Origin of the sequence: Roseateles albus, assembly GCF_028595345.1 — a bacterium.
GTDB lineage: Bacteria > Pseudomonadota > Gammaproteobacteria > Burkholderiales > Burkholderiaceae_C > Paucibacter_A > Paucibacter_A albus.
Genome location: NZ_JAQQXT010000001.1, coordinates 574,910 through 632,580, shown reverse-complemented (window position 1 = coordinate 632,580; position 57,671 = coordinate 574,910). Strand labels below are relative to the sequence as shown.

Annotated in this window: 47 protein-coding genes (2 of these 47 running past the window's edge); 27 read left to right on the top strand and 20 right to left on the bottom strand. The window is 63.5% G+C overall.

From position 1 onward, the window contains the following. The 4 genes from gyrB to PRZ03_RS02590 form a co-directional block, all read left to right on the top strand. Positions 1–1,119, top strand: partial view of a DNA topoisomerase (ATP-hydrolyzing) subunit B gene (gene gyrB / locus PRZ03_RS02605; protein ID WP_273598887.1) — the end only. Its footprint begins 1,452 nt before the window's first position; 1,119 of the gene's 2,571 nt are visible here — the last part of the coding sequence; its start codon lies off the left edge, out of view; its stop codon occupies positions 1,117–1,119. Between the two features lie 248 nt (positions 1,120–1,367). After that, on the top strand, positions 1,368–2,501 hold the full coding sequence (locus PRZ03_RS02600; protein ID WP_273598886.1) for a sensor histidine kinase: 1,134 nt from the start codon (positions 1,368–1,370) through the stop codon (positions 2,499–2,501). Next, positions 2,489–3,205 (top strand): LytR/AlgR family response regulator transcription factor, encoded by a 717-nt coding sequence (locus tag PRZ03_RS02595; protein ID WP_273598885.1) that lies wholly within the window; start codon positions 2,489–2,491, stop codon positions 3,203–3,205. The genes PRZ03_RS02600 and PRZ03_RS02595 overlap by 13 nt, the downstream gene beginning before the upstream one ends. Continuing rightward, on the top strand, positions 3,202–4,323 hold the full coding sequence (locus PRZ03_RS02590) for an acyltransferase family protein (RefSeq protein ID WP_273598884.1): 1,122 nt from the start codon (positions 3,202–3,204) through the stop codon (positions 4,321–4,323). Before PRZ03_RS02595 ends, PRZ03_RS02590 begins: the two co-directional genes overlap by 4 nt. Positions 4,324–4,353: 30 nt before the next feature. Here PRZ03_RS02590 and PRZ03_RS02585 read toward each other — a convergent pair whose 3' ends face one another. Then, on the bottom strand, positions 4,354–4,626 hold the full coding sequence (locus tag PRZ03_RS02585) for a hypothetical protein (protein ID WP_273598883.1): 273 nt from the start codon (positions 4,624–4,626) through the stop codon (positions 4,354–4,356). 20 nt (positions 4,627–4,646) lie between these two features. Further along, positions 4,647–6,554, bottom strand: a complete 1,908-nt coding sequence (locus PRZ03_RS02580; RefSeq protein ID WP_273598882.1) for a potassium transporter Kup — start codon at positions 6,552–6,554, stop codon at positions 4,647–4,649. Positions 6,555–6,824: 270 nt separating this feature from the next. Here PRZ03_RS02580 and PRZ03_RS02575 point away from each other — a divergent pair, with 270 nt between their 5' ends. Together PRZ03_RS02575 and PRZ03_RS02570 are read left to right on the top strand one after the other, a co-directional pair. Next, complete coding sequence (locus PRZ03_RS02575; RefSeq protein WP_273598881.1) at positions 6,825–7,499, top strand: PEP-CTERM sorting domain-containing protein; 675 nt, start codon at positions 6,825–6,827, stop codon at positions 7,497–7,499. Positions 7,500–7,543: 44 nt separating this feature from the next. Further along, entirely contained in the window at positions 7,544–9,730 is a 2,187-nt protein-coding gene (locus tag PRZ03_RS02570) for a phosphocholine-specific phospholipase C (protein WP_273598880.1), read from the top strand. A gap of 250 nt (positions 9,731–9,980) precedes the next feature. On the opposite strand, the gene PRZ03_RS02565 is transcribed toward PRZ03_RS02570, so the two are convergent. The 5 genes from PRZ03_RS02565 to PRZ03_RS02545 form a co-directional block, all read right to left on the bottom strand. Continuing rightward, positions 9,981–10,337, bottom strand: a complete 357-nt coding sequence (locus PRZ03_RS02565) for a hypothetical protein (protein WP_273598879.1) — start codon at positions 10,335–10,337, stop codon at positions 9,981–9,983. A 180-nt stretch (positions 10,338–10,517) separates the two neighbouring features. Beyond that, entirely contained in the window at positions 10,518–11,213 is a 696-nt protein-coding gene (locus PRZ03_RS02560) for a response regulator (RefSeq protein ID WP_273598878.1), read from the bottom strand. Further along, positions 11,210–12,859: a sensor histidine kinase gene (locus PRZ03_RS02555; RefSeq protein ID WP_273598877.1), complete on the bottom strand. Its 1,650-nt coding sequence runs from the start codon at positions 12,857–12,859 to the stop codon at positions 11,210–11,212. Before PRZ03_RS02555 ends, PRZ03_RS02560 begins: the two co-directional genes overlap by 4 nt. A gap of 59 nt (positions 12,860–12,918) precedes the next feature. Then, positions 12,919–13,329 (bottom strand): tautomerase family protein, encoded by a 411-nt coding sequence (locus tag PRZ03_RS02550; RefSeq protein WP_273598876.1) that lies wholly within the window; start codon positions 13,327–13,329, stop codon positions 12,919–12,921. A gap of 37 nt (positions 13,330–13,366) precedes the next feature. Then, positions 13,367–13,546, bottom strand: a complete 180-nt coding sequence (locus tag PRZ03_RS02545; RefSeq protein ID WP_273598875.1) for a hypothetical protein — start codon at positions 13,544–13,546, stop codon at positions 13,367–13,369. A 122-nt stretch (positions 13,547–13,668) separates the two neighbouring features. On the opposite strand from PRZ03_RS02545, the gene PRZ03_RS02540 reads away from it, so the two are divergent. Then, positions 13,669–14,577 (top strand): LysR family transcriptional regulator, encoded by a 909-nt coding sequence (locus tag PRZ03_RS02540; protein ID WP_273598874.1) that lies wholly within the window; start codon positions 13,669–13,671, stop codon positions 14,575–14,577. A 47-nt stretch (positions 14,578–14,624) separates the two neighbouring features. After that, positions 14,625–15,041 (top strand): thioredoxin TrxC, encoded by a 417-nt coding sequence (gene trxC, locus PRZ03_RS02535; RefSeq protein WP_273598873.1) that lies wholly within the window; start codon positions 14,625–14,627, stop codon positions 15,039–15,041. A 19-nt stretch (positions 15,042–15,060) separates the two neighbouring features. Here the strand turns inward: trxC and PRZ03_RS02530 are convergent, their stop codons facing one another. From PRZ03_RS02530 to PRZ03_RS02520, 3 genes are read right to left on the bottom strand one after another with little or no spacing between them, the layout of a single operon-like run. Next, positions 15,061–16,527: a hypothetical protein gene (locus tag PRZ03_RS02530; protein WP_273598872.1), complete on the bottom strand. Its 1,467-nt coding sequence runs from the start codon at positions 16,525–16,527 to the stop codon at positions 15,061–15,063. After that, on the bottom strand, positions 16,524–17,411 hold the full coding sequence (locus PRZ03_RS02525; RefSeq protein WP_273598871.1) for an ABC transporter ATP-binding protein: 888 nt from the start codon (positions 17,409–17,411) through the stop codon (positions 16,524–16,526). Before PRZ03_RS02525 ends, PRZ03_RS02530 begins: the two co-directional genes overlap by 4 nt. Next, positions 17,408–17,815, bottom strand: a complete 408-nt coding sequence (locus PRZ03_RS02520; protein ID WP_273598870.1) for a GntR family transcriptional regulator — start codon at positions 17,813–17,815, stop codon at positions 17,408–17,410. The genes PRZ03_RS02525 and PRZ03_RS02520 overlap by 4 nt, the downstream gene beginning before the upstream one ends. Positions 17,816–17,928: 113 nt before the next feature. On the opposite strand from PRZ03_RS02520, the gene PRZ03_RS02515 reads away from it, so the two are divergent. Next, positions 17,929–19,698: a PglL family O-oligosaccharyltransferase gene (locus PRZ03_RS02515; protein WP_273598869.1), complete on the top strand. Its 1,770-nt coding sequence runs from the start codon at positions 17,929–17,931 to the stop codon at positions 19,696–19,698. A gap of 9 nt (positions 19,699–19,707) precedes the next feature. Here the strand turns inward: PRZ03_RS02515 and moaC are convergent, their stop codons facing one another. Then, a complete protein-coding gene (gene moaC, locus PRZ03_RS02510; RefSeq protein WP_263534171.1) occupies positions 19,708–20,187 on the bottom strand; it encodes a cyclic pyranopterin monophosphate synthase MoaC in 480 nt (159 codons plus the stop codon). A gap of 87 nt (positions 20,188–20,274) precedes the next feature. On the opposite strand from moaC, the gene PRZ03_RS02505 reads away from it, so the two are divergent. After that, complete coding sequence (locus PRZ03_RS02505) at positions 20,275–21,885, top strand: M48 family metalloprotease (RefSeq protein ID WP_273598868.1); 1,611 nt, start codon at positions 20,275–20,277, stop codon at positions 21,883–21,885. Positions 21,886–21,925: 40 nt separating this feature from the next. Here PRZ03_RS02505 and PRZ03_RS02500 read toward each other — a convergent pair whose 3' ends face one another. Beyond that, positions 21,926–22,282, bottom strand: coding sequence for a phage holin family protein (locus PRZ03_RS02500; RefSeq protein WP_263534169.1), 357 nt, complete (start codon positions 22,280–22,282; stop codon positions 21,926–21,928). 300 nt (positions 22,283–22,582) lie between these two features. On the opposite strand from PRZ03_RS02500, the gene PRZ03_RS02495 reads away from it, so the two are divergent. The 3 genes from PRZ03_RS02495 (at position 22,583) to PRZ03_RS02485 (ending at position 25,320) form a co-directional block, all read left to right on the top strand. After that, on the top strand, positions 22,583–23,551 hold the full coding sequence (locus PRZ03_RS02495) for a TerC family protein (RefSeq protein ID WP_273598867.1): 969 nt from the start codon (positions 22,583–22,585) through the stop codon (positions 23,549–23,551). Positions 23,552–23,838: 287 nt separating this feature from the next. Continuing rightward, positions 23,839–24,507, top strand: a complete 669-nt coding sequence (locus tag PRZ03_RS02490; protein ID WP_273598977.1) for a TonB family protein — start codon at positions 23,839–23,841, stop codon at positions 24,505–24,507. A 363-nt stretch (positions 24,508–24,870) separates the two neighbouring features. Next, on the top strand, positions 24,871–25,320 hold the full coding sequence (locus PRZ03_RS02485) for an SWIB/MDM2 domain-containing protein (RefSeq protein ID WP_263534166.1): 450 nt from the start codon (positions 24,871–24,873) through the stop codon (positions 25,318–25,320). A gap of 109 nt (positions 25,321–25,429) precedes the next feature. On the opposite strand, the gene PRZ03_RS02480 is transcribed toward PRZ03_RS02485, so the two are convergent. Beyond that, complete coding sequence (locus PRZ03_RS02480; RefSeq protein WP_273598866.1) at positions 25,430–25,810, bottom strand: response regulator; 381 nt, start codon at positions 25,808–25,810, stop codon at positions 25,430–25,432. Positions 25,811–26,185: 375 nt separating this feature from the next. Between PRZ03_RS02480 and PRZ03_RS02475 the strand changes: the two genes are divergently transcribed. Further along, positions 26,186–26,971, top strand: a complete 786-nt coding sequence (locus PRZ03_RS02475) for an MHFG family PEP-CTERM protein (protein WP_273598865.1) — start codon at positions 26,186–26,188, stop codon at positions 26,969–26,971. Between the two features lie 2 nt (positions 26,972–26,973). Here PRZ03_RS02475 and uvrA read toward each other — a convergent pair whose 3' ends face one another. Then, positions 26,974–29,931, bottom strand: a complete 2,958-nt coding sequence (gene uvrA / locus PRZ03_RS02470; protein ID WP_458296231.1) for an excinuclease ABC subunit UvrA — start codon at positions 29,929–29,931, stop codon at positions 26,974–26,976. Between the two features lie 262 nt (positions 29,932–30,193). On the opposite strand from uvrA, the gene PRZ03_RS02465 reads away from it, so the two are divergent. Genes PRZ03_RS02465 through PRZ03_RS02455 form a run of 3 tightly spaced genes read left to right on the top strand, consistent with a single transcriptional unit; the run spans position 30,194 to position 34,761 of the window. Then, complete coding sequence (locus tag PRZ03_RS02465; protein WP_273598864.1) at positions 30,194–30,427, top strand: hypothetical protein; 234 nt, start codon at positions 30,194–30,196, stop codon at positions 30,425–30,427. Between the two features lie 60 nt (positions 30,428–30,487). Continuing rightward, a complete protein-coding gene (locus PRZ03_RS02460; protein ID WP_273598863.1) occupies positions 30,488–31,717 on the top strand; it encodes a hypothetical protein in 1,230 nt (409 codons plus the stop codon). Between the two features lie 41 nt (positions 31,718–31,758). Continuing rightward, positions 31,759–34,761, top strand: a complete 3,003-nt coding sequence (locus PRZ03_RS02455) for an adenylate/guanylate cyclase domain-containing protein (protein ID WP_273598862.1) — start codon at positions 31,759–31,761, stop codon at positions 34,759–34,761. Between the two features lie 16 nt (positions 34,762–34,777). On the opposite strand, the gene PRZ03_RS02450 is transcribed toward PRZ03_RS02455, so the two are convergent. The 6 genes from PRZ03_RS02450 to PRZ03_RS02425 are packed head-to-tail and all read right to left on the bottom strand — an operon-like array spanning position 34,778 to position 42,047. After that, positions 34,778–36,589 carry an MFS transporter gene (locus tag PRZ03_RS02450; protein WP_273598861.1) on the bottom strand — a complete coding sequence of 604 codons (1,812 nt, stop codon included), beginning with the start codon at positions 36,587–36,589 and terminating at the stop codon, positions 34,778–34,780. A gap of 20 nt (positions 36,590–36,609) precedes the next feature. Continuing rightward, positions 36,610–37,707: an N-acetylglucosamine-6-phosphate deacetylase gene (gene nagA, locus PRZ03_RS02445; protein WP_273598975.1), complete on the bottom strand. Its 1,098-nt coding sequence runs from the start codon at positions 37,705–37,707 to the stop codon at positions 36,610–36,612. A 5-nt stretch (positions 37,708–37,712) separates the two neighbouring features. After that, on the bottom strand, positions 37,713–38,504 hold the full coding sequence (locus PRZ03_RS02440; RefSeq protein WP_263534158.1) for a DeoR family transcriptional regulator: 792 nt from the start codon (positions 38,502–38,504) through the stop codon (positions 37,713–37,715). 39 nt (positions 38,505–38,543) lie between these two features. Further along, positions 38,544–39,878 carry a D-tagatose-bisphosphate aldolase, class II, non-catalytic subunit gene (locus tag PRZ03_RS02435; protein WP_273598860.1) on the bottom strand — a complete coding sequence of 445 codons (1,335 nt, stop codon included), beginning with the start codon at positions 39,876–39,878 and terminating at the stop codon, positions 38,544–38,546. A 29-nt stretch (positions 39,879–39,907) separates the two neighbouring features. After that, entirely contained in the window at positions 39,908–40,855 is a 948-nt protein-coding gene (locus tag PRZ03_RS02430; protein ID WP_273598859.1) for an ROK family protein, read from the bottom strand. Then, on the bottom strand, positions 40,833–42,047 hold the full coding sequence (locus tag PRZ03_RS02425; RefSeq protein ID WP_273598858.1) for an SIS domain-containing protein: 1,215 nt from the start codon (positions 42,045–42,047) through the stop codon (positions 40,833–40,835). Before PRZ03_RS02425 ends, PRZ03_RS02430 begins: the two co-directional genes overlap by 23 nt. Positions 42,048–42,428: 381 nt before the next feature. On the opposite strand from PRZ03_RS02425, the gene PRZ03_RS02420 reads away from it, so the two are divergent. From PRZ03_RS02420 to PRZ03_RS02375, 10 genes are all read left to right on the top strand, one after another. Continuing rightward, on the top strand, positions 42,429–45,884 hold the full coding sequence (locus PRZ03_RS02420; protein WP_273598857.1) for a TIM-barrel domain-containing protein: 3,456 nt from the start codon (positions 42,429–42,431) through the stop codon (positions 45,882–45,884). 80 nt (positions 45,885–45,964) lie between these two features. After that, a complete protein-coding gene (locus PRZ03_RS02415) occupies positions 45,965–48,904 on the top strand; it encodes a TonB-dependent receptor domain-containing protein (protein WP_273598856.1) in 2,940 nt (979 codons plus the stop codon). Positions 48,905–49,015: 111 nt separating this feature from the next. Continuing rightward, a complete protein-coding gene (locus tag PRZ03_RS02410; protein WP_273598855.1) occupies positions 49,016–50,437 on the top strand; it encodes a DUF3472 domain-containing protein in 1,422 nt (473 codons plus the stop codon). Positions 50,438–50,449: 12 nt separating this feature from the next. Continuing rightward, positions 50,450–51,022 (top strand): PEP-CTERM sorting domain-containing protein, encoded by a 573-nt coding sequence (locus tag PRZ03_RS02405; RefSeq protein ID WP_273598854.1) that lies wholly within the window; start codon positions 50,450–50,452, stop codon positions 51,020–51,022. Positions 51,023–51,098: 76 nt separating this feature from the next. Next, positions 51,099–51,383, top strand: a complete 285-nt coding sequence (locus PRZ03_RS02400; RefSeq protein ID WP_273598853.1) for a hypothetical protein — start codon at positions 51,099–51,101, stop codon at positions 51,381–51,383. A gap of 22 nt (positions 51,384–51,405) precedes the next feature. Further along, positions 51,406–52,767 (top strand): Gfo/Idh/MocA family protein, encoded by a 1,362-nt coding sequence (locus tag PRZ03_RS02395; protein ID WP_273598852.1) that lies wholly within the window; start codon positions 51,406–51,408, stop codon positions 52,765–52,767. Beyond that, on the top strand, positions 52,751–54,595 hold the full coding sequence (locus PRZ03_RS02390) for a beta-galactosidase (protein WP_273598851.1): 1,845 nt from the start codon (positions 52,751–52,753) through the stop codon (positions 54,593–54,595). Before PRZ03_RS02395 ends, PRZ03_RS02390 begins: the two co-directional genes overlap by 17 nt. A 44-nt stretch (positions 54,596–54,639) precedes the next feature. Continuing rightward, entirely contained in the window at positions 54,640–55,383 is a 744-nt protein-coding gene (locus tag PRZ03_RS02385; protein WP_273598850.1) for a substrate-binding periplasmic protein, read from the top strand. Positions 55,384–55,532: 149 nt separating this feature from the next. Beyond that, positions 55,533–55,742 (top strand): hypothetical protein, encoded by a 210-nt coding sequence (locus PRZ03_RS02380; RefSeq protein WP_273598849.1) that lies wholly within the window; start codon positions 55,533–55,535, stop codon positions 55,740–55,742. A 55-nt stretch (positions 55,743–55,797) separates the two neighbouring features. Next, positions 55,798–57,671: the 5' portion of a hypothetical protein gene (locus PRZ03_RS02375; protein ID WP_273598848.1), read on the top strand. The gene runs 115 nt beyond the window's last position; the window shows 1,874 of its 1,989 coding nt (coding positions 1–1,874); the start codon lies at positions 55,798–55,800; the stop codon falls past the right edge of the window.

Genomic DNA, 57,671 nt, shown 5'->3' with positions numbered 1-57,671 from the left:
TCCGCCAAGCAGGGTCGTGACCGCAAGTTCCAGGCTATTTTGCCGCTGCGCGGCAAGATTTTGAACGTCGAGAAGGCGCGTTATGAGAAGTTGCTGACCAGCAATGAAATCCTCACGCTGATCACCGCGCTTGGCACCGGCATCGGCCGCGGCGCCGGCAGCGATGACTTCAACCCCGACAAGCTGCGCTACCACCGCATCATCATCATGACCGATGCGGACGTTGACGGCGCCCACATCCGCACGCTCTTGCTGACCTTCTTTTACCGTCAGATGCCGGAGTTATGCGAGCGCGGCCATATTTATATCGCCCAGCCGCCGCTCTACAAGGTCAAGGTCGGCAAGCATGAGCAATACCTGAAGGATGCCCACGAGCTGGACGGTTTCCTGCTCAAGATCGCGATGCAGGACGCCCATCTGCACACCGGTATTGGCGATGCAGTTCTCTCAGGCGAAGCGCTGGAAACCCTGGCGCGCCAATACGTGACGGCCGAGAGCGTGATCACCCGTCTGTCGAACTGGATGGACTTTGAAGCGCTGCGCGTGCTCTCCAGCGGCCTGGCCATCAACTTGGACAACAAGGAAGCCGCCGAAGCGGCGGCTGTGGCCATGCAAGGTGCGCTGCACGAAGCCGAGGTGCACAGCGAGTACGACGAACGCACCGACAAATTGCTGCTGCGCATCAGCCGCAAGCAGCACGGCAACACCCGCTCCAGCGTCATCAATGCCGACTTCGTGCACAGCGCGGACTACGCAGTGCTGGCCAGCGCCGGCGTGACCTTCAAGGGCCTGATCGGCGAAAACGCTGTGGTGCGCAAGGGCGAAGGCGAGAAGGCCAAGGAAAGCAAGATCCCTGACTTCCGCACCGCGATGTCCTGGCTGATGACGCAAGCCGAAAACTCCGTCGGTCGTCAGCGTTATAAAGGGCTGGGAGAAATGAACCCAAGCCAGCTGTGGGAAACGACCATGGACCCGACCGTGCGCCGCCTGTTGCGCGTGCAGATTGACGACGCCATCGAAGCCGACCGTGTGTTCACGATGTTGATGGGCGATGAAGTTGAGCCACGGCGCGACTTCATTGAGCAAAACGCTTTGAGGGCGGGGAATATCGACGTTTGATTTTTTTGTGCCGGTGAAGGCATAAGCTGAGAATCAGGGGCCCATAAGTTGAGAAACTTATGGGCCTTTTTCTACTGATTACTCATCGCTATTGCCTGAGCCCCAGTAGCGCGCCGGTCTTTTGCGTCACTCGCCCCAGCCGGCTCACCACTCGCCCCAAATCGCAATGGGCAGCGGTAAAAAGCGACCTCACTGCGCTAGTCTTCGGGCTCCATGCAAACAGCCAACGCTGAGCCAGCGCTACATTGATGAAGGTCCAACAGCCCGCCCGCACTGCAGCCAACTCGGCCGACCCTGTCGCCGCCGATCTGCGCGCTTTGCTGCCCGTGCCGCGCTTCGCCTTCGCGCTGGCCTGGGCCCTGCTATGGGTGCTGATGGCCAGCGTGGAGGTGCAGGACTATTGGCGCAATGGCCATAGCGGCATCTGGCGGCCACTGGTCTGGCAGGGCACGTCTTGCCTCGTCAGCACCCTGCTGATCCTGCTGCAGGCGCGCTTCGTAGCGCGCCATGATGCACTGCTGGCCCATCCATGGCGCTGGTTCGCTTCGCAGCTGCGCTGGTTGCCACTGGTGGCCGTCGTCTTTGTGGCGCTGGTGTTCATGCTCAGGCACGGCGTTTATGCCTTGCTGGGCGAACGCTACGAACACCAACCCTGGGGCGAGCTGTTTCTGTATGAAAGCCTCAAGTTCAGCGCCTACTACCTGCTGTTCATCGCGATCTTCTTTGGCATACGCTCCTATGTGGCGATGGTCGCTGCACAACTGCGTGCCGAGCGTTCGCAGGCCCTGGCCCGCCAAGCTCAGTTGCTGCAGCTGGCGCAGCAGATAGAGCCACACTTTCTGTTCAACGCCTTGAGCACGATCAGCGAGATCATCCACTCGAATCCCCAGTTAGCCGACACGCTCTTGAGCCGGCTGGCCGCCTTGCTGCGGGCCGCCACCGACCTGACACGCCGGCCAGAGAGCACGCTGGGCGAGGAGCTGCGTTTGCTGGAAGGCTATGCGGCCATCATGGATGAGCGCTTTGCCGATCGCGTCAGCACAAGGTTCGAGATTGACGCGAGCCTGTGCGCCTTCAAGGTGCCGACCCTGTTGTTGCAGCCGCTGCTGGAGAACGCCTTCCGGCATGGGGTGGAGAAGCATCTGGGCCAGGCGCAGATCACGGTGCGCGCGCAACGCGAGGGCAAGCACTGCATGCGGCTGTCGGTCCAGGACGATGTGGGGCGGCTCCTGCCGCAACAGCAGCCGGTGTTCGGCGCCGGCCTGAGCAATTTGCGTGAACGCCTGGCCACGCGCTTCGGCAGCGAGGCCTCGTTGACGCTGCGCTCGCGCGGTGAGGGTGCCGGTGTCGAAGCGGAGATCGTGTTGCCATGCGTGTGCTGATCGTTGACGACGAGCCGCAGGCCCGTGCGCGCCTGCAGCGCCTGCTCTCGGCCATGCCCGGCATCGAGATCGCCGGCATAGCCAAGGACGGCGAGCAGGCGCTGGCACAGGTGGCTGCCCTCGCGCCCGATGTGATTTTTCTCGACATTCAAATGCCCGGCATCAGTGGTTTGGATGTGGCGGCCTCGCTGCCCGACCCGGCACCGGCCGTCGTGTTCGCCTCCGCCTTTGACCGCTACGCGCTCGAGGCCTTTGACAGCGATGCGGTGGACTATTTGCTCAAACCGGTGGAAGCCGAGCGTTTGGCGCGCGCGCTTGATCGTTTGCGTGAGCGTCTGCGCACGCGCATCAGCCCGACGCGGGCCGAGCAAGCACCGCCGGCACAGTTGCTGATCCCGGATCGCGGCCGCACACATGTGGTGGCGGTTGCTGAGATCCTGTGGCTGGAAGCGGCCGACAACTACGTGCTGCTGCACCTGCTCGATGGCCGCACGCCCCTGCTGCGCCGCAGCTTGGCGGGCCTGCTGGTCGATCTGGGCGTGGGCTTTATGCGCACGCACCGCAGCGCGGCCGTGGCCACCGCGCAGGTGCTGGCGCTGGGTGATTCCGAGCTGACCTTGCGCGGCGGCGCCAGCGCGCCCTGCAGCCGCCAATACCGCGCTGCCGTGCTGGCGCAACTGAGCAGCAATAGCAAAGCCCTATGAGCAAGAACACGCCCCGAAGCTACTTCCTCGACCGACTGCGCGTCGTCTTGACGGCCCTGGTCATCTTTCATCACTGCGCCATCACCTATGGCGGCAGCGGCGGCTGGTTCTACCGCGAGTTCCCTGAGAACCCGAATGTCAGCAGCAGCATCACGCTGACGATGCTGTGCAGCATCAACCAGGCCTTCTTCATGGGCATGTTCTTCTTGATCGCCGGCTATTTCACGCCGGCCGCCTTCGAGCGCAAGGGGGCCAAACGCTATCTTGCGGAACGCTTCATCCGCTTGGGCCTGCCTTTGCTGGTCTTCGGCCTGCTGCTGGGGCCGATGACCGACGCCATGGCCGACATCAGCAAGGGCAATGACTTCTGGTCCGGCTGGCTGTGGCGGCTTGAGCACTTCACTTTTGTCGCCGGGCCGCTGTGGTTTGCCTGGGCCTTGCTGCTCTTCGCCCTGGCCTATGCGGCCTGGCGCGCACTGGGCGGCAAGCACGCAAATGCGGTCCAGCCCGTACCGGGCCATGCGCACTGGCTCGCTGCGGCCTTGCTGGTCGGTGCCGGCGCGATGCTGATACGGCAGTGGGTGCCCACCGGCCGCAATGTGTGGGCGCTGCAACTCGGCTATTTTTCCTCCTACATCATGCTGTTCGCGCTCGGTTGCGCGGCGGCGCGGCATCGCTGGCTGGAGCGCATCGAGCGTCAACACGCACTGCCCTGGTTCTTCATCACGCTGCTGGCAATCCCGGCCTTGCCCTTGGTGGCGGCGCTGTTCGGCGCGTTCGAGGGCAAGTCGGTCAATTTCAATGGTGGCTGGTCCTGGCCGGCCGCAGCCTATGCCTTCTGGGAACCGCTGGTCGCCTGGGGCATCATTGCGCTATTGCTGTGGCAGTTCCGCCTGCGCTTCAATCGGCCCAGCCCAAGCTGGCAGCGCTGGAGCGAGGCGGCCTATGCGGCCTTCATCCTGCATGCGCCGGTGCTGGTGGCGGTGTCATTGGCGCTGCGCAGCTGGCAGGCGGCACCGGGGTTGAAGTTCCTCGTGGTGGGCAGCCTGGCCGTCGCCGCATCGTTCTGGCTGGGTCGCCAGCTGCGGGCGCTGCCGGGCATGACGCGGGTGCTCTGAACCAGTTGCACGCGGGACGTCATGCTGCCCTCAGGACGATTTTTTGCCTCCCCAGCACCAGCGTGGCCGCTCGCCCTTGCACCAGCAAATCAACAGCAGCATGGCCGTCAAAACCGCAACGCTGAGCGAATAGCTGAGGGGCTGCTGCTCGGGCGATAGCAGGAATGCTGCCAACACCATCAAGATCGCGTAAGCGCTGAGCACCAGCCAGCCCTGCCAGCGCACGGGCAAGCCCCAGCCCCAGCCATACCGTTTGGCCGGGAACCAGATATCTAGCTTTAGGGGGTCGATTTCTTCGGTCATTGCATTGCTCCGGTTTGATCTCAGATCTGCACCCGCGTGCCCAGTTCCACCACCGCGTTGTCCGGCAGGCAGAAGAACTCGGCCACGCCGCCGGCGTTGCGACTCATGGCGGCAAACAGGCGCTCTCGCCATTGCACCATGCCCTCACCGGGGGTCGGCACCACGGTTTCGCGGCTGAGGAAGTAACTCGTTTCGAAAGCGGAGATGTGCAGGCCTTTGTCCGCGCACAAGGCCAGGGCCTTGGGCACATCGGGCTGATCCATGAAACCGAAATGCAGGCTCACGCACCAAAAACTCGGTGCCAACTCCTGCAGCACGATGCGCTCGTCCTCGGGCACCCAGGGCCGGTCGTGAAACACCACGGTCATGATCACATTCGTCTCATGCAGCACCTGGTTGTGCTTGAGGTTGTGCAGCAAGGCTTGCGGCACGGTGTCGGGGTTGGCCACAGCATAGACCGCGGTGCGCATGGCGCGGTGGGTCTCAGCGCCGCTCAGGTTTTCGAGGAAGGGTTGCAGCTCCAAGCCGTCGCGCCGGATGCTGCCCATCAGCAAGGCCCGGCCGCGCGACCAGGTGCTCATCACCAGGAACAAGCCCAGCGCAAAGGCCAAGGGGAACCAACCGCCGTCGACAAACTTGATCGCGCAGCCGGCTACCAGCAGCAAATCCACGGCCAGGAAGAACAGCGTGGCCGAATTGGCCACCGGTGCCGGCAAGCGCCAGCCATGCCGCACCACGAAAAAGGTCAGCAGGGTGGTGATCAACATCGTCATCGTCACCGCAATGCCGTAGGCGCCGGCCAAGGCCGAACTGCTGCCGAACAGCAGCACGGCAGCCACCACGCCAAGCAACAAGGCCCAGTTGACGACCGGAATGTAGATCTGGCCGACCTCGCTGGCCGAGGTGTAGCGCACCGTCATGCGCGGTAAGAAGCCCAGCTGTATCGCCTGCTTGGTCATCGAATAGGCACCCGAGATCACCGCCTGTGACGCAATCACCGCGGCCAGCGCGGCCAGCACCACCACCGGCAGCATCAAGCTCTCGGGGAAGAGGCGGTAGAACGGGTTTTCGATCGCGCTCGGGTCGCCGATCAGCAGCGCGCCTTGACCCATATAGTTCAGCGCCAGAGCCGGGAACACCAGCGTCGTCCAGGCCAGCCGGATCGGCTTGGCGCCGAAATGGCCCATATCGGCATACAGCGCTTCGGCGCCGGTCAGCGCCAGCACGATGGCGCCCACGGCGGCGAATACATACCAACCGCGCGCGATCAAGAATTCCCAGGCATGCAGCGGGTTCAAGGCGGCCAGCACCTGCGGCTGGGTCTGAATATGGATCACGCCGATGACGCCCAGCAGCACAAACCACAGCGTGATCACCGGGCCGAACACCTTGCCCATCGCGTGGGTGCCCCAGCGTTGCACCATAAACAGCGCCAGCAGAACGCCCAGTGCAATAGGCAGCACATAGGGTTTGAAGGCCGGGGTGATGACCTCCAAGCCCTCAACAGCACCCATCACGGTGATGGCCGGGGTGATGATGCTGTCGCCATAAAACAGCGTGGCGCCGAACACGCCCAGCAAGAGCAAGCCCTTGTGCAGGCGTGGCTTGCCCGTGCCCACCGCCTTAGCGGCCAGCGCCGTCAAGGCCAAGCCGCCGCCCTCGCCGCGGTTGTCGGCGCGCAGGATCAGGATCACGTATTTGAGCGTCACGACCAGCATCAGCGCCCAGATGATCACCGACACCGCGCCGATCAGATTGGCTGGATTCAGCGCCACGCCAGTGGCGGGCAAGAAAATTTCCTTGACCGTGTAGAGCGGGCTGGTGCCGATGTCGCCATAGACGACACCGATGGCGCCCAGCGTTAGCGCCGGCAGCGCCTGGCGCTGCGGATGGCCGGAATTTGGTAAGACAGAACTGTCTGAGGACATGGTCTCTAGCGGTAGTGGCGGGATTGATGGCCCCACTGTGAAACCTCCTGCATAAGGAAGGCATAAGTGGCACATCAATGGCGCAAAAGTGGCGCTGAAAAGGCAATTAAGGGCCACCACGAACGCCAGGAAAAAATTAGCGACATGGAGGCGTATCGCAGCGGATGAGCCGAACAGCATCTTGGCAAGCGATGACGGGCGTCATATGGCGGGAAGAACATACAGCAAGAAACGCCGCCCTCCTGCTCAACCCTTTAGCCCAAGGTCATCATGAAACTAAGCGCCCTTCTTGCATCCCTGACTCTGCTGACAGCGTTCGCGCCAGTTGGCGCTCACGCTACGGCCTATGAAACCAACCTGATTGCCAGCAGTGATGCCGAATCAGGCACAAGCGCTTGGAACGCGATTGACACCATCTCGATGTTTCAAACCGTGGCCTATGCAGACCCTTTGTTCCTGTATCCGGATACAGCCCATGGCGCAATGCACTTTGCCGGCAGCAGCAGCGCCCTTTCTGCCGGCTGGCAACAAGTCGACGTGAGCGACAAGGCCGCCGACATTGACGGTGGCCGCGTGGCGTTCAAGCTCGACGCCTATCTTGGTGGCGTGGGCAACCAGGAAGACAACACCTTGTTGTATGTGTCTTTTTTGGACGCCTCCGGCATCGAAATCAATCACACCGAACTGGGCCCCAACTACGTCGACCTGCGCGACTATTACACCGTGCTCGCTGCCTTCCACACCAACGGATTTGTGCCCGAGCAGACGCGCGCGATCCGTTTCGACCTGTCGATGGAGGGGCCTGACGGCAACTCCAGCGGCGCCTACGCCGACAACCTGCACTTCAGCCTGACCACGCCAGCCGTGCCTGAACCACAAAGCTACGCGCTGATGCTGGCGGGCCTGTTTGCCGTGGGCGCTGTAGCCCGCCGCCGCGCACGCTGAACCCACGCATTAGCTCACTCTTCACCGTTGACTGGCAGCCCATCATGACTCAAGCCTCTCGTCGCAGATTCCTCCAATCGGCCGCCACCGGCGCCGCCCTCACCGCTTTCCCGGCGGTGATCCAACGCGCGCTGGCCGCGCAAGCCAAGGTTGTCACTGGCACCATCCAGGACGTCAAACATGTGGTGATCCTGACGCAGGAGAACCGCTCCTTTGATCATTACTTCGGCACGCTGCATGGCGTGCGTGGCTTTGGCGACCCGCTGCCGCTGCCGGTGGTTGACCGCCCTGGCACCATCGTGCGCAAGAACATCTGGGTGCAGCCGACCGAGCCGAGCAACAGCGCGAGCACCCCTGCCGTGCCGGGCCGCACACAACCCAAGACCGTGGCGCCGTTCCGGCTCAACACCAAGCTGAACTTCAACCTGATGCGGGTTGACGGCACGCCGCATGGCTGGGGTGATCTGCATTGGGACCAGGGCCGCATGAACTACTGGACCCTGACCAAGCACAACCACTCGATGGGCTACTTCGCCAAGGAGGACATCCCCTTCCAGTTCGCCTTGGCCAATGCCTTCACGGTCTGCGACGCCTATCACTGCTCGCTGGCCGGCTCGACCAACCCGAACCGACTCTTCCTCTTCACCGGCACCAACGACCCGCTGGGCCGCAACGGGGGCCCGGCTGTCAGCAACCGCAATGACTGGTTCGACAACCTGCCCGACTACACCTGGACGACTTACCCCGAGCGCCTGCAGGCGGCCGGCATCTCCTGGCAGGTCTACGAGAATATGGACGACAACTTCACCGACAACTCCTTGGTCGGTTTCAAGTCCTTCCGCGACGGCTGGTTCAACCGCCCCGGTGCCTCGGCCGAACTGAAGGCGCGCGGCATCACGACGCGCGATCTGGATCTGCTGCGCCAGGACGTCGTCAATGGCACGCTGCCCCAGGTATCCTGGATCGTCGCCACCGAAGCCGGCTCCGAGCATCCAGGCCCGTCCAGCCCGGCCCAAGGTGCTGAATACACGGCCAAGGTGCTGGAAGCGCTGACGGCCAATCCGGAGGTCTGGGCCAGCACGGTGCTGTTCATCAACTTCGACGAGAACGACGGCTTCTTCGACCATATGCCGCCGCCGGCTGCGCCTTCGCTGGTTCAATGGGACGCCGATCCGGCCAAGCGCGTCTACGCGGGCGCCTCGACGGTGGCCACCACCGGCGAATACCATGAGGTCGAGAATCCCAACAGCCCAGCTCCCAGCACGCTGCACTGGCCTTACGGCCTGGGCGCACGGGTGCCGATGTATGTGGTGTCGCCGTTCAGCAAGGGCGGCTGGGTCAACTCGCAGGTGTTCGACCACACCTCGGTGCTGCGTTTCATGGAGCAACGCTTCGGCGTGATGGAACCGAATATCTCGGCCTGGCGCCGGGCGGTTTGCGGTGATCTGACCAGCGCCTTCAATTTCGCCAACCCGAACAACAGCACAGCCTTCATGGCGCAGTTGCCCGACACCAAGGCGCTGGCTGACAAGACCCGGGCTTTGAACAACCCGACCAAGCCGCGCCCGACCTTGCCGAGCACGCTCAGCTTGCCGGTGCAAGACAGCGGTGTGCGCCCCTCGGCGGCATTGCCTTACGAACTGGCGGCCACCGCACTCGTCACGTCCTCTGCCGTCAACGTCAGCTTCCAGAACACCGGCAAAGCCGCCGCCGTGTTCCATGTCTACAACCGCCTGCGCCTGGCAGAAATCCCGCGCCGCTACACCGTCGAGGCCGGTAAACAGCTCAGCGGCAGCTGGGCTGCCGATGCCAACGGTGCGTATGACCTGTGGATATTGGGCCCTAACGGCTTCCACCGCCACCTGACCGGCAATGCCTGGCGCCTGAAGGCGGCGACCCAAGCCAACCCGGAAGTGCAGATCAGCTGTGACAGCGTCAGCGGTGACCTGCTCGTGAAGTTGCTCAACAGCGGCAACGCGCCTTGCGTGTTCCAACTGGCCGCCAACCGCTACAGCGCGGCCACGGTCAGCGAGTACACGGTGCTCGCACGCGGCGAAACCAATCTGCGCCTGCCGCTGGCGCAAAGCTACCGCTGGTACGACTTCAGCGCCAAGGTGAAGGACCAGGCCGACTTCAGCCGCCGCTTTGCCGGTCGGGTGGAAACCGGAGCACCATCGATCAGCGACCCGACCATGGGCGGGCTCGCCCGTGCCGATCAATGGCAGGTGTGATCAATCAAGCGAAAAGTGCAGCGGGAGGCCCTGGCGCGATGGCGAAAACCATGGTGCCAGGGCTTGCCCAGCGCAAGTACAACTTGATGCTGAACAGTCTTGCTCCGCTTGCGACTCAAGCTCCAACAAGGTCTGATGCCGTATGGAGCGGCGCTCTGCCCTAACTTGCTCCATCAGCAGCATGGGCAGCCAACGCGACAGGCCCTCAGGCAACGAGGACGCCGCCCTTGCTGAGGGCGGCGCTTGCGATTCAGCGCGACCTATCCATTTCGTAGGCGACGCGGTAGACCGAGCCTGTGGCATCGCGGAACAGCCGCACACGGCGATGACCGTCGGAGCTCAAGAGCATGTCGGCGTTTTCGGCACGCCATTGTTCAAGTGGCTGCCCATCAAGAGCCACCGCAACGCGGTGCGCACCGATATCGACTTTGAGCGTGCGCCCGTCCTCAAGCTCGTAATAGCCGGTCGCTTCGCGCAGCAAGCTGCGTTCGGCAGCGGTGCCGGGCATCGCGGGCACGCCAGCATGCGCAGACAAGGCCAGCGAAGCAAGAAATGCGGCCAGTAGTTTGAACGAGCGCGCATTCTTCAAAGTGGTCAAGGTGGTCATGGTGTTTACTCCTTAGGTTGTTCCGAGGCCAGTCGCCCCGGCAAGCTCAGTGACTGCAAAGCTCGTGCCAGGTCAAAACAAGGGTTTTCCTGGGTATTTCGCCCCATCGCTGGGCTTGACCCCACAGCAACGCGCCAAACGCGGGGATGCTGCACCGCAACATGACACGCGGACACAGGCTCAGCTGCCACTCTCCAGCCGATAGCCGACCCCCGGCTCCGTCAACAAGCGCTGCGGATCGGCCGGCGTGTTTTCGAGCTTGGCGCGCAGCTGCCCCATATAGAGCCGCAGGTAATGGGTGTGTTCCACAAACTCTGGTCCCCACACATCGGCCAGCAAGGTGCGGTGCGTCAACACCTGGCCGGCATTGCGCACCAGCCGCGCCAGCAGCTTGAACTCGGTCGGCGTCAGGTGGACTTCGGCGCCATTCAAACTGACGCTGTGCGCGGCCAGATCCACCCGCAGGCCTTGCTGCTCGTAAAGCGTCTGCGCCGGCCGCGTGTGCACGCCGCGGTGGCGCAGTGCCACCCGCATGCGCGCCAATAGCTCGCTGATGCTGAAGGGTTTAACCAGATAGTCATCGGCGCCGGCATCGAGCAGGCTCACCTTGTGCGCATCTTGTTCGCGCGCCGAGATGATCAGCACCGGCGTGTTCTTGCCCTGCCTCAGCTGCGCCAGCAGTTCGGCGCCGTCACCGTCGGGCAGACCCAGATCCAGCAGTACCAGATCGGGCGCTTCGGCGTGGATCAGCAAGGCCCGCGCCTCGGCCAGGCTGGCAGCGCAGAGCAACTCATAACCCTCTACCCGCAGGGCATTGGCCAAGGTCGCGCGCAACTCGCGGTCATCCTCCAGCAACAAGATTCTCAGCAAGCTCATGCGGGCATTTCCTCGGCCTGGGGTGATGCGACGAGAGGCAGCCAACACTCGAAACTGGCGCCACCATGACCACGCGAGCGGTAGCGCATCTGGCCACCATGCGCCTGGGCGATCGCCCGGCAGGCGGCCAGGCCGACGCCGGCGCCCCGCCGGGCCTTGGCGTCAGGGCCGGCCGCATGCTGCTGCTCGGCACCGCGCTGAAAGGCCTCAAAAATTCGCTCGCGCCAAGCCAGCGGCACCCCGGGGCCGCGATCACGAACCGCCAGCACGACAAAGCGTTGCCCACCCTCCTGCGCCGTGCGGGCCGCGATTTCAATATGGGAAGCGGGCGCATATTTGTGGGCGTTGTCGACCAGATTGCCCAGCAACTGGGTCAACAGCAAGGCATCACAGCGCAGCAAAGGCAGGCCCGGCTGCAGGCAGGCCTGCAGTTCCACGCCATGGCTCTCACCGTCCTCGTTAGAAGTTAGCGTCGCGCGGCGCTGACGGGCACGGCGCAGCACCGCGCCGACGATCTCCTCGGCCGACTCCCAGTCCAGGCGCAGCGACATGCCGGGCGCGTCCAGGCGAGCAAGTTGCAGGCTGTTGGCCGTCATATCGGCCAATGCTTCCGTCTCATCCAGGATCGTGGCCAGCAGCCTCGTGCGTTGCGCCGGGCTCAGGCGTGCGTCCTGATCCTGCAGCGAGGAGGCCGCGCCCATGATGCAGGCCAAGGGCGTGCGAAAGTCATGCGAGATCGCCGCCAGCAAGGCGTTGCGGTTGGCTTGGCTCGCGGCCTCATCACGCGCCATCTGCGCCAGATGCTCGGTCGTCAGTCGCTCCAAAGCCAAGCCCATCTGCGTGCACAGCAGTTGCAAATGGGTCAGCAAACCCGCGTCCATCGCTTGCGCGCGGCTGGGTCGCAAGAGCGCAGCACCGAGGGCGGCGCCGCGCCCGCGAATCGGCAAATACCAATCCGGCTGACCTTCAAACCGAGCGGTGCCGGGCCCGAACGCTTGGGCTTGGCGCAGGCATTGCCAAAGGCCGGCGCGCTGATCGGCGCTCAATTCAGCGCTCAGGTCGGCCGCGCTGCTCGGGCCAGAGGCCGCCAACCAGTGCACCGATTCGGCCAAATTTTGCTGCGGCAACGCCTGCTCTTGACGCAAGAGCATCAAATGCGTCGGCCTGCCCAGCTGCGCCTGCAACTCGGCCTGCAGCAGGGCACCCAAGCTCGCCCAGTCGCGCGCCTCGCGCAGGCTGTCGTTGAAGCTGCGCAGCTGCTCGGCTTGGCCTGCTTGGCGCCGCGCCAGCCCCGCCTGGCGGCGTTGGCTGGCGATTAACAAGGCAGTGATGCAGCTGAGCCCCAGCATCGCGCCCAGCAGCAGCAGGTGCTGATTGCCCTCGACGCTGAGGCTGCCGCGCGGGCTGACGAAATGCCAGTTGAACAGCAACACCGACACTAGGCTCAGCAGCAGTGCCGCCACCAGTGGAAGCCACAAGCTGGCTACCGCCGCCGCCAAGACCAGCAACAGCGCCTGATTGGCCAGATTGACACGCCCATCCAGCCAAAACAGCAGCCACCAAGCCACGACCCAGCTCAGAACGGCCGGCAGCGGCTCAAGCCAAGTACGTTTGAAAGCGACTCGCGCCACGCTCTTGTGATCCATGCGCCCACCTTAGCATTGCGGGCATCAGGAAAGCATCAGGGACGCATGATCCGGCGCGCTCAGAGCTGGGCCGGCTCGATGCTGAGCCGTCGTGCGGCTTGGCTCTGCCCACCGTAACCCCAGGCATCGGCGGGCACTTGTTGCACCACGCAATAGCTGGTCGGATGCAGGCGCCCCAGCGCGACGCCCATCGCCGCATGGACGGCGGCCAGGTAGGCGCTGATCTGGGCGGCGGTATTGGTACCGGCCGTGACCTGAATCTGCAGCTGATAGCTGGCCAGCGTGTCGGCGGCCAGCGACCGCGCGCCGATGAACCAATGCGTGGCCGGCACCAGCTCGATTCGCACAGCGGTCAAAGCGGGGTCTTTGGCCAGATGCTCGGCGGTCAAGTCGGTCAAGTTGGCGGCCAAGTCGCGCAGGCTGGGGTCAGCGCCGGGCGCGGGGCACAGGCTGAGGTGCAGATAAGGCATGGTGGTGTTCTCCTGCTTATGGTTCTAGCCTGGGTTGTCAGTAATAGCGGCTGCGCACATCTGTGCTCTGCCAGCGTGCCTCGACGCGCGCAGCCCAGTTGTCAAACCAGCGATCCAGCCAAAGGCGCGGGGAGCTGAAGAAAGACGGGCTCGAAGCCGGCTCGGGCTGCACTTGGGCGGGGTCGCGATATAGGGCGTAGTTGAGGCTGTTGTTCATGCTGGCTTGCTCGCTGGGTTTGTTTGTGGATTGAGGCTTGGCTTTCGATGGAACAGATGTTATGTTTGCACCAACGCACAAACAACTGCGCAAACTGCACTTGAAGTTTGCAAATACGCACAATGGAGCAACTGGAAGTCGGGCTGGATTGGGATGATTTGCGCTACGCGCTGGCGATTGCCGAAGCAGGCTCGCTGAACGGCGCGGCCAAGCTGATGGGGGTGCGCCACACCACCGTGCTGCGGCGGCTGGATGCTTTGGAAGAGCGGCTGGGCGCGCGCCTGTTCGAGCGTCTGCGCAGCGGCTATCGGCCGACCGAGGCGGGCGAGTTGATGGCGGCGCAGGCGCGCGAGATGCGGCCTGCCATTGCCGAAATGCAGCGCCGCATCGTCGGGCGCGACCTCGAACTGCAAGGCACGCTGCGCCTGAGCACCGCTTTTGTGGCGATGCTTTACCTGCTGCCCGAGGCGCTGGCGGCGTTCCGGCGCGGCCATCCAGGCATCGAGGTGGAGGTGAACGAGAACTCCAGCCTGGTCGATATGTCCAAGCGCGACGCCGATGTGGCGCTGCGCATGAACCGGGTCGTGCCCGAACATCTGGTCGGCCGCCGCTTGGGCGATGTGCGCATGCGTGTCTATGCCAAACGCGGCCAGGCGGGTCTGCCGCAACGCATCTTGCCGGTGAGTGAACTCTGCGCCAACTATCCCTGGATAGGATTTGACCGGGAGCGCCGCTCGCGTTTTTTCGACCGCTGGATGCTGGACCATGTGCCGCCACAAAGCATCGCCGTGCGGCTGGACCTGCTGCATCCGGCCGTGGCGATGGCGCGCACCGGCCTAGCGCTGGCGCTGCTGCCGACCCTGATCGAAGGCCATGAACCGGACTTAGTGCCGGTCTCCGAAGTGCTCAGCGACGTCAGCACGCCGGTCTGGCTCTTGACGCATCCAGACCTGCGCCAGACCGCGCGGGTGCGTGCCTTTATGCAGGAGGTGGGCGCGCACCTGCAGGCGACCTTGGAAGCCGCACCTTGAAATTCGGGCCGGCCGCCCAAGCTGCATAGCCAAACGAGGAATTCATCATGTTGATCACCTGCCCCCATTGCCTGACCAAGAACCGCGTCCCCGATGAGCGCGCAGCCCAAGACCCGGTCTGCGGCAAATGCGGCCAAGCGCTGCTCAGTGGCGAGGTGGTCGAGTTGAGCGACGCCAACTTCGACGCGGTGGTGGCCAGCAGCGAGCTGCCCGTGCTGGTCGACTTCTGGGCGCCCTGGTGCGGCCCTTGCCGGCAGATGGCGCCGCAGTTCGCCATCGCCGCCAAGCAACTCAAGGGTCAGGTCTTGCTGGTCAAGGTGAACAGTGACGAGAGCCCGCAATTGTCACAGCGCTTCGGCATCCGCAGCATCCCGACCTTGTTGCAAATGCAGCAGGGCAAGGAGTTGCAGCGCATGTCGGGGGCGCTGCAAGCGCCGCAGATCGTGGGCTGGCTGAAGCGCTGATCAAGCGGCGCTGAACGCTTCAGGCCCAGCGCCCAACCGGCATGGCGGCCGGGCTGAGCAAGACCAGGCGCTGCCAGCGGCGCTGCAGCAAGAACAAGGTCAGACTCAGGCTCAAGCCCACGGAGATCCAGATGCTCACGCCCAACCAGTCCAGACCGGCCAATACTCCGCCGCCGGCGATTGTGAGCATCATGGGCAGCACTTGATGCGCGCCCACCGGCGCGGATTGGCGGGACCAATCGCGCAACATATAGGTGCCCATGGGCAAGGCCAGCAGAAGCGCATACAGCCCGACACGTGAGGCCTGTCCAGGCGCTGCGGGCGCCATCATCAGGCCAATCAAGACCAGCGCGAAGCCCCATTGCAGATAGAACTGGGTCAACAGACGCCGCGCCATCAGCCGATTCAGCGCCTGGCCGCGCGGCATGCCGGGCAGCAAGATCAGCAGCGCCTGCTCGCGCCGGCTCCGATGCAGGCACGCGGCCAGGCCTATCAGCGGGTTCAATGCCATGCTGATGATGCCGATCTGCAGGCCAAAGCCGCCACCGGAACTTAGTCCGGCCCAATCCAGCGTATAGAACTGCGCAAACACTGTGGCGCCAATGGCCAAAAGCGCCGAAATAACCGTCAAAGCCCCCAGCATGCTGGTCCAGTGCAGATTGCCCAGGTACACCAGTTCGGCACGCGCCAAGGCGCTGCGCGCCGCGGGCCGGGCATGTTGGAGCAGATAGCGCTGCCACAGCGGCTGTGGCCAAGAGAACAAGCGCATCATGGTCAAACCGGTCTTGCCGGCGTATTTGGCGGTGGACAGGCCACGCGTCTGCTCGGCAAGGGCCAAACGGATTTTCTCGGCCGCCCGATAGTTCGCTTGATGTGCGGGCCCGCCGTCTTGCAGCAGCCGGCTCACCAGCCAGGGCAGGATCAGAACGGCCAGCAGCGCCAAGCTAGCGGGCTGCAAGGTGTACCACTGCAGCAGCCCGCTCCAAACGCGCATGCACGCCGCACCAACTGGCCCCCAAAAGGCAAGGCTAATGACAATCCAGAAGTAAAACCACAGCTGTATCCAGCGCACAAAAGCTGCCACGACGAGCATCAGCGCGGCCGCACCCAAACCCCAGGCCAGCGGTTGACCCAAATGCGAGCCAAACAGCAGCGCCGTGATGAGGCTCAAAAACAGCAACAGGCCGATGGCGCAACGGCGCAAGCGGTCGAGATGGCCGGGCACGAGGCGGGCCGCGTTTGGATGGTTCTGCCGCCGCAGGCTGGCAAAACAGATACCCCACAGAATCAGCACGCTCGCGCCAGCGTCGATGCCAAGGACCACGAGCGCCGCATTCAGGTCGGCAAAGATGGCGCAAGCGATTGCCACCGCCACCGACAAGAGCAGCAATGCGAGCCACACCCATAGCTCACCGGTGTGACGGCGCTGCTGAAATGGCGTGGCCAAGAGCGGACCGTACTGTTCCCAAAGCTTGCGCATAGTCATGTCAGCTCCATGAACAGGTCTTCCAGATTGACGCGCTCACTGCTGAGGCCTGCGTGCAGCGGGTCATTCACCCCCGACTGGGGAAGGCGCAGCAGGCAGCGCTCGCGCCCACCCTCTAGTGGGCTGCGGCTCAAGGCTTGTACGCCCCCGGCGGCGATCAGCGCTTGCAACTGCGCGCTCGGCCCCGTCACCGCGCGCACCTCATCCAGCAACTCATCCAGCGGCGCTTGCAAGCCGATGCGGCCTTGCTTCAAGAAGGCGACATTGAAGGCCACGCGCTCCAGGTCCGACAAGATATGGGTGGAGAACACCACCGTCGTGCCGCGGTCCAGCACCTGTTCGACCAGCTCGCGCAGAAAGTCGCGCCGCCCGGCCGGGTCAAGGCTGGCCACTGGCTCGTCCAGCACCAACAAGTCCGGTTCATGAGCGAGCGCACGGATGATGGACAGGCGCTGCTGCTGGCCGCCGCTGAGCTTGGCAATGGGCTTGTCGCGTGCAATGTCCCAACGCGACAAAAGGCCTTCGACCTTGGCCTCGTTCCAGCGCGGATAAAAGCTCTTGAAGTAACGCAGCAGCTGCGCGGGCGTGAAACCCTCGAACAAATCGCTTTGCTGCGGCACATAGCCGATACGGGCACGGCCGGCGTCGTCCAACTCAGCGGCGTTCTGACCGAACAGCTGCACCGCCCCGAGCTGCGGCTCGCGCAGACCCAACACGCTCTCCAGCAAGCTGGTCTTGCCGGAGCCGTTGCGGCCCAAGAGGCCTACAACTTGGCCGGGCAGCAGTTGCCAGTCCAAGTTACTCAAGACCGTCTGCTGGCCATAGCTCAGGCTCAGCCCCCGCACCTCAGCAGTGGCTGTACTTGACGTCGTGACTGCGCTCATGCGGCGCCTCCCTTTTCTTGATTGAGAATTTGATCGAACAGCTGCAAGGCCTGTCGGGTCGACACCTCCAGCTGATGCACCTCGGCCGCCGCCCGCTCCAGCGTCGGCCGCAGCAGCTCGAGTCGGTCAAGCGCCGGTTGCGCTTTGCTGTGCTGTGCCGCCACCCGCATCGCCAAGCCGCGCCGGCGCTCCAGCAACCCCTCGGCTTCGAGCAGGCTATAGGCCTTGGAGATCGTCATCGGGTGCACGGCCAAGGCCTGCGCGACCTCGCGCACCGAGGGGATTTCCTGGCCGGCGACCAGCTGCCCGCTGGCCACACGGCGGCGCACCTGCTCGACCAACTGCCGATAAATCGGTTCGGTCGAGCCAGTATTGATTTGAAAGAAAAAGCCGTCGGCGCTCAAAGCTGCTCCTTATGTGCACCAGCATAGTAGTACACACATACAGGTCGCGTCAAGTTCCCGGCTGCAGCGCTTGCGCGCGAGGACGGGCGCGCTTCATGTGATGATTCGGCCCCATGCAGAAATCGATCGCGCCCCCCTCACTGATGTCGTCCTCGCCAAGCAGTTCGTCCCCTGAGCCCCTTGGGCTATTGGCCATGCTCTTGGCCTGCTCGGTGGCGCCGCTGCTGGCCTACAACCTGACTCCGTCGGCGACGCTGTTCAATCAGCTCACCGCCTTGGCCGGCTGGGGGCTGGTGCTGATGTGTATGAGCGGCCGGCAGGCACCCGCCTGGCGGCTCACGCCGGCGGCCCTCGCGCTGAGTTTGTTGGCACTGGCGCCTTGGGCGTCGGTGCTGTTCGGCAGCCTCCCAAGCGCCTTGGCGCTGGCCAATAGCGGCATGCTCTTGGCAGCTCTGGCGCTGCTACTGGCCGGCCAGGGCCTGCAGCGCAACGAGCGGCAGCGCTGGCTGGAGGCGCTGTGCTGGGGTCTGTTATTGGCGGGGGTCTTGAGTTTGATCGTGAGCCTGGTGCAGGTCTTTATGCCGGCCTGGGCCGATGGGCATGTGATTGCGCGCTCGGGCATCCCGGGGCGCGCCGTCGGCAATATGCGCCAACCCAATCACCTGGCCAGCCTCTTGATGTGGGCCTGTGTGGCGGCGGTGTATCTGGCCGATCAGGGCCGCTTCAAATCCTTCGGCGGCGCCCTGGTCTTGCCGCTGCTGCTGTTCGGCCTGGTTTTTGCGGTGGTGCTCAGTGCCTCTCGAACCGGCGTGATCGGCGTGCTGATTCTGGCGGCCTGGGGCGCGCTGGACCGCAAGCTGGGTCGCGCGGCCAAGTTGTCGCTGATGGCCACGCCGATGTTGCTGGCGCTGAGTTGGTGGCTGCTGTCGGTCTGGGCGGCTAGCGGCGCGCACCCCCTGGGCGCCGAGTCGCGCTTGGCCGAGGGCGCGGGCTCGCCCTCTCGCCTGGCCATCATTGCCAATGCCTGGAGCCTCTTGAAGGCCAATCCCTGGATGGGGGTGGGCTGGGGCGATTTCAATCTGGCCTGGAGCATGACGCCCTTCCCGGACCGGCCGATTGCCTTTTTTGACCACACCCACAATATCGTGATGCAGTTGGCCGTCGAGTTAGGACTGCCCCTGAGCCTGGCCATTTTGGGCCTGCTGGCGTTCTCGCTCTGGCGCGCTTTTGCCCTCAGCCGTGCGGCCAGCGCAGGCGACGCGGTGGCGCGGCGCTGCGCCTTCATGCTGGTCTTGATGATTGGGCTGCACAGCCTGCTGGAGTACCCGCTCTGGTATGCCTACTTCCTGCTGCCGACCGCTTTTGCCTTCGGTTTGGCGCTCGGCGCGCCCTTGAACGAAACGCCTCGCCAGGCCAAAACCAGCGACAGCAGCTGGGTCTGGATTGGGGTCTTGATGCTGGCGGCCAGCACCTATACCGCTTGGAACTATCTGCGCGTGGTCGATATTTACGCGCCCTCGGCCAATGCGCAGCCGCTGCATCAGCGCATCGCCACGGGCCAGGCCACAGCCATGTTTTCAACGCAGGCCGACTATGCCGCCGCCACCTCCTTGCCCGCCGGCCCGGCTGCCCTGGCTGCGGCCCAGCGCACCGCCCACAACCTGATCGATGCGCGGCTGATGATCGCCTGGGCCAAATCACTGCATGCGACCGGCGACGATGACAAAGCCCGTTATGTGGTGCAAAGACTGCGGGAATTCCGCAACCCGGCCGGCACGGAATGGCTGGAAGACTGCGAACTCACGCAAGAGACGGGTGCGCTCAAGCCGTTTCAATGCGAGCCGCCGCTGCGCGACTACAGCTGGCGCGATTTGCGCCAATAAGGGCTCAGATCAAGGCGCCGACCAGTCGCCGCTCTTGCCGCCATGCTTTTCCAGCACCCGGATATCGCCCATCACCATGCCGCGATCCGCTGCTTTACACATATCGTAAATAGTCAGCAGGCCGATTTGCACCGAGGTCAGCGCCTCCATCTCAACGCCGGTGCGGCCCAAGGTCTCGACTTGCGCGCGGCACAGCACGGCGTTGGCGGCCGCGTCGATCTCGAATTCAACCGCCACACGGGTCAAGGGCAAAGGGTGGCACAACGGAATCAGGTCGGCGCAACGCTTGGCCGCCTGGATGGCGGCGATGCGGGCGATGCCCAAAACATCACCCTTTTTCGCACTGCCACTGGTGATCAATGCTAGGGTAGCGGCTTGCATGCTGATGCGGCCCGCAGCGACCGCAACACGGTGCGTGACATCTTTGGCCGCAACGTCCACCATATGGGCTTGGCCTTGGGCGTCAAAATGAGTGAGTTCTGATGTCATTGCAGGGTGGGCCACCGGAGTGTGGCAACAATTGGGAAACGATTGTGGGTGCATCATAGAGATGCTTGGCGCTTTTTGGAGTCTGTGTTGTTAAAGCTAACTGTCAGTTTGATGCGTCGCCCGGGCCGCTGTGCCATCAGTTTTTTGGCGGCGGCGGTCTTGAGCCTGGGCAGCCCGCTTGGGCTTGCACAGGTGAACCTGCCGGCGCTGGGTGACTCGGTCTCGCAAGACTTGGACCTGGGTACCGAGCGGCGCATTGGCGAGCAGGTGATGCGTCAGATTCGCCCCGACCCGGACTTCCTCGAAGACCCTTTGCTGCTGGAATATTTGCAGTCCATCTGGGCGCCGCTGGTCGGCACCGCCAAGCAACTTGGCAATATTGGCGACGAGACCAGCGAACGCTTCGCCTGGGAGATTTTTTTGGTGCGCGACCGCAGCATCAACGCCTTCGCCCTGCCGGGCGGCTATGTCGGCGTGCATCTGGGCTTGATCGCGATGACGGGTTCGGCCGATGAGCTGGCTTCGGTGCTGGCGCATGAGCTGTCGCACGTGACGCAGCGTCATATCGCGCGGCGCATGGCCGGCGATTCGCGCAACAGCATGCTGGCCTTGGCCGGCTTGGTGGCGGGTCTGATCGTCGCTTCGCGGACCCACAGCACCGACGTGGCCAATGCCGCCATCGTCGGCAGCCAAGCGGCTGCCGCACAGGCCTCGCTGAGTTTTTCGCGCGATATGGAGCGCGAGGCGGACCGGGTCGGCTTCACGGTGATGAACCAGGCCGGCTTCTCGCCGGCCGGCATGTACAGCATGTTCGACCGCATGGAGCAGGCCAATCATTTGATGGACAACGGCTCCTATCCCTATCTGCGTTCCCACCCTTTGACCACCGAGCGGATCGGCGACGCGCGCTTGCGCATGGGCGCCATCGACTACGAACGCCCAGCCGGCAGCGCCGAACATGCGCTGATGGCCGCGCGCGCCAAGGTGCTGATGGATGCACGGGCCGAAGCCTGGGGCCAATTGCAAAACCTCGACGCCGGCGCGCGTGAGCAACAAGCCAAGGGCGGAGCCGAAAACAAGGGCTACGAGCAACTGGCGGCGCGCTATACCGGCGCGCTGGCCTCGATCAAGATGCGTGACTTTGCGCGCGCCGAAAACGCTTTGCGCAGCGCCGAACTGACCCTGAAGCTGATGGGCCCGGACCCCAAAGCCGAGCGTTTGCTGCGTTACTTGCGCGCCGAGCTGAATCAGGCGCGCGGTCAGGCGGCGGATGGCTACGCGGCCTTGAAGCCGCTGGCAGGCGAGCACTCAAGGCCGATGTTGATTCAAAAAGCACAGCTGGCTCGCGTCGACAGCAACCCGGCCACCGTGCGCGAGGCCGCCGAGGCGCTGCAGACCTATGTCAGCCTGAACCCGATGGATCCCTTGGCCTGGGCCGAACTGGGGCAGCTGTGGAGCAAGCTGGACCAGCCGCTGAGGGCGGTGCGCGCACAAGGCGAGGAGCGCGCGGCCATGGGTGATTTGAACGGCGCTATTGACCGCTTCCGCTCAGGCCTGCGTCAGTCCCGTGGCCGTGATGCCGATCAGGTCGAAGCGGCGGTGATCGATGCGCGCCTGCGCAGCTTGCTGTACGAGCGGCGCCAACTGCTGGCGGAGATGTATCCGCGCGGCGTGCCGCCGGGTGCGGAGCTACCTTGAGTGGTCGTGAGTGGCCCTGTGCAACCCTAAGCGGCTGAATTCAGTCCGAATCCGGGAACAGGCGCTCGAACAAGGTGTCGATCAACATGCCGCACAGGCTGTAGATCAGTGAGCCGATCAAGGCGGCCCAAAAGCCGGCTACATCAAAGCCGCTCAGCAAACGCGCCGCCGCCCAGAACATCAAGGCATTGATCACGAACAGGAAGAGCCCGAGGCTGACCACCGTAACGGGCAAGGTCAGCAGCACCAAAACCGGCCGCAACAAGGTGTTGAGCAGGCCCAGCACCATCGCCGCGATCAAGGCCGAGCTGAAGCTGGTCACCACCACGCCCGGATACAAATGAGCCACCAACAGCAAGGCTGCGGCCAATAGAAGCCAACGCAGAAGTAATTTCATGCGCCGAATATACAAGCGCGCCGTGACTTTTTTCAGCTCGCCGCGCTGGAGAGTTGCCCCTAGACGGGGACAGGTCTTGCTTTTTACTGGCAGAATGCGGGCTTCGAAGGGGGAGTAGCTACGCGGTGCAAGCCGTGGCGGCAGCCCGTCAGTACGGCGTCTGTGAAGATGCCCGGGCCCCGCAGCCGGCCGTGGACGCAGTCTGTCCACAGCGCCGTCCCGCAAGACCTTTCGACTCTTGGCCGCGGCCATTGCCTTGAGCAATGCCGGGTAGATGTTTGGCTTTTTGCGGGATATTCAATGGATACGATTGCGCCTCTGTGGCTGTGGTTCTTCTTTGGCGGCTCGGTGCTCGCCGCTCTCTTCGTCGACTTTGTCGTCTTGCGCAAGCAAGGCGCGCATGACGTCTCGGTCAAAGAGGCCATCAACTGGTCACTGGTCTGGGTAGCGCTGAGCCTGGCTTTCAACGGCTTGTTCTGGTGGGCGATCAAAGACAGCACCGGCAGCACCGAGCTGGCCAACACCCGTGCCTTGGAGTTCTTGACCGGCTACTTGATCGAGAAGTCGCTGGCGGTGGACAACATCTTTGTCTTCCTGATGATCTTCACCTACTTCTCGGTGCCGACTGCTTATCAAAAGCGCGTGCTGATGTACGGCATCATCGGCGCCATCGTGCTGCGCACGGTGATGATTCTGGTGGGCAGCTATTTGATTGCCCAGTTCCACTGGGTGCTTTATGTGTTCGGCGCCTTCTTGCTGATCACCGGCATCAAGATGTGGTGGGCAGCTGGCCAAGAGCCTGATCTTGAGTCCAACCCCGCGCTGAAGCTGCTGCGTCGCACCATGCCGGTGAGCAAGAACTTTGATGGCGAGCGCTTCTTCACGGTCGAGAACGGCAAACGTGTCGCCACTCCGCTGCTGCTGGTGATTGCGTTGATCGGCATGACCGATGTGATCTTCGCGGTCGATTCGATCCCGGCCATCTTCGCCATCACCGACGACCCCTTCATCGTCTTGACCTCGAACATCTTCGCCATTCTGGGCTTGCGTGCGATGTACTTCTTGCTGGCCGCGATGGCGACCAAGTTCCATCTGCTCAGCTATGGTCTGGCCGTGGTGCTGGCATTCATCGGAACCAAGATGTTGTTGATCGACATCATCAAGATCCCGGTCCTGGTCTCCCTGGGCGCGGTAGTCGTGATCCTCGCGGCGACCATGGTGCTGAGCCTGCACACGGCACCCAAAATCTCCAAGAACAGCGAAAACTGAGGCGATGCGCGGCCCTAGGCCGCGCCCGACTTAGCCGGCCCGCACCCCAACTGCCCCGCGAAGCACACACTCGCGGGGCATTTTTTTGCCTCGCGACCAAATACAAATAACAATCGTTCGCATTAATGCTAGGATCTTCACCAAACTCAAGTTCAAGGCCTCTTGTGATTCCCGCATTTGTCACCCCAAACGCATCCTCGGCACCTCGGGGAGCCAGCAAGCGATCGACCGCCAAGAGCAAGGCGACACAGACTGAATCAGGCACGCCGACGCAACGCAAAGCCTTGGTGGTCACCAGCCGCCATCTGTTTCTGGCGGCTGTGCTCTTGGCCCATATGCTGGCGGGCTGGGGGCTGTGGCACTCGCTCGGCATGCGATCGGCGCCGAACAAGCCCCTGCCCATCGTGCTTAGCTTGATTGCCGCAAGCCCGCCGGCCCCGACACCCAAAACTTCGCCGCCGGCGCTGCCGCACCACGCAATAAACAGCCAACTCAGTGCTCCGCCAGTTCCGCTGGCGCCGCCGATGGCCAGCAATCTTCTTGTTCAGACCCAGAACGCGGCACCGACGCTGGTCGAACTCGCACCGCAAGCTTCCACGGCAGCTGTAAACGCTCAGGTCGAGGTGCCGCCTCGCAGTGCAGCGCCTTCGACCCAAGCCCCCACCGGCCCCCGCCAAGTAGCCTCAAGTGCGCTGCGATATGTGGTCGAGCCCCAGATGACCGTGCCGCTGCTATCGCGCCGTTTGGGCGAATCGGGTGTGGTGCACCTGCGCATCGTCGTCGACGCGAACGGCCGCCTGAAGGAAGCCAGCTTGAAAAAATCTGCCGGCTATGCGCGTTTGGACCAACAAGCCTTGCTGGACATCCGCTCGGCACGCTTTGCGCCCTATCTTGAAAACGGTCAGCCGGTCGAGTGGGAAACGGTCGCTCTCTTGTCCTACGAGATCGATCGCTGATTGCACATTGCCTGCTCGCGCCGAAATCCGAACATGCCGCATTCGCGCTGATACCTAACGCCAAATTCAATCACACCAACATCACGCAAGATGTCTTGACGAGCAGGCGCCGACGCCCGCGCTTGCACCCGTGCTAAGCCCCAATTCAAGGGTAAAAGTTCAACAAGTGATGCGGGTGCGCGACACCTAGGGTAAACAAGCTGCATTTCGGCGTGAGATTGGGCTCAGCTGCCCTATGAAAGCCTTCTCAAGCGCCTGGTGCCGCAGTACCATCGCCCCTGCTAGGTGCTAGAGAGAAATGAAGGCTTATGCGGCCTTCACCCGGAACCAGCACATCAACAACTTTTGATGGAGAGAATTGAAATGGCAACTGCAAAGAAGGCCGCGCCCGCTAAGAAAGCGGCACCGGCCACCAAAGCCGCACCGGCGAAAAAAGTAGCCGCGGCTCCGGCCGTCAAGGCTGTTAAAGCTGCTGCGCCGGCCAAGAAAGCTGCGCCCGCCAAAAAGGCTGCCGCGGTCAAGAAGGCTCCTGCCGCCAAGAAGGCTGCTGCTCCTGCAAAGAAGCGCACCCCGAATGCAGCATTCATGAAGGCCTTGACGCCTAGCGCCGCCTTGGCAGCCATCGTCGGCGCAGCACCGCTGCCGCGCACCGATGTGACCAAGAAGGTCTGGGAATACATCAAGAAGCACAATCTGCAAGATGCCGTCCAAAAGCGCATCATCGTTGCCGACGCGGCGCTGAAGGAAATCTTCGGCAAAGCCAAAGCCGATATGTTCGAGATGACCAAGCTGATCAACAGTCACCTGAAGTAATGTGTGAGCCCCCTGGGCCACCGAGCGACCGAGCCGCAGGACTGGTTTCTTGCGGCGCCAGGTTCAAAGCATCAAGGTCCGGCCAGCCGGACCTTTTTTTGTCTGTGCTTCAGGCCAAGGCGCGCTGTAAAGCAGCGACCATTTTCATCACATCAATGGGCTTGACCCAATAGTCGCTGAAGCCCGCTGCCCGCGCCGCCTCGACTTGATCCGGCAAATCATCGGCCGAGAGCGCAACACAACGCAGAGCGGAGTCAGTCGCGACAGCGCGCAGCTGCGCCAGCAATTCCAGCCCCGTCATATCAGGCAGATTCATATCAATCAGCAACAGGTCGGGCTGCAAGCCTTCCAGCATGCTCAAGGCCTGCGCGCCGTCCTCGGCGCACTCCAGGCGCCAGCCGGGTAGGCGCCGGAAGACCTCTTCCATCAACACAAGGTTGATGCGATCGTCTTCAACATAAAGCACGAGGCGGGCTGGGGCCGAGCACATGGATTTTTGGGGCGATGAGGTCAGTTGCAAAGCCTGCGCAGATTAGCAGCGATTTAGTCGGCGCGAGCCCGAAGAGCCCGATGGCACTGAAAAACATTCGAATCCGCGGGTTTGCCAGCTCTTGCGCCACCCTTGCGCCGAAGGGAGTTTGTATTTTTCTAGGGTAAACGTGAACTAACACACCCTCACGGACCATCTGTCCACAGAACAAGGGCTCTTGCATTCACCCAGGCTTATTACACTGTGGGTGTAGCAGATTGAGGGGACACGATTAGCGTCTCCCCACCCTTGAAATCGCTGAGTTACTGTTTTTTGGAAGTACCGACGGCTCTGCCGCCCACAGCCTGCGGGCTGAATTTGACGGAATTTTAAATAATGTCTTTGCTTGCATCGATCGCTCTTGCCGCCTCAAGTGCAGCGTCTGGCGCTACTCTGCCAAACTGCTCATGGGACAAGCCCGGCGTCAACCCCTATATGGGTGACCTGGTGGCAGCCGTCGACCGTTACAAGGACATTGCTGCGCCGGTAAGGGCCAAGCTGAAGGCGCGCATGCTCAAGCGCGACTATGACGAGTTGGTCACCATCAAGCGCGACAGTATCGAAGGTCAATCCCAGTACAGCAGTGCCATCACCGATATGCACTTCGGTGCCAACAGCGTCTGCAAGACAGTCAGCCGCGCCAAATGGACGCAGGCCTACGAAGAGCGCGGTCTGGTCTATTGCGAAGAAGGTCAATGCGTGCTGGTGCCCACCGTATGCCGCAATGTCAGCCGCATTCAGCGCATCGCGCCGCGTGCAGCCGGCCCGGTCGGTGGCGGCAGCGTAGCTTCTTCGACGCAAGAGGCCGAAGGCCCATTGGAATTGGACCCCACAGCGGCCGGCCCAGCGGCCAGCCCAGGCAGCTTCGCCCAGATTGCCGGTGGCTCGGGCTTTGAGGGAGGACCCCTGCCGGCGCCCGGCGTGTTGGCACCCGGCGGTGGCGGCGGCTACCCTGGCTTGGGCGGTGGTGGTGGCGGCGGCGGTGGCAATATCGGCGGCGGCGGCATACCCACCCTGCCCCCCGGCCCGCCAACGATTCCGATACCCGAGCCAAGCACTTGGGCCATGTTGGTGGCCGGTTTGCTCGCAGTGGCCTGGGTGGCCCGCCGCAAGCAGGCTTGAGCTCAGCGCAGCAGGTTCTTCAAATAGCGCCCGGTATGGCTGCCTTCATGGGCGGCCACGGTTTCCGGTGTGCCGGCCACCAAGAGCTGGCCGCCGCCCGAGCCGCCTTCCGGCCCCATATCGATGACCCAATCCGCCGTCTTGATGACGTCTAGGTTGTGCTCGATCACGACAATGGTGTTGCCGGCGTCGCGCAACTGGTGCAAGACCTTCAAGAGCAAGGCGATGTCGGCGAAGTGCAGGCCGGTGGTCGGCTCGTCCAGGATGTAAAGCGTGCGGCCGGTGTCGCGCTTGCTCAGCTCCAGCGCCAGCTTGACGCGCTGTGCCTCGCCGCCCGACAAGGTAGTCGCACTCTGGCCTAACTTCACATAGCCCAGACCGACGTCCAGCAAGGTCTGCAGCTTGCGCGCCAAGGTCGGCACTGCGCTGAAGAACTGATGCGCGTCTTCCACTGTCATCGCCAGCACTTCGGTGATGTTCTTGCCCTTGTAGAGCACTTCCAGCGTTTCGCGGTTGTAGCGCTTGCCGAAGCAGCTGTCGCAAGGCACATAGACATCGGGCAGAAAGTGCATCTCCACCTTCAGCACGCCGTCACCCTGGCAGGCCTCGCAGCGCCCGCCGGCAACGTTGAAGCTGAAGCGGCCGGGCCCATAACCCCGCTCGCGCGCGGTATTCATTTCGGCGAAAAGCTCGCGGATCGGCGTGAACAGGCCGGTATAGGTGGCAGGGTTGCTGCGCGGCGTGCGGCCGATTGGGGACTGGTCGACGTTGATGACCTTGTCGAAGGCCTCCAAACCCTCGATCTGATCATGCGGCGCCGGGTCGGCATGGCTTTGGTAGAGCTTCTTGGCGACCGCCGTGTAAAGCGTGTCATTGATCAAGGTACTCTTGCCCGAGCCGGACACACCGGTCACGCAGGTCAAGAGACCGACCGGAATCTCGACCGTCACGCCCTTCAGATTGTTGCCCCGGGCATTGATGATCTTGAGCGCCTGATGCGCGGCCTGCGGGCTGACTTGATGACGCTCGCGCGGCACTTCGATACAGGCCGCGCCGGACAGATAGCGCCCGGTCGGTGAATTCGGATCGGCCGCCACCTGCTCGGGCGTGCCTTGCGACATGATGCGCCCGCCATGCACGCCGGCGCCGGGGCCGAGGTCCAAGACATAGTCGGCCGCGCGAATTGCATCCTCGTCATGCTCGACCACGATGACCGTGTTGCCCAGATCGCGCAGGCGCCGCAGCGTCGCAATCAGCCGGTCGTTGTCACGCTGGTGCAGGCCGATACTGGGCTCGTCCAGCACATACATCACGCCGGTCAGGCCCGAACCGATTTGCGAAGCCAGCCGGATGCGCTGGGCCTCGCCGCCCGACAGCGTATCGGCGCTGCGGTCCAGGCTCAGATAGTTCAAGCCCACGTCATTCAGGAAGCGCAGCCGCGAGGTGATCTCGCGCACCACCTTGTCGCCGATCTCGGCCTTGGAGCCCTTCAGCTTCAGGCCTTCAAAATAGATCAGGCAGTCGCGCAGGGTCGAATGCTCGACGTCATAAATCGGTCGGCCCTTGGCGCCCGGCGCTGCATCGGCGGGTTGCAACACGACATTACGCGCTTCCCGGCGCAGGCGCGAGCCCTCGCAATGCGGGCAGGGCTTGGCCGACATATAGCGCGCCAGATCCTCGCGCACCGCGCTGGAATCCGATTCCTTGAAGCGCCGCTCCAGGCTGGGCAAGATGCCCTCGAACGGGTGCGAGCGCTTGACCGCGCGCTTCTTAGGGCCGCCGGCTGCACTCTCGGCTTGGTAGACGAAGGCAATCTCCTCGCTGCCAGAGCCATGCAAGAAGGCATGGCGCACGGCCTCGGGCAGTTCCTCGAAGGGCTGATCGATATCGACCTTGTAATGGGCCGCCACCGCCTCCAGCATCGAGAAGGTATAGGCATTGCGCCTGTCCCAGCCCTTCACCGCGCCGCTGGACAAGCTCAAGGTCGGGAAGGCGACGACCTTGTCAGCATCGAACATGGTCAGCTGGCCCAGGCCTTCGCAGGAGGGGCAGGCGCCGACGGGAGAGTTGAACGAGAACAGCCGTGGCTCCAGCTCCGACAGCGAGTAGCTGCAGGCAGGGCAGGCGAACTTGCTCGACAAAACCTTCTCGGCGCCGCTGTCCATATTCAGCACCAAGGCGCGGCCCTCGGCCAGGCGCAGCGCCGCCTCGAAGCTCTCGGCCAAGCGCTGGCGCAGGCCATCAGCGCTTTCATCGGCGTCCTTGGCATCGCGCGCTTTGAGCTTGATGCGGTCCACCACCACATCGATATCGTGCTTTTCGGTTTTCTTCAGCACCGGGAAGTCGGGCGCGTCTATGGTCGCGCCGTCGACGCGAAAGCGTACATAGCCCTGTGCCTGCAGCGACTCGAACAAGTCGAGAAACTCGCCCTTGCGGTCGCGCACCACGGGAGCCAGCAACATCAGCTTGGAGTCCTCGGGCATGGCCAAGACGGCATCCACCATCTGGCTGACGCTTTGCGCCTCCAAGGGCAAATTGTGGTCGGGGCAGAACGGTGTGCCGGCTCGGGCGTAAAGCAAACGCAGGTAATCATGAATCTCGGTGACCGTGCCCACCGTCGAGCGCGGGTTGTGGCTGGTTGCTTTCTGTTCGATCGAGATCGCCGGCGACAGACCCTCAATCACATCGACATCGGGCTTGTCCATCAGCTGCAGGAACTGCCGCGCATAGGCAGACAAACTCTCGACGTAACGGCGCTGGCCCTCAGCATAGAGCGTGTCAAACGCCAGACTGGATTTGCCCGAGCCGCTCAAGCCGGTGATCACCACCAGCTTGTTGCGCGGCAGGTCCACATCGATGTTTTTCAGATTGTGGGTGCGCGCACCGCGCACGCGAATCATCGGGATTTCAAACGGCAAAGGCAGGGGCGCGGTCGAGGGCAAAGATAGGGAGTCGGACATGGTGTGCACAGGGCGAAGCAACCTGACATCATAGGCCGAAGGTGTATTTGCGCCTAAACAGACCTCATTACGGCCGCCAGAAGGCGGCAACTCAGCACCGGGTAAACCCTTTATCGCTCGCAGGCGCAGGCCACGCTGCAGCGCCGGCAATCCGTCGCATGAGCGTGGCGGCAAGCCCAGCGCTTGCCGATACTGAGTTCAACGAAGCAGGCATTGAGTCCCCAAAGCGCCGCTTCGATGTTCACCCCAGGAGCCTCACATCATGCGTACCCCAGCCTTTGTTTCAGTTCTTTTTGCCGCCACCCTTTTCGCCGCCGGCGCCCACGCTGCTGAGGCAGCCGAGCCGGCGCAACTGGACCGGGTGGTGATCACCGGCAAGTCAGTTCGGCCCGAGTTGGTGCAGTTGCCGCGCGTCGTCGTCACCGGCCTGAGCGCCAAGAGTCAGATGCAGCAGCTGATGTTGGCTGCGGCCAAACCAACTGTGCGTCGGGTTTGAGCAGAGCAGCAAACCTTTCCCCGACAATGCTGACTTCAGCATTGATCAGGGGAGCGTCGAGTGACCGAAGAAATCCGCAAGCGCAGATCTTGGCTTGATGGCTTCATGGCTTATGCCTTGCCTAGCGGCCTGAGCGAGGCCCAGGTGCGCGACAACATCGTCGTGCTTGACCAGCTGCTTTATGCGCTGTGGGACCTGGGCGAAAACCTGATTTTTGCCTGGACGCCCGGCGTCGAAGGCGAGCAAGGCTTGGCCGTGCTGGTCGCACCGCACCCGCTGTTGACCGAGTTCACCCAGGCCACGGCCGACCCCGAAGAGGCCCTGCGGCGCGGCCGCTTGCTGGACGAGTTACTGGCCAACCAAGCGCATCTGCCGGCAGAGCAATTCAGCCAAGCCGCCGCCGAGCTGGGCCTGAGGCCGCATTTCATCGCCCTGCCTTTCGCACCCGAGCTGGGGCTGGGGCTGGATCTGATCGCCGCCATCGTGGCCCGTTATGGCATTCGTCTGGTCGAGGACCGGGCGGTGATTCTGTTCGACGCGGTTGGGTTTTCGCTGCTGACGCCGCTGCAGCAAGTGGTGCAACTCAACAGCCTGTCCTGCTCGGTCAATGCGGCCTATGCCAAGCTGCTGGACCGAGAGATCAATATCAATTTCGCCCGCACCACTACCGGCGACGGCTTCTATATCTGGAACCGCATGCGCGGCATCGAGGCCAATGTCGAGCTGTACCAACTGCTGCAGTTCATCCTGGCCGATAACGCCTTGGCGCGGGAGCGGGCACGCCGGCCCGAGTCGGTGCCGCAGTTGCGCGCCGCTTTCCATGTCGGCTCGCACTATGAGTTCTATCAAAGCGAGGGGCTCAACCCGACCTCCTTCAGCTATTTGGTCGGCCAAGTGACGATAGAGCTGGCCCGCATGATCGAGCGAGCCCTGCCGGGGCAGATTTTGCTCGGCAAGTTCAACACCTTGATGCGCGATGAACACAGCGGCGAGATCCAGCGGCTCGACTCGGTGGACTTTGTCGAGCGCACCCGGCGCCCCCTCAAGGCGCTGAACGGTCTGACCCTGGCCGGCGCGGAGATCGATGAAATTGCCTGTTACTTGACCGGTAGCCGCAATGCGGCCGGCGACTTCGGCATCAGCGAGTTCGAGATCAGCGACAAGCATGGCCGCCCGCACCGGGTCTATAACGCCAAGATCAATATCCACCGCCGCGCCGGGCTGCCCGTTTACCTCGGTTTGCGGGAAGAAGATTTACCGGCTTTTTCGGCGCCGCTGGGGTCGCGCTAAGGTGTAGTCCCTCTATGATGAGGTGAAAAATACCTCTGCCCATGATGCATCCGACCGATCGCGCGTCGGCGCCGCAAGCGCCGGGCGAGCGCCGTAATTTGACCGTGCTGTTTGCCGATTTATCCGAGTCCACCCGGCTCGCGGACGCCATGCAGGCTGAGCATTACGCGCTGATGCTGCGCGACTTGCGTGCGCTCTACCAAAGCGTGGTGCCACGCCACGGCGGCACGGTCGTTCGGATCCAGGGTGACGGCATGTTGGCCATCTTTGGCCACCCGCAGATGCGCGAAGACGATGGGCGGCGCGCCACCGAGGCCGCGCTTGAGTTGCACCAGCTGGTGCGCTTGATGCGCCCACCCGGCAGCAGCGGCCAATGGCCGCATGGTCAGGAGCTGAGCCTGCACTCGGGCATCCACGCCGGCATTGTCTTGGTTGAAGAAGGCGACGCGGTCAGGGGGCGTTTCGATCTGCTGGGCAACACGCCGAATTTCGCCGCCCGCCTGTCTGACCAGGCCGGCGCCGATGAAATCCTCGTCAGCGAAGAGACCCTGGGCCTGCATTGCCATTACTTCCAAACCAGTGAGCGCCGGCTGGTGCTGCTCAAGGGCCGCAGCAGCGCGCTGGCGGTCTATGCCATCAAGGGTCGGGCCGCGATAGGCCGGCGCTTCGAAGCCAGCCAGCAGCGCGGCTTGGCGCCTTTTGTGGGCCGCAAGTTCGAATTGCTGCAACTCAAACTTGCGCTGGCCGAAGCGCAGCAGGGTCGTCCGGCTTGGATCAATATTCGGGCCAGTGCCGGTGTGGGCAAGACGCGGCTGACCGAAGAATTTTTGGCTCGCACGGCCACCCAGAACTGCCAGGTGCAGCGCGGCTATTGCGAGAGCTATTTGAGCGCCGAGCCACTGCAGCCTTATTTGCAGATGCTGCGTGCCTTGGCTTCGCAGGGGCTGGGAATTGCCGCCGCGCTCTTGACGGCCGAGGCCGCGGCCCGGCCGGCCGGGCTCTTGCAGCTCTTGCAAGCACTGGCCCGCCAAAGACCCCAAGTGATTTTCATTGATGACTTGCAATGGGCCGATGACGCCAGCCTCCTCTTGCTGCACCGCGTGTATGCGCTGGCGCGCGAGCAGCAACTGCCCTTGCTGCTGCTGACGGCAAGCCGGCCGCAAGAGACCGAACTGCAGGCCGACGGGGCCCGGGTATTGGAGTTGGCGCCCTTCGACGCGAGCGATGCCGAACAGGCGATTGTTCAGCTCTTGCCCGATACCGACCCTTTTGTGGCGCTCGATATTCAGCGCCATGCGGGCGGCAACCCGCTGTTCATTGAAGAGCTGTGTCACGCCATCAAGCATGAACATGCCGGCCGCCGGGCGCTGATACGCCCCCGGGCCGACTCGGCGGGACAGGCCTGGCTGGCCGCGCTGACGCTGTCGCGGGTCGCACGTTTGGCGCCCGAGCAAGCGGCCTTGCTGCGCGCCGCAGCCGTCATCGGCAATGTCATCCCGACTTGGCTGCTGCAACGCTTGACCGGATGCACCGAGCAGGACCCGGCCGTGCTGGCGCTGGCCGAGCGCGACTTTGTCTTCCCGGACCGGCGAGCCGGCTTCTTTCGCTTCAAGCATGGATTGACCCGGGACGTGGTCTACGAGTCGATTGGCTGGCATGAGCGTCAGGCCATGCACCGCCATATCGCGGCGGAGTTGCGCTCACAGGTGCACGACACGCCTCGCCAGGCCACCGATGAACTATTGGGCTATCACGCGGCAGCGGCCGAGCAATGGGCGGAAGCCGCCCTGCATGCCGAGCGGGCCGGCGATCAAGCCCTGGCCGCCTCGGCGCTGGACCGCGCCAAAAAGCAATACCGCGCCGCCCTGACGGCGCTGGAGCATCTGCCCAGCAGCGGCGTCATTGATATGCGCTGGGTGGCTATCGCGCAGCGCTTCGGCATCGCCTGCGTGTTTGACGCCTCAAGAGCCGATCTGCGGGTGCTGCAGCATGCGGTGCAGCTGGCTCAAGGCAGCGGCGACGCAGACTTGATTGCGCGGGCCGACTATTGGCTGGGTTATGCCAGCTATGCGCTGGGCGAGGTGCGAGAAGGACTCTTGCACTGCGAGCGCGGGCTGCTGGCGGCGCAAGTCAAGCAGCCCCCCAATGGCGCGCTGCTCGCGCAGTTGCTCGGCGCGCAGGGCCAGCTATTGGCCGCAGCGGCAGATTACCCGGCCGCGCTGGGCTTGCTGGATCAGGCGATCGCGTTCTTGCGGCCCTTGAATCAGGCGACGGTACCGCCCGCACGGCCGGCCGTCAGCCTGGCCTATTCGCTCGCTTGCCGCGCCTATGTCTTGGGTGATCAAGGCCAGTTTGGCGAGGCGCATGCCTGCTTTGATGAGGCGCTGGCCATCATTCAGGGCAGCAATCATGCCGTTGAGGCTTCGGTGCAGGGTTGGCGAGCGGCGGTGTTTTTGTGGCAGGGCCGCTGGCCCGAGGCACGGCAGGCCGCGGCCGAGGCGCAGCGCATCGGCGGCCTGGTACGCAGCCTGTTCACCTATTCGATGGGACATGCGGTTTGCGCTTTCGCTGACTGGGAGACCGAGCGCTCAGCAGCATCCGCGCTGGGCCTGCAGGTTGCCGCGAACTGGCTGGCATCTCGCGGCGGCGGCTTGTTCAGCTCGCTGATTCACGGTTGGCGGGCCGAGCTGCTGGCCGAGCAAGGTGATGCGGCCGGCGCGCGCCTGCAGGTCGCACAGGCCTTGCGGCGGGCGCGTCAGCGCGATTGGATAGGCGTGGCCATGGCCTACCGGGCGGCGGCCCGCTTGGCCGCTGACGCCGGCCAAGCCGCGCGGGCTAGTCATTACTTAGCGGCCGCGCAGCGTGTGGCCGCGCTGCGTGGCTCGGCGCATGAGGCGGCCGTCAATCAACTCTGCGCGGCCGAACTTGCCCTGGCCCTGGGTGAGCCGGCCCAGCACCAGCTGAGTGAAGCCGCAGCCTCATTTGAAGCCTTGAATATGGCCTGGCATTTGCAAAAGACGCGGCGTCTGATGGCCTGCGTCTAGCAGCTTTGCTCAGGCTTCAGCGCCGACGCGCGAAATGCGCCTCGATCTGCTCCAGCGTCTTGCCCTTGGTCTCCGGCAACACAAAAGCCGCCACCAAGAAATAGACCACCGTACAGCCGGCCCAGAAAAAGAACATCGCCGCATAACCATGATTGCCGACGGTAGGCAAGAACACCGCCGCGATCGTGGTGGACACAAACTGATTGATCAGCAAGGCAATACTCATGCCGTTGGAGCGAATGCGCGTGGGCATCAGCTCCGACAGTGCCAGCCAGACACACACGCCCGGCCCCACCGCGAAGAAGGCCACAAAGGCGAAGATGCAAGCCGTCACCAGCCAGCCATGGGTGGCGCTGGGCACCGGGCCGACCAGGGCCTGTGTAATGACCAAAGGCGCGCTGGCAGCGCTGACGGGGTCGGCAAAGGGGTTCAGATGCAAGCGGCGAAAGAAGGCCCCGATCACGCTGTCGGCTTGCACTGTGTGCTCGCGTGAAATCTCGATCGGCCGGGCATCCAGCTCGTCGCTGCGCCGGCTCTGCACATTGCTGAAGTCGCCGAAGGCGTAGGACAGGGTCAGCTGTTGCGGGGCGCCGCCTGCGGCCACACCGAGCCGGGCCAGGCCAGCAGCATCGACACTCAGCTGCAGACGGTCTTGCTGCACCAGCTGCTGCAGGGCCGGCGTCACGTCAACGCGGCCCCGCTCGGCCGACCAGAACAAACTGCCGGCCAAAATCAAAGACAAAAAGATGCCGCCACTGCCCATCATCAAGAGGAATTTGCGCCCCTTGCGGTCCACCAGCAGCAGCGCCACCACGGTCATCACCGCGTTCAAAACCTTGATGGCCACGTCGGCCGAATTGGCCGTCGATCCGCTCAAGCCGGCTTGATTCAAGATGTTCACCACATAGGCCAAGATCGAGTTGATGCCGGTCGCCTGGGTGCAGGCCAGGATCACGCAGGCCAAGACAAAGGGCACGAGATAGCGCCGGCTCAGCAAAGGCTCGCGCGCGCTTTGGCTTTGGCCCGCCGAGCCGTTCGAGATTGCATGGGCCTGCTGCATATCGCTCAGCTCTTGCTCGGTGGCTGCCGCACTGCGGCTGCGCAAGAGCGCGGCCCGCGCAACGCGGATATCGGCCGGGCGGCCGCGCCCGACCAACCAGCGCGGCGACTCACTCAGGAACAAGCAGCCGACGGTAAACACCAAACCAGGGGCGAGGCAAATCCAGAAAATGCTGCGCCAAGCCTGGTCCTTGGCCGCAAACAAGGCGTCCCCACTGCCGCCGGCGAAGGCCTCCACCTCGCGGGCGTAGTAAAGGCCGATCAAGGCCGCCACCACCAAGCCTATCGTCAACAAGAGTTGAAACATCGCGGTGCCGCGCCCGCGCTTGTCGGCCGTCAGGCACTCGGCCAGGTATAGCGGCACCACCACGCCAATCAAGCCACCGCTGATGCCTTGCAGCAAACGCCCCAGCAGCAGCGGCGTGTAACCGTCGGCCAAGGCAATGATGGGGATGCTCAAGGTGAACAACAAACCACTCAGCACCATCACCTTCTTGCGGCCGACCCAATCGGCCAGCGCGCCAGCAAACAAAGACGACAAGACGCTGCCCAAGAGCACGGCCGCCACGATAAAGCCAAGCTGCTGTGCGCTCAAACGCCACGTTACCGATGCGGTGGACTCCAGATAGGGCAGCGCGCCGGCGATGATGCCGATGTCGATGCCGTAGAGCAGGCCGCCCATGCCGGCGATAAAGAGCATGAAGCGCATAGACCAGACTTTGGGCGAATCATTGGCGGCCATGGGTATGGCGAAAGCGGGTGCATTCATGCGGGTCGTTCCTTGAACGGTCAAACGAGAGAAACCAATTCACCTTCGATGACGACGGTCTGCACTTGCAGATCGGCATCCAAGACGACAAGGTCGGCCCAGGCGCCCGGCGCAATGCGGCCGCGATCGGGCAGCCCCAGATAGTCGGCCGGGTGGCGGGACAGGCAGTTCGACGCAGCCGCCAGATCAAGACCGATGGAGACCAAATTACGCAGCGCCTGGTCCATCGTCAGCGCGCTGCCGGCCAGCGAGCCCGAAGCAAGACGCACGCAGCCCAGACACTTCATCACCGTTTGCGAGCCCAGCGCATATTCACCGTCCGGCATGCCGGTGGCGGCCGTCGCATCGGTGACGCAAAAGAGCTTGGGGATGGCGCGGATGGCGGCGCGCATTGCACCTGGATGCACATGCTGCAGATCCGGAATCAACTCCGCATATTCGGCATGGGCCAGGGCCGCACCGACCATGCCGGGCTGGTAATGATTCAGCGGCGTCATGCCGTTGAACAGATGGGTGAAGCCCGCAACGCCCGCCTGCAGCGCCGCCAGCCCCTCTTCATAGCTGCCGGCCGAATGGCCGATCTGCACGCGGATACCCAACTCTTTGAGTTGCGGGATCAATGCCAAGTGCCCGCTCAGTTCGGGCGCCAGGGTCAAGACCTTGATCGGCGCAATCGAGTGGTAATGCAAGACCTGCTCCAGCGTCGCCGAGCAGACCAGATTGGGCTGAGCGCCCAGGCGCTTCTCGCTGATGAAAGGGCCTTCCAGATGCACGCCGAGGATGCGGGCCGTGCCGGGCGCGCGCTGGGAAATCGCCTCCGCCAGGCCCTCCAAGGCATGTTCAATAGCGGCCGGGCTGGCGGTCATGGTCGTGCCCAAGATCACCGTCGTGCCGTGCTGGGCATGAGCGCGCGCGACCTGCACCGCCGTATCACCGCCCTGCATGATGTCCACACCCGCGCCGCCATGCACATGCAGGTCCACGAAGCCCGGCAGAATGCTCAGCTCGGATGGGGCGTCAGCATCGGGGTAAAGATTGAGTACATGCTCTGCGAATTCGATCCGGCCGAGCAGCCAGCCGCCCGGCGTCAGGATGCGTCCCGACAAGCTGTTTGGCATTGTTTTCATTCGACGATGATCAGCTCTATGCCTAAACGCTGCAGGCCGTCGCGGTACTCGCTGCTGATGCCGGCGTCGGTGATCAAGGTATGCACACGGTCGAGCTGCACGATGCGGTGCAGGCTGACGCGGCCAAACTTGCTGGAGTCACTCAGCACGATGACCTTTTTGGCCCGCTCCACCATCATGTGATTGAGCCTGGCCTCCGCCTCATGGTGGGTGGTCAAGCCGAACTGCAGGTCGCAGCCGTCCACGCCGAGAAAGAGCTTGTCGAAGATATAGCCGCCCAAGCAGGCCTCGGCCTGTGTGCCCAGGATGGAGAGCGACTTCTTGCGCAAGAGGCCGCCGGTCAGCATCAGCTCCACGCCCTCGGCATCGGCCAGCTCCCAGGCGATGTTCAGGCCGTTGGTCATCACCGTCACATTGCGCAACTCGCGCAGGTGGTGGGCCAAGGCCATCGTCGTGGTGCCGGAGTCGATGATGATGTTGTCGCCCGAGTTGACCATCTGCGCGGCACGCGTGCCGATGCGCTCCTTCAGGCTGCTGTTCAAGCCGTCTTTCTGGCGAATATTGTGTTCTTGCGGCGGCATGCGCTTGAGCGCGGCACCGCCGTAGCTGCGCGTGACCAGACCCTGCTCCTCGAAAGCGGCCAGATCGCTGCGAATCGTCACCGTGGACACGCCCAGCTTGGGCGCCAAGTCCGACACATCCACGCGCCCCTGCTCCATCAGCAATTGCATGATTTGCTCACGACGCTGGCCGGTATTGCGGCTTGGCGGCTTTTCGTTCTTGCTCATGGCTTACTTTTCAACTCTTTCGTTTTGACAGCAAGCATTTTATGCAAACGAAAGATTTTGAGCATTGGTACTTTCGCTTGCGGCATGCCGGTTGCGGCTGCAGGCCCGCGCATAACGCGCCAGCACCATGCCCACCTTGTGCTGGGCCAGCGCGCGAGGCTGGGCCGCCAGATCGCCGGCAAGTACCGCATCGAACTGCTCGGGCAGGTATTGGCTCAGCAACGGCAAGGGAATAGGCTGCTGCTCCAAATTGGCGATCAGCTTGGCCACGGCGGCCAGCACGGCCGCATCGCCCCAGTAGTAGCGGCAGCGGTCGCTCAGCGCATAAGCGCGCAGCAAATGCTGCTGAGCCGGTGTGCCGGCGTAATGCTTGAGCCAATGTTTGGGCTCGGCCAACATGCGCTGCTCCAGCACCGCCGGCAGTTGCGACTGCCGCCCAAACGGAACGATCTCGCGCTCGATCGCCGCCAAGGCAAACCAGGCTTCGCGCAGCGCAAAGGTGACCGCCGGGCCGACCTTCAGGATCGCAAAATGATCGCGCACCAGCGCATGCATGGCGCTCTCGGTTTGGTAATCGGTCGAATGCGCCTCGAAGACCAGCGCCGGCGGATCCATCTGCTGAGCGACGAAGTTAGACAGCGCGGTCGCGGCAGCGGGCTCGTAATGCTGGATCTGGCTGTGATCGAAGTCCACACCCGGCTGCACCACCATTGCAATCACTCGTTGCCAAGCAGACTGCAGCCCATGGGCGGCAAAGGCGGCCGCGTGCACGGCCAAGGTGGCTGCTGCCGCCGCAGGCGTGGTCACCGCCACGCCGGCGCCCAGCGAAGCCTCGCCACCGGGAATGGGCACTTCGGTGCCGATCACATAGACCGGCGCCGCCAAACCGGCGGCCTGTGCGGCGGCTTCGGCCACCAGGGCCAATTGCGCCGAGCGCTCGGCCACGATGGCGTCCGGCAGCCGTTTGGGATCATCCGCGCAAGCCATGCTGCAATCGAGATGGATCTTCTCGAAGCCCGCCGCCACATAGCTGCGGATCAACTCGGTCGCAAAACCCATCGCCTCGGCGGCCGGCAGATGCTGCCAGGCATTGGGGCCGAGGTGGTCACCGCCCAACACCAAACGCTCTGGTGGGAAGCCGGCCTCTTCGGCGAGCTTCAGCACATAGCTGCGGAACTGCACGGGGTTCATGCCGGTGTAGCCGCCGAACTGGTCGACCTGGTTCGAGGTTGACTCGATCAACAAGGGCGTGCCGTAACGCGCCGCCTGTTCAAAGGCGGCCCGCAATACATATTCGTTGGCCGAGCAGACGCTGTAGATGCCGACCGGCCGGCCTTGGCGGTGGGCGCTGATGATGTCAAGAAGATGCGACATGGAGGTTCTCAGAAATTGGGAATGGACTTTTATTGCTGCTGCTGCTGTTGCCGCGCCAACAAGGCCGCACCGCGCGTGCCGCCGGCGTCACCAAACGCGGGCGGCAGAATCGGCGGCACGCGCGCGCCGGCAAACAAATGGCGCGCCACGGCGGCAGGAAGATCGCGGTACAGGCGCTGCAGCTTTGACAGGCCGCCGCCCAGCACGATCACATGCGGGTCCAAGACCAGCACCAGCCCGGCCAGGCCGTGGGCGAGCAGGTCCAGATGCACGGCCAGCGTGCGCTGCGCCAAGGCCTCACCCGCCTCGGCCTGTGCATTGATGGCGGCCGCATCAAGCGCCGGCCCGCCAAAAAATTGGTACAGCGCGGCCAGCCCGCTGCCGGACACATAACGCTCCAAACAAGCGCTCAGCCCACATGCGCAGGGCCAGAGCGGCAGGCCATGCTGCTCACGCAGCGTGGCGGGCAAGCTGCAATGGCCCCACTCGCCGGCCAGGCTGTTGTAGCCGCGCAGCAAGCGCCCGCCGACACAATAGCCGCCCCCGGCGCCGGTGCCCAAGATGGCCCCGAACATGCTCTCGGCGCCGGCCGCCGCGCCACCGCAAGCCTCGGACAGCGCGAAACACTGGCAGTCATTGCCTATCGCCACCGGGCGCTGCAAGCGCGCCGTCAAGGCCGGCGCCACCGCTTGCCCGTTCAGCGCCGGCACATTGGAACTGAGCTGCAAGCCGCTGCATGGGTCGACCACGCCGGGCAGGCCCAGGCCGATGGCGCCGCGCTGACCCAGGCTCGCATCGGCCGCCTCCACCAAGCCCGCCAGCGCCTCAACAAAGGCGGTGAAATCTTTCGTCGGCGTGTCGACTCGGCGCCGCCAGCGCGCGGTCAAGTCCGCGCCCTGGTAGGCCACCAGCTCCATTTTGGTGCCGCCTATGTCGACACCGTAAAGCATGCCCTCAGTGCTGGACGGCTGCGACATAAGCGTGAAGGGTGACGCCTTGAACGACGCGGTTGACGGTGCCGTCGGGGAAGGGGTTGTCCGGGGTCAGCCCCAGCGCGGCGGAACGGTGCAGCGCATATTGCTGCGCCGCCAACAACCACAAGGGCGCCAGCCAACAGTCGCCCGCGGCCGCCAGCTCGGCGCCCACGCTGCACAGCAGATTGCCGGCGGGCGCAATGAGGTCGGCCGGGGAGTCTGATCCAGCCGGCGCCACAAGCCCCACTTGCAAGACCCGTCCCGCCACGCCCTCGCGCTGCAGCTCGGCCACCAGGTCGGCGTCAAACTTGCGGACATGGGCGTCGCTGGACGGAAACACCATCACCAAGGTGTTCTCGTTCAGAATCGACTTGGGGCCATGACGAAAGCCCAGGCAGGTGTTGGCGAAAGCCAGCACATGGCCGCAGGTCAGCTCCAGGATCTTCAAGGCCGACTCTTTGGCCAAGGCCTCCAGCGGCCCGCTGCCCAAATAGACCAGGCGCGCAAACGGCTCTTGCGCCAAAGCGGCCAGCGGCGCCGCCCAGTCGCGCAGCAGCCGCTCGGCCTGCGTCGCCAGCGCTTCGACACGGGCCAGCCGCGCATCCCAGCTGTCGCGCCCGAAAGCGAGCAGTGCCGCCAACTGCATGCAAGTGAAGCTGCTGGTCATCGCGAAGCCCCGGTCACAGGAGCGAGCGGGCATCAGGAGATTGAAGCTGTCACGCTTGGCGGCATTGCGCGTGAACAAGGAGCCGTCGGCATTGCATGTAATGTTCAAGAAACGCGGCTGATCCACCAGCTGACGCACAAGATCGACGGCACCCAAACTCTCCGGGCTGTTGCCGCTGCGCGCGAAAGACACCAAGAGCGTCGGCTGATCGCGGCGCAAATAGAGCGCCGGATGCGAGATCAGGCTGGTGGTCGGCACCGCGCGCACCTGCGCAGGCCACAGGCGGTTGATTTCATCGACCACGCCCTCACCGCAATAGGCCGAGCTACCGGCGCCGGTCAGGATGACCTGATGACTTGGCTCGCGCAGCCATGCCTCAAGAAAAGCCGCCAAGGCTGCTTGCTGCGCGGGGCCCAAGGACTGCGCCAGCTCGCGCCACACCATCGGCTGCTGGGCAATCTCCTCGGCCGTTGACAGGCCACCTTGGGCCTGCCAGTCATCGCGGGAACGGGTCAGTAATGGGTTCATTGAGCGCAGTGGAAACAGACGGTGAAGACAGTCGAGCGAGATCGCCGACAGGCAATTTGACTTTCACTTTAGCAAAGTCGAAAGAAAAAAGAAAGAACAAATTTCAAGAGCCAATCGAGACCAGGAATGGCAAGCACAGAACGCGCAGATTGCAGCTATAGCTCGCGAAAAGTCCAATTGACTCAGCACTCAAAGGACCAAGTCAACGCCGCAGCCGCAATGATTTTTTCGTTTCAAATGATTATTTCTAGTGGTTTTCACTATATTTCGCCGTATATCTTTCGGTCTGACTTTCACTCAATTGACTGTTGCAAGTCGGGTGCCTAGAGTTCGACCAAGTCATTTTGATCAAGGCCGCCATAGGCCAGGGAAAACACAGGCATGAAGCATCGCTTGCATTCGCAAACCGGCAAGACATCGGCCATCAGAAGAGCCACCAGCATGGCGGCATTGATCGTCATCGGCTTGCTGCAGGCCGACCGCGCTGCGGCGGCCTCGCTGGGCAATCTGCGCGAGTTGGTGGCCCTGCCCCAATCCAAGCAGGTCATCGAAGGCGCCACAGGCCAGCCAGCCGCCCCGCAATGGGACTTGCGCGCCGAAGGCAAGGCCAGGCTGCGCATCAGCTTGCTGCGGGCCGATGTGCTGCGCATCGAAGCGAGCGCCACCGGCCAATTTGCAGCCAGCGAAGACAAGGCCGCGCCCATCGTGCTGCCCGAAAGCCTAGCAGCCCACGCTGAGGGTGCAGCCATCGCGCACAAGCTCAGCGATCAGGGCGACCACTACCTGCTCCAAACCGACAGCCTGGCGCTGCGCATCAACAAGAAGCCGCTGCGCCTGGCGCTCTACCGCGCCGACAACCAACAGCTGCTGTGGCGCGAAACCGAAAGCCTGGACCTGAGCGACAAGCTTTCGGTTCAAACCCTGAGCAGCGACAAGAGCGAGCGTTTCTTCGGTGGCGGCCAGCAAAACGGCCGCTTCGAGTTCAAGGGCAAACAGCTCGAAGTCTCTTACTCCGGCGGCTGGGAGGAAGGCGACCGGCCCAGCCCCGCGCCTTTTTTGATGAGCTCCAAGGGCTGGGGCATTTTGCGCAATAGCTGGCGCGATGGGTCTTACGATCTGCGCCAGAACGAGCGCATCACGCTGGCCCACCAAGACGGCCGCTTCGACGCCTTCATCTTCGCTGGCCCCAGCATCCATCAAGTGCTGGCCCGCTATACCGAGCTGACCGGCCGCGCCAAGATGCTGCCGCGCTGGGCCTATGAATATGGTGACGCCGATTGCTATAACGACGACGATAACGTCAAGAAGCCTGGCACCGTGCCCAAGGGCTGGAGCGACGGCCCTAGCGGCAAGACGCCGGACGTGATCGAGTCGGTGGCCAAGAAATACCGCGAGCACGATATGCCCGGTGGATGGATTTTGCCCAATGACGGCTATGGCTGCGGCTATACCGACCTGCCCAAGGTCGTATCTGGCCTGAGCGAGCTGGGCTTTCGCACCGGCTTGTGGACCGAGAACGGTGTCGACAAGATCAAGTGGGAAGTCGGCACGGCCGGCACGCGCGCGCAAAAGCTCGATGTTGCCTGGACGGGCGCCGGCTACCAGTTCGCGATGGACGCCAACCAATCGGCCTATCAAGGCATCCTGGACAACTCCGACGCACGGCCTTTTCTGTGGACCGTGATGGGCTGGGCCGGCATACAGCGCTACGCCGTCACCTGGACCGGTGATCAAAGCAGCAGCTGGGACTACATCCGCTGGCATATCCCGACGCTGATCGGCTCGGCCTTGTCGGGCCAGGCTTACGCGACAGGCGATGTGGACGCCATCTTCGGCGGCAGCCCCGAGACCTTCACCCGCGATCTGCAGTGGAAGACCTTCACCCCTGTGCTGATGGGCATGAGCGGCTGGGCGGCGCAGGCACGCAAGCACCCTTGGGCCTATGAGGAGCCTTATCGCAGCATCAATCGAAAGTATCTGAAGCTGAAACTGCGGCTGACCCCCTATATGTACGGCCTGGCGCAAGAGGCCGAGGCGAGCGGTGCGCCGATCGTGCGCGGCCTGATGTGGGATCACCCGAAGGACCCGAACGCTGCGACCGAGACCCACAAATACCAATTCTTGCTGGGGCGCGACCTGCTGGTGGCGCCGGTATTCCGCAGCCAGGCCGCCAGCCAGGGCTGGCGCAAGAACATCTATCTGCCCGAAGGCCTGTGGTTCGACTACTGGGACGGCCGCCAGGTGCAAGCCGGCCAGGCCGGCAAGACGGTTGATCTGCAGGTGACGCAGGACAAGCTGCCGGTGTTTGTGCGCGCAGGCGCCATTTTGCCGATGTACCCCGAGGTCCTGTTTGATGGACAAAAGCCCAAAGATCAGCTGACGCTGGACCTCTACCCGCAGGGCGAGTCGAGCTACACGCTGTATGAAGACGACGGCCTGACGCGCCAGTACAGCGAGCAGGGCAAGAGCAGCCGCCAAGTCATATTGATGACGGCGCCCACACAGGGTGCGGGTGACATTCGCGTCAAGGTCGGCCCGGTGCAGGGCGACTATGCCGGCCAAGAGCCACAGCGCAGCTTGGGCCTGATCGTGCACAGCCGCGCCAAGCCACAAGCGGTGGAACTCGGGGGCCAGGTCCTGCCAGAGTCGAGCGATCAAGCGGCGTTTGACGCCGCCACGCAAGCCTGGTGGTTTGACGCGAACGACAAGTTCGGCACCGTCCACATCAAGACGCCAAAGCGCAGCATTCGCCATGCGGCCGAGTTCACGCTGAAGATTTCGCCCGACACCGTGCTGGCCAAGAACGAGGACTTCCCCGCCGCGCCGGTTCTGGGCCGCCAAGTGCCGGTGGACAGCCTGACCGTCGTCAACCGCCCCGGCGAAGAGCCGGGCCATGCGATCGAGAACGCCTTTGACGGCAAGCCCGAGACCTGGTTCCGCACCACGCGCAACCAAGCCATGCGTGCCGGCCCTCACGAGTGGGTACTGGGCCTGGGCGAGCGCCGCATGATTGACGGCTTCGAGATCGCTCCGCGCAATGACAAGCACTGGAAGCATGGCCAGGTGCGCGATTACGAGGTCTATCTGGGTGACAACAACGGCGATTGGGGCCAGCCGGTGCAGGTCGGTCAGCTCAAGCTGCAAGAGGGTTTGCAGACGGTGAACTTCGCCAAGCCTGCCGCCGGTCGCCTTCTGCGCTTCCGGGTCTTGAGCACGCATAACGCTGAAGTTGACCAGGCCTCAGCCAAGGTTGACGAGATGGTGACCGCCGCTGCGACCCAAGCGCCTGTGGCCAAGGCCTTCAATGCGCTGGCGCCCAGCGAGGTCGAGCCCATCGTGCTGTCCGAGTTTCATGTGCTGGAGCAGCGCGCTGCCGAAGGCCTGGACGAACAACAACAACGCTATCTGTCCGAGCTGCGCTTGCCCAAGGGCATCGCCAAAGACCGGCCGGCGAGCGGTGCTGCCGCGCTGCGCATGAACGGCCTGCGCTTCCAACAGGGCCTGGGCTTTGGCGCGCAAGACCGCCTGGACCTGAGCCTGCAAGGCAATTGGGACTTGTTCCGCGCCGACCTTGGCATCGATGACAGCTGCCGCTCAAACGGCGGCCTGCAGTTCCAGATCTGGGGCGATGAGCGCCTGCTCTACGACAGCGGCCTGGTGCAAGCACCCGCCGTCGTGAAACCGGAAATCGACGTGCGCGGCTTGACCTCGCTGAGCCTGCGCACGCTAGGCGCCGTGGGCAAGGACGCCAAAAAGGTCTGTGCCAACTGGGCCAACGCCGCGCTTGTGGGCGGGGCCAAGGCAAAAGTCGAAGTCATTCAGGGCAGAAAACGCTGAACCCCTCAACAAAAGGGGCGGCAATAACTTAAGAACTAGGCGGCAGATGGGTCTGACCGCCTTCAACCGGAGAACAAAAGATGAAAGTTACGAAATTGGTGGCGCTGCTGGCTGCAGCTGGTTTGGTGCAAGTCGCTCACACAGCCTATGCCGCTGAGGAGCTGGACCGGGTTGAAGTGACCGGCTCCAGCATCAAGCGAGTCAACGCCGAGCAGGCTTCGCCAGTACAGGTGATCACGGCCCGGCAGATCGAAAGCATGGGGGCACGCACCTTGATGCAGGTGCTCGACAACCTGCCGGCCGCCAAGCCCGGCCAGCAAGACTTCCGCTCCATGTACACCGGCTCGGACGGCGCCTCGCAAGCCAATCTGCGAGGCCTGGGCGCGCAAGGCACCTTGGTGCTGCTGAACGGCCGCCGCCTGTCCTTTTACGGCGCACCGGAAGGCTTCCAGACCCAGTTCGTCAATATCGACGCCATCCCTGCCGCCGCGATTGAGCGCATGGAAGTGCTGACCGACGGTGCCTCGGCCGTCTATGGCTCAGATGCGATCGCCGGCGTCATCAACGTCATCACCAAGCGCTCATATCAGGGCCTGCAGATGAGCGTCACGACCGACCATTCCCGCGCAGTCAAGGCCTTCGGCGAGCATCAGCTCAGCGCCACCTACGGCTTCGGCGACTTTGATCGCGACCGCTTCAATATCTATGGCTCGGTGAACCTGTTCCAGCGCGACCGTATCGCTTTCTCCGACACCTACCTGAAGCGCCCCGAGCAGTTCTACGTCAACAACCCCAACTTCATCAGCAATCTGCGCATCGGTGTGGGCAGCGAGCCCGGCGTGATGAACCCCGGCAGCTTGTTTGTGTTCGACTCCAAGAACGTGCGCACCAGCATGGCGGCTCCTGGCTGCAACAACGTCTTCACCTCCGGCGCCAACAAGACCTGCGTCGTCAACGGTCTGCCCAACCAGTTCGACACCGGCCCCAAGAGCGAACGCGCCACCGGCTACCTGGCCGGCCGCCTCAATATCAGCCCCGATATGGAGGGCTTTGCCGAGTTCGTTTACACCGATGTCAATTTGCGCGGCGAGCGCGGGCCCGGCAGCTTCAGCAGCGGTCAGACCATCAACTGGTACTCGCGCAATACCGGCACCAAGCTGAATACCTTTGTGGCTCCGTTCTTGGGCCCCAATAACGAGTACAACAAGCTGACACCGGAGTTGCAGGCCAAGATGGGCGGCGCGGCCGGCCTGAGCTATTTGCTGCAGGATGCCCCTGGCCATTTTGGGCAAGAAACCACCGACAAAAGCTACCGCGCCATGGCCGGCGTGCGCGGCACCTTGTTTGGCAGCTGGGACTATGAAACCGCCCTGAGCGTGGCGGGCAGCGACTCCACCGTCTTTCAGACCGTCAATATCAACACCGTCGGATTCGAGAAGGCGTTTGGCCCCTTCACCTATGACCCCGTCAGCAAGCGCAGCTTCATCCCCGACCATCCGGCCTACCAGTTCGGCGTGATCAACGAGAAGAATGCCGCCTTGATCCGCGAGGCATTCCCGACCTTTGACATCCGCTCACACACCAAGCTGATCAGCCTTGACGGCAAGATAGAAGGCAAGGTCGCCACATTGCCGGCCGGCGATGTACGCGCCGCTTTTGGCTACAACCTGATGCGGGAATCTTTCGAAACGCCCGGCAACAAGGACGCGGCCGACGGCCACATCACCCAGCAAGGCGGCTCCTGGTTTGACGGCCAGCGCACCATAGGCGCGCTGTTCAGCGAGGCCATTGTGCCCATCACCAAGAGCCTGGAGATGGACGCCGCTGTTCGCCTGGACAAATACCCGAACTTCGCTGCCAACCTGGCGCCCAAGGTCGGCCTGAAGTTCCGTGCCATGCCTGAGCTGCTCTTGCGCGGCACTTACTCGCAGGGCTTCCGGGCGCCGAATTTGGCCGAGTCTGGCGAAGGTGGCGTGTTCGCACAGCGCGGCGGCATGAAGGACACGATACGCTGCAACGAAACCAATGCAATTGCCAATCAGCTCAAAAAGTCGGTCGACAAGGCCGACCAAGACCTGGGCAAGAACCTGCTCAACAGCAACTGCAGCAACAATATCGCTGGCCTGACGCCACCCAACAAAGACCTGAAACCCGAAACCGCCAAGAGCGGCACGCTGGGCTTGGTGTTCCAGCCGGGCAAGGACTTCGACATCTCGGCCGACTATTGGCTGATCCAGCGCCGCGATGAAATCATCCGCCAGGACTTCCAGGAGCTGTACGACCAATACGCCGAGAAATACGGCCCGACCCTGGCCGGCGCGCCGGGCGTGATCCGCAGCCCTATCACCGACACCGACCGCAGCAATGTCGCAGCCGCCGCCGCCATGTGCGCCAACCCGGCCAATGCGGCCGCCTGCACGGGCAAGCCCTTGAACTATTCAGTGGGCCTGCTGGCGGGCATGAGTAACAGCTATCTGAACCGTGGCCGCACCTTGGTCGATGGCTTCGACATCGATGCCCGTGGCCGCTTCAGTCTGGGCGAAATGGGCAGGCTCAATCTAGGTATCGCCGCCACCATCATGAATCGCAACAAGCATGATGACGCGCTGGGCGATGGCTTCTCGCAGAACTATGTCGGCTACTACGGCCAACCCAAGTACCGCGCGACCTTCAATGCCGATTGGCGCTACCAGAACTTCGGCAGCAGCCTGTTCGTCAACTACACCGGCGGCACCAAGTGGGCCTACGACAAGACCGACGAAGAGAACAACAACCCCACGAGCTGCACGGCGGCCGACGTGGCCCTGCCGGCCAATCTCTGCGGCGGCGCACCGGCCTTCTACACGGTCAATCTGGGCTTCAACTGGGAGCCGATCAAGACCTTGAACCTGGGCCTGAACATCAAGAACGTCTTGAACAAGCAGCCCGAGTACGACCCGAACGGATGGGAAGGCTACAACCACGCCCAGAACCTGTTCGGTCGCGTGTTCAGCGTGTCGGCCAGCTATAAGTTCTGGTAAGACTCAGCCCCTGATCCACGCATAGCCACGCTTGGCCCGCCAGCTTCTGGCGGGTCGGGCGCCGCTGTGCGCGGCATCCTCAGTTCAGTTCAAAGAAAGGCTCGCCGGCCCATGCCTCAGCATCAAGCAATCGAACCCCGCAAGCCCATACAGACCAGACAGCCGATCCCTGCTGCGCGGAAATTCACCTTCAGCGCCCTGTTGCTGATGTCGCTCGCAGCCTGTGGCGGCGGCAACGTCGCTGAAGCCGAGGCGCCTGCGCTGGCAGCGCCTGCAGCCGCCGCTGGCCCGACAGCGCATGCCTTGGCGGCCCCGACCGCAGCGCCCGTCAAAGCCCGAGCACCGCTCGTGGCCCTGGGCGGCAATGCCTACATCACCGCAGCCGGCCCCGACACGACGGAGTGGATCTCGAATGAAGAAGGCCTGATGGACTGGACCGACCCGGCCACGGTGATCAGCACTTATGTGCGCGTCGCGCAGCCGGGCAAGTTCAATATCGTGCTCAAGGGCAGTGCGCCGGCTGGCGGCGTTAGCACGCTGCGCATCACGGCGCTGGGCAAGAGCTTTACCCAGCGCCTGAATGCAGGCACAGGGCAAGTCACCAGCTTAGCCACCGTGGACGTGGCACAGGCAGGTTACGTCAAGATTGATGTGCAAGGGCTCAAGCGCACCGGCGCAGCGTTCGGCAAATTGACCGCGATCGAGCTGAGCGGCACGGCCGCCACCGGCCTGCAATATGCCAACGCGCCGGACGACTATTACTGGTCGCGCCGTGGCCCCTCGGTGCATCTGTCTTACGCCGTGCCGGCCAATACCGAGTACGCCTATAGCGAGTTGCAGATCCCTGTCGGCGAAGACCCGATCGGCTCCTATTTCATGGCCAATGGCTTCGGCCAGGGCTATATGGGCATACAGGTGAACGGGCCGGATGAGCGCCGCGTGCTGTTCTCGGTCTGGGACCCGGAGGACGGAGGCGGCGGCGGCAAGACCACCTTGGTCAAGAAAGGCCCGGACGTTGTCGTCAATGAATTTGGCGGCGAAGGCACCGGCGGCCAGTCCTACCTGCTCTACCCCTGGGTGGCCGGCAACACCTATAAGTTCATCACCCGGGTGCGGCCCGACGGCCAGGGCGCCAGCCTGTACTCGGCCTGGTTTTTTGCGCCCGAAGACGGCCAATGGCATTTCATTGCGACCTGGACGCGGCCTAACATCACGACTTGGCTGACCGACTTCTATGCCTTTGCCGAGAACTTCGACGGTGACTACGGTTGGCGCGAACGCAAGATGTTGCATGGCCAGCAATGGGCGGTCAACAAAGACGGCAGCTGGAAAGAGCTGAACCGCGCCCGCTTCACGGTCGACGCGACCGGCGACAACAAGCAGCGCCTGGACTATGCCGGTGGCGTCGACGCCAGCGGCAAGTTCTTCTTGCGCAATGGCGGCTTCTTCAATGAAACGGTGACGGCGGGCCAGTACTTCACACGCCCGCTGACCGGCGCCAAGCCCGACGTTCGACTCGATACCCTGCCTTGAACTGAGACGCCCATGATGAAGAAATATCTGTCTCGCTGGAGCTTGGCGCTTGCCGCTGCAGCGTCCATCGCCATGCCCGCAAGCGCCGATGTGCTGACGCTTGATGTCAGCGGCATCAATAGCCAGGACGTGATCGGCTCGGCCGCCAACACCGTCCTGAACGTCAATCTCGGCGCGCTGGCTCATATCAACAGCCTCAGCTGGCAGGTCGATCTGCAGGCCAAGGCCCCGAGTTGGTTGTCAGAGATGCAGCTGAGCCTGAGCGGCTCACAGACCAGCAGCGCCGGCCTGCTGTTTGCGCCCGGCGCCGGCAGCGACTTTGCCGGCAGCCAGTCCTTTACCGGCTCGATTGATTTGCTCGATCAGGGCTTGGACTTCAGCGTCGGCGCCGATGGCGTGCTGCGGCTGGAATTCAGCGAAGCGGCGTCGGATGGCCTGAGCCCCGACGGACGCTGGCAGTCTGGCCGACTCGCCATAGATTGGACGGCCGCCGCTGTGCCAGAGCCGGCCAGTTATGCTTTGCTGGGCTTGGGGCTTTTGCTGCTGGGCAAGCGGCTGCGGCGGGATCGCCCGGCCATTCTCTAAGCACTTGTTTTTGCCGATGCAGCGAAAAAGAGATTCAGACCCGAAACAGAATGATCAGCTTAGGGCGGGCAGTCCTGTGACTCCCATCAAGCTACGCATAGCTTCGGGCGCGTTTGGCGGCTTGGCGCTGTTCATATTGCTGCTGTTATGGGCTTCGCGCCAAACGCTGAGCCTGCACGGTGGCCTGTTCTGGATTGGCGCGAGTCTGAACTTCCTTATATTCGCTCTGGAACCAGCGCGGCTGTTCGGCCCGGCCTTCGGGGAGCGAATGCAGCAAAAACCCTTGACCGCAGCGTTGAATGCCATGACCACCTTGCTATGGCTCTTGGCCGGCCTGGCTTGGTTGTTGGCCCAATTTTGAAATCCATTACCGACCTAGCACCATGAACTTGAACCGTAGAAACTTTGTCTTGTCCTCCGGCGCCGCTGGAGCGAGCTTGGGCTTGCTGAAGACCGCGTCCGCAGCCACCCGCCCGCGCCTGCGCGTGGGCCTGATCGGCACCGGCATGCGGGGTCAGGTCTTGCTGAAGGAGCTGCTGCGTCGCGAAGACGTGGACGTGGTGGCGCTGTGCGATATCGAGCCCATCATGTTGGGCCGCGCCTTGGCGATGGCCGAGAAGTACAAACGCCCCAAGCCGCAGACCTTTGGCGAGGGCGGAGACAAGCTGGCCTATTTGCAATTGCTGGCGCAAAAAGACCTCGACGCCGTCATCATCGCCACACCTTGGGAGCTGCATGCGGCGATGTCCATCGCGGCGATGGAGGCAAAGGTCGCGGTCGGCTGCGAGGTGGTGGCCGGCATCACGCTGCAAGATCACTGGGATGTGCTGCGCACCCAGCAGCGCACCGGCACGCCCTATATGCTGCTGGAGAACGTCTGCTACCGGCGCGATGTGATGGCGGTGCTGCAGATGGTGCGCGCGCAGATGTTCGGCGAGCTGGTTCATCTGCAAGGCGGCTATCAGCATGATCTACGCGCAGTCAAATTCAATTCCGGTGACCCGGCCAAGCCCTATGGCGGCGGCGTCGAGTTTGGAGACAAGGGCTGGTCGGAGGCGCGCTGGCGCACGCAACATGCGGTCGATCGCAATGGCGAGCTCTACCCCAGCCACGGCATCGGCCCCTGCGCGATGTATACCAATATCCACCGTGGCAACCGCTTCACGCATATCAATGCCTTCGCCAGCAAGGCGCGCGGTCTGCACGACTTTGTCGCCAACAAGATGGGCAAGCCCGAGCACCCCTCGGCCAAGGTCAATTTCAAGCTCGGCGACATCGTCACCACCAGCTTGGCCTGCGAGAACGGCGAGACGATTCTCTTGCAGCATGACACCTCGCTGCCGCGCCCTTACTCGCTGGGCTTCCGGGTGCAGGGCACGAACGGCCTGTGGATGGACCTGAACCACTCGGTGCATATCGAGGGCATCAGCAAGCCGCATGAATGGGAGGACTTCCAGGCCTACCAGGACAAATTCGAGCATCCGCTGTGGAAGAAGCATGCGGCCACTGCAGCCGAGGCCGGCCACGGTGGCATGGACTGGTTTGTCGTCAATGCCTTTATCGAAGCGCTCAAAGCCGACGCGCCCATGCCCATCGACGTCTACGACGCGGTGGCCTGGAGTGCCATCACGCCGTTGTCCGAGCAGTCGATTGCCGAGGGCTTCAAAACCCTCCCCTTCCCCGACTTCACGGAAGGGCAGTGGAAGACGCGCAAGCCGATCTTTGCCTTTGGCGACAAGTACTGAGTCGGCCGGCGGCATGCGGCCACGCTTGTTCAAGAGCTGCCTGATCGCTGGGCTGCTGGCCGTGAGCGCGGCTCAGGCCGCGGCCGCCAGCTTCACGCTGGGTCGCGATGAGTTTCTGCACAACGGCCAGCCCATGCAGGTGATCGGCTGCGAGATGCACCCTGCGCGCATCCCGCCCGAATATTGGCAGCACCGTTTGCAGATGGCGCGTGCAATGGGCTGCAACACCGTGCCCATCTATTTGTTCTGGAATCATCACGAGGCGGTCGAGGGCAAGTTTGATTTCAAGACCGGCAGCCGCCATATCGCCCGTTTCGTGAAGCTGGCGCAAGCCGAGGGGCTGCTGGTCTTGCTGCGCCCCGGCCCCTATGTCTGCGGCGAATGGGATCTGGGCGGTCTGCCGCCCTATTTGCTCAAGCATGCCGACATCGGCCTGCGCGGCATGGACCCGCGCTATATGCAGGCGGTGCGACGTTATGTGAAGGCCGTGGCAAAGGAATTTGCGCCGCTGCAAATGACACGCGGCGGGCCGATTGCGATGCTGCAGATTGAGAACGAGTACGGCAGCTACGCCAATGACCGCGCCTATTTGAAGGAATTGGCGGCGCTGTGGCGCTCGAACGGTATCGAGGTGCCCTTCTACACGGCCGACGGCCCGACGCCGCAGATGTTGGCGGCCGGCAGCCTGCCCGGCGCCGCGGTCGGCCTGGACTCGGGCAGCGAGGCCGCGCATTTCGAGTTAGCCCAGCAGATCAATCCCGGCGTGCCGGTGTTCAGCAGCGAAACTTATCCCGGCTGGCTGACGCATTGGGGCGAGGAATGGGCGCGGCCCGGCAGCGAGGAATTGCTGGCCGACGTCACCTACCTGCTCAAGGCGGGCAAGTCCTTGAGCTTTTACGTCGCCCATGGCGGCACGAACTTCGGCTTCACCGCCGGCGCCAACTCGGGCGGCAAGGGCTATGAGCCCGACGTCACCAGCTATGACTACGATGCGCCCATCGATGAGCAGGGGCGGCCCAGGGACAAGTTCTTTCAGCTACGCGACTTGATCGCGAAAGAGACCGGCCGCAAACCGGCCGAGCTGCCCGCGCCGATTCCGACCATGACGCTGGCGCCTGTGCAGATGACAGCCTTTGCGTCGCTGTGGCAGGCGCTGCCCGCCCCGCGACAGGCTTCGCATCCCAAACCTTTTGAAGCGCTGGGGCATTACCAAGGCTTGATGCTTTACAGCACCCGCCTGATCGGCGCACGCAGCGGCAAGCTGGTGCTGAATGGCCTGCATGACCTGGCCAGCGTCTATTTGGACGGCCAACTGATCGGCCACCTGGACAGGCGCTTGGGAGAGAACAGCCTGGAACTGCCGGCCACCGAAAACGCTGAACCCTTGCTGGAAATCATGGTCGAGGCGATGGGGCGCATCAACTTCGGCCCGGCCTTGGTCGACCGCAAGGGTCTGACCGAGCGCGTCACGCTGGCCGGCATGACCTTGATGAACTGGCAGATGCGTCCGCTGCCGCTGCACGAAGACTGGGTGCAAAAGCTTCAATCGCTGCCCGAGGCAAGACTTGACCCCAAGCCGGGCCGCTTCTTCAAGGCCAGCGTCTCTATCGAGCAGCCGGCCGACACCTTTCTCGACCTGAGCCAGTTTGGCAAGGGCATGGTCTGGGTCAACGGCCACAATCTGGGCCGCTTCTGGCAGCTCGGCCCGCAGCAGCGCCTCTATCTGCCCGCGCCCTGGCTGCGCCGGGGCAGCAACGAGATCATCATCTTGGACCTGCGCAGCAACGCGGGCGGCGCGATCAGCGGGCATAGCGCCATGAGGCCGTAAATCCAGCAAGTGCGCGGCTATCATGCCCCTGGTGTTTTTTCCCTATGGGGGGACCGATGCGCGGCGTGGCGGTTTTTGTGACCGGACTATTGTTTATTGCAGCTGCGCAGGCTGCGGGCAGCGCGCGGCCGGCTTTGCGGGTCATCGTCGACAGCAGCACCGAAATGCCTTGGGCGCAGCTGCAGGCGGATCGAGTGACGGCCGGCCTTCACCATGACCTGGGCCTGGCCTTGGCCGAGCAACTCGGGCGTGAGGCGCAGTTCCTGGTGCTGCCCCGCAAACGCATGGCCACCGCCCTGGAGCAAGGCCAGGGCGATATTGTTTGCGCGCTGGTGCCGAAGTGGTTTGCCGGCCCGTTTGACTGGAGTCAGCCCATGCTGCCGGACGGCGTGCTGATTCTGAGCGCGGCCCGCGCAAAGCGGCCGAGCACGGTGAGCGATTTACGCGGGCTGACGATTGGTACCGTCAATGGTTTTGTCTACCCCGAACTTGAGCAGGCGCTGGGCAGCGGATTTGTCCGCGAGGACGCGCCCAACGCAGGCGCCAATCTGCGCAAGCTCAATCAAGGCCGCATGGACTATGCCGTCAGCAATCAGCGCTATGTGGAATTCCAGCGCCGGCAAGGTGTGCTGAGCCTGGCCCTGCATCCGGACTTTGTGCTCTCGCGCCACACCAACTCCTGCGCGCTGTCCCGCCGCAGCGAGGTGAAGTTGGAGCAGCTGAACCAGGCCATCACCGCCTTGGAGAAAAGCGGCGCCCTCAGCCGCATGGCCGACGCCTACCGCTGAGCGCGCCGCTCCGTTCATCGCTGCCAAGCCCATTTCACGCAGCCAGGCCCGCGCTTCGTCGCCTGCTTCTAGCGCTGCGTGCGGGCTTTGCAGACACTGCAGACATTGCAACAGAGGAGTAGCCCTCTCAACACCAAGGAGCCGCAGCCATGAACACCCGCCAGCCCACCCAGCTTTTGACCACCTGCTTGACCGCCCTCGGCGCCATTGCCGCATCGGCCGTACTCGGCATGAATCTGGCTGCGCAGGCCGATCAGGCCGCCAGCCCTCAGCAGGTAGAACAGCGGCAGGCGCGTGAGCTGACAGCCCAGACAAACGAGCTGCCCACGGTGCTGATTGAAGGCCGCCGTCAGGTCTAACCCGGCTAGAAAGCTGATCGCTGACAAGTAATATCGCCACCTCAAAAGGGGTGGTATGGCGAATATTTCAGATAAGTCGGCAGCGATCCGGCGGCATGCACTGGGCTTGGCACTGCTGGCGCAAGTTTTGGTCCTAACGGCTTGCGGCGGCGGTGGTGGCAGCGACAGCCCGCCGCCCACGCCCGATCCGGCCCCATTGCCGGTGCCGCCCCTGAGCGCCGAATGCCTGCCCGGCTCGGTGGCAAAGCTGGCGCAAGACGGCGCAGCGTTGCCGGGAGCTAACACCGAGATTGCCCTGCTTGCCTGCAGTGGAAAAACCCTCAAGGCGCTGAGCTGGCGGCAGACCGGCGGCAACGCGCTGAACCTTCTCTCGGCGCGCTCGCAGGCCATCACGCTGCAGCCCGCCCCTGGCGAGACCTACCGATTCGAGCTGAGTTACCAAGATGGCCAAGGCGGCAACTTCAGCCACAGCCTACAAGTGCAGGCCGTTGCGGCACCCAGTACCGATGCACTGACGCTGCGCGGTGAGCCCTCGGTGATGGCCGGTGGCAAGACTTCGCTGCGCGCCACCCACGCCAAGCTCAGCGAAACCGATTGGGAGACGGCCACCGTGCAGTGGACTCAGCTGGCCGGCCCGCCCGTGAACCTGGGCGAGACCAACACGCGCCGCGTGGTGTTCACCGCGCCGGCCACGGCAGCAGACACCATGCTGCGCCTGCAGGCCAGCATCACCCTGGCCAGCGGCGCCAAGCTCAGCGGGCATTTCAATTTGCTGCTGCAAGCGCCGCCGGCCGACGCGCCTGCCGACGCGCTATTCGGCGCCAAAGACCCGGCCAGCCGCGTCTACCCTTATCTGGCGCAAGGGCCCTACGCGACAGCGCTGGACGAGTGCATCTACAGCCCGCGCCTGAGCAATGCCAATCTGTGTACCTTGGGCAAGCTGCCTCTGCTGGGCCAGGCCACCGGTGGCCAAGTGCCGACGGTCGAGCAGGTGATGCAGCGCGTGCTGGTGTCCAACGACTGGATGGGCGAGGTGTTCGAACGCTTCTTGCGCGAGCAAGACCCCTACGGGGACTACCGCCGCATGTTGGCCAGCGTCACGGCCATCGTCATAGGCGGGCGGGTGCGGCCGGCTTTTTACTGGAGCGCCACCGGCGCCATCTATCTCGACGCCAGCAGCCTGTGGCTCACGCCCGAACAACGCGACACGGTCAGCGAGTCACCCGACCCGCGCAGCAACAACGGCGTGCTGCTTAGCTACGCTACGCCTTGGCGTTATGTGAAGGACAACCAGCACGCCTACAACAGCCTGGCCCGCGAGCCGCGCCTGAGTCGGCCCTTGAGCGAGGTGGTCTACGCGCTGGGCAGCTTGCTCTATCACGAGCTGACCCATGCGGCCGACTTCATGCCGCCGCACCTGCACGCCACGCTGCCCACCGACAAGCGCGTCTACCAAGCCGGCCCCGCACGGGGCTTGTCGCAAAAACTGTACGAGCAGTTCCCTTTTTACTCCCACGAGCTGCAGGGCTTGGCCAAGGTGCTGTCCTTTGGCGCCGCGCCTAGCGCGCTGCAGATCGCCTACGCCCCAGCCGACATCGTCCACTTCTTCAGCGCAGACCGCGTCAACGACGACTACGCCTACTCGGTGCCCGATGGCCAGAGCTTCTCGCGCGAGGACGCGGCCATGCTTGCGGAAGAAGCCATGATGCAGCTGCGCTATGGCGTGCTGCGGGACTATGCGGTGACGAACAAGCTACTGGACGGCGCCCTCAGCGCCGATCTGAGCGTCAGCTGGGGCCAGCGCGGGCGCATCGGCGAGGCGGCGATCAAGCCGCGCGCCAAGCTGGTTTTGGCCGAAGCTCTGCCCTGGGTCGATATGGGCCTGGTCGACACACTGGCGCCGCCCTTGCTGCTGCGCGCCGGGCAGAC

Coding starts and splice junctions, on each gene's coding strand:
- PRZ03_RS02600 (WP_273598886.1), top strand. CDS start 1,368: ATGAAGGTCCAACAGCCCGCCCGCACTGCAGCCAACTCGGCCGACCCT.
- PRZ03_RS02595 (WP_273598885.1), top strand. CDS start 2,489: ATGCGTGTGCTGATCGTTGACGACGAGCCGCAGGCCCGTGCGCGCCTG.
- PRZ03_RS02590 (WP_273598884.1), top strand. CDS start 3,202: ATGAGCAAGAACACGCCCCGAAGCTACTTCCTCGACCGACTGCGCGTC.
- PRZ03_RS02585 (WP_273598883.1), bottom strand. CDS start 4,626: ATGACCGAAGAAATCGACCCCCTAAAGCTAGATATCTGGTTCCCGGCC.
- PRZ03_RS02580 (WP_273598882.1), bottom strand. CDS start 6,554: ATGTCCTCAGACAGTTCTGTCTTACCAAATTCCGGCCATCCGCAGCGC.
- PRZ03_RS02575 (WP_273598881.1), top strand. CDS start 6,825: ATGAAACTAAGCGCCCTTCTTGCATCCCTGACTCTGCTGACAGCGTTC.
- PRZ03_RS02570 (WP_273598880.1), top strand. CDS start 7,544: ATGACTCAAGCCTCTCGTCGCAGATTCCTCCAATCGGCCGCCACCGGC.
- PRZ03_RS02565 (WP_273598879.1), bottom strand. CDS start 10,337: ATGACCACCTTGACCACTTTGAAGAATGCGCGCTCGTTCAAACTACTG.
- PRZ03_RS02560 (WP_273598878.1), bottom strand. CDS start 11,213: ATGAGCTTGCTGAGAATCTTGTTGCTGGAGGATGACCGCGAGTTGCGC.
- PRZ03_RS02555 (WP_273598877.1), bottom strand. CDS start 12,859: ATGGATCACAAGAGCGTGGCGCGAGTCGCTTTCAAACGTACTTGGCTT.
- PRZ03_RS02550 (WP_273598876.1), bottom strand. CDS start 13,329: ATGCCTTATCTGCACCTCAGCCTGTGCCCCGCGCCCGGCGCTGACCCC.
- PRZ03_RS02545 (WP_273598875.1), bottom strand. CDS start 13,546: ATGAACAACAGCCTCAACTACGCCCTATATCGCGACCCCGCCCAAGTG.
- PRZ03_RS02540 (WP_273598874.1), top strand. CDS start 13,669: ATGGAGCAACTGGAAGTCGGGCTGGATTGGGATGATTTGCGCTACGCG.
- trxC (WP_273598873.1), top strand. CDS start 14,625: ATGTTGATCACCTGCCCCCATTGCCTGACCAAGAACCGCGTCCCCGAT.
- PRZ03_RS02530 (WP_273598872.1), bottom strand. CDS start 16,527: ATGACTATGCGCAAGCTTTGGGAACAGTACGGTCCGCTCTTGGCCACG.
- PRZ03_RS02525 (WP_273598871.1), bottom strand. CDS start 17,411: ATGAGCGCAGTCACGACGTCAAGTACAGCCACTGCTGAGGTGCGGGGG.
- PRZ03_RS02515 (WP_273598869.1), top strand. CDS start 17,929: ATGCAGAAATCGATCGCGCCCCCCTCACTGATGTCGTCCTCGCCAAGC.
- moaC (WP_263534171.1), bottom strand. CDS start 20,187: ATGACATCAGAACTCACTCATTTTGACGCCCAAGGCCAAGCCCATATG.
- PRZ03_RS02500 (WP_263534169.1), bottom strand. CDS start 22,282: ATGAAATTACTTCTGCGTTGGCTTCTATTGGCCGCAGCCTTGCTGTTG.
- PRZ03_RS02495 (WP_273598867.1), top strand. CDS start 22,583: ATGGATACGATTGCGCCTCTGTGGCTGTGGTTCTTCTTTGGCGGCTCG.
- PRZ03_RS02485 (WP_263534166.1), top strand. CDS start 24,871: ATGGCAACTGCAAAGAAGGCCGCGCCCGCTAAGAAAGCGGCACCGGCC.
- PRZ03_RS02480 (WP_273598866.1), bottom strand. CDS start 25,810: ATGTGCTCGGCCCCAGCCCGCCTCGTGCTTTATGTTGAAGACGATCGC.
- PRZ03_RS02475 (WP_273598865.1), top strand. CDS start 26,186: ATGTCTTTGCTTGCATCGATCGCTCTTGCCGCCTCAAGTGCAGCGTCT.
- uvrA (WP_458296231.1), bottom strand. CDS start 29,931: ATGTCCGACTCCCTATCTTTGCCCTCGACCGCGCCCCTGCCTTTGCCG.
- PRZ03_RS02465 (WP_273598864.1), top strand. CDS start 30,194: ATGCGTACCCCAGCCTTTGTTTCAGTTCTTTTTGCCGCCACCCTTTTC.
- PRZ03_RS02455 (WP_273598862.1), top strand. CDS start 31,759: ATGATGCATCCGACCGATCGCGCGTCGGCGCCGCAAGCGCCGGGCGAG.
- PRZ03_RS02450 (WP_273598861.1), bottom strand. CDS start 36,589: ATGAATGCACCCGCTTTCGCCATACCCATGGCCGCCAATGATTCGCCC.
- nagA (WP_273598975.1), bottom strand. CDS start 37,707: ATGCCAAACAGCTTGTCGGGACGCATCCTGACGCCGGGCGGCTGGCTG.
- PRZ03_RS02440 (WP_263534158.1), bottom strand. CDS start 38,504: ATGAGCAAGAACGAAAAGCCGCCAAGCCGCAATACCGGCCAGCGTCGT.
- PRZ03_RS02435 (WP_273598860.1), bottom strand. CDS start 39,878: ATGTCGCATCTTCTTGACATCATCAGCGCCCACCGCCAAGGCCGGCCG.
- PRZ03_RS02430 (WP_273598859.1), bottom strand. CDS start 40,855: ATGTCGCAGCCGTCCAGCACTGAGGGCATGCTTTACGGTGTCGACATA.
- PRZ03_RS02425 (WP_273598858.1), bottom strand. CDS start 42,047: ATGAACCCATTACTGACCCGTTCCCGCGATGACTGGCAGGCCCAAGGT.
- PRZ03_RS02420 (WP_273598857.1), top strand. CDS start 42,429: ATGAAGCATCGCTTGCATTCGCAAACCGGCAAGACATCGGCCATCAGA.
- PRZ03_RS02415 (WP_273598856.1), top strand. CDS start 45,965: ATGAAAGTTACGAAATTGGTGGCGCTGCTGGCTGCAGCTGGTTTGGTG.
- PRZ03_RS02410 (WP_273598855.1), top strand. CDS start 49,016: ATGCCTCAGCATCAAGCAATCGAACCCCGCAAGCCCATACAGACCAGA.
- PRZ03_RS02405 (WP_273598854.1), top strand. CDS start 50,450: ATGATGAAGAAATATCTGTCTCGCTGGAGCTTGGCGCTTGCCGCTGCA.
- PRZ03_RS02395 (WP_273598852.1), top strand. CDS start 51,406: ATGAACTTGAACCGTAGAAACTTTGTCTTGTCCTCCGGCGCCGCTGGA.
- PRZ03_RS02385 (WP_273598850.1), top strand. CDS start 54,640: ATGGGGGGACCGATGCGCGGCGTGGCGGTTTTTGTGACCGGACTATTG.
- PRZ03_RS02380 (WP_273598849.1), top strand. CDS start 55,533: ATGAACACCCGCCAGCCCACCCAGCTTTTGACCACCTGCTTGACCGCC.